The sequence below is a fragment of the Photorhabdus africana genome, from assembly GCF_035181445.1.
Classification (GTDB): domain Bacteria; phylum Pseudomonadota; class Gammaproteobacteria; order Enterobacterales; family Enterobacteriaceae; genus Photorhabdus; species Photorhabdus laumondii.
In genome coordinates this window covers 57,672-112,935 of sequence record NZ_JAXBVE010000015.1, presented here as the reverse complement: position 1 = coordinate 112,935, position 55,264 = coordinate 57,672, and the positions used below count along the sequence as shown (strand labels likewise).

Sequence of the window (55,264 nt, the reverse complement as noted above, 5' to 3'; positions counted from 1 at the left end):
GAAACGCCGTAGCGCCGATGGTAGTGTGGGGTCTCCCCATGCGAGAGTAGGACACTGCCAGGCTTTAAATACAGTAGAAACCCTCAGCGTAAGCTGGGGGTTTTTGCGTTTATGCGCGAGATACAGAGATAGCGTGCGTAGTTCATCTAGGCATGTTTTCTGGTCAGGGGTCTGGTACTGTCAAATCATTTAGGCGCACTTCATGCGCAATCGCCTTTATGGCTCACTGCTAGGTAAAGTTTGAAGGCAGTTGTATACAAGGGGTAGGACGGTGAGAACCATTTTTAGAGCCCATATGGATGCAGAAGGTTGTTTAGTTATTTTGGATTTCCATCTGGTGAGCACTCTTTTAAGAAAATTAGCTAGCTCTTATCTATCCGTTAATAATTAAAACCGGCTATAGGCAGCTCACACGGAAAATAACTCAAACCTATTTTTTAAGCTTATATAAAATAAGTAGTGAAATTCCAAATTTAATTCATCATTATGGCTTATTATTGTATTAGAAGTTTGAGAAATTACAGATTGGTTACCTTTCTTTCATGTCTATGAATCATTTATTTGAGTTGATGCCAAGGATAATCAACTTAAACATCTGGAAATCACTTGTCTGAATTTTGATATTTTTCTCATCAGGAAGATCATTATATTTTATTAAGTTTTTATTACCATCGATCACCGTTGGCTCTTTCTGTGATTTGAAACAATTGCTTAATGGTGAACGGCAGTATTCTGGAGATTTATGATAAATACCTAGCCAATCACTGATAAGATAATAATTATCTGAATTTGAGAAAGGGGTATTTATTACACCAGTATGACGATATTTTGGATTAATGTTATCGTTATACCAGATAAATAAGGGGATATTATACCCGTTATCTTTCAAGTTGCCTCTTTGTTGGTTGCACTCGCTCACTCCGGTTATGCTCCTAGGGATTCTTTCCCTTGCCGTCGCGATCCATATTGAAATCCATAGGGTATATAACAATAAAAAAATGCGTTAACACTTGCTAAATAAGATTCCAAAATAGTGCTACATCTTATACCACTAATAATTCTATATATAACAATGGGTTGAAGAAGGCTATGTGTAGCATAATTACGAAACGTTATTTAGTAAGAAACTCAGTAATATTATTTTTAACCCTTCTAAATCACTAATGAAAATTATCGGTAGTAAAGAGAGAGTCAAAATAATAATAATCGGCCATTTATTTTTCATACAGATTAATAAGTTAATTAATAAATTGAAATAAAAGAGTTAATCATTAACTTGGGATTAAAACAAGAGGTTAACTTGTGAAATAGCTCTGAATTCAGGCGGTTTTTAATGAAAATACCTCTCCTTCAGGAGAGGTTGGATATAAAAACATAATTAATGCGCTTTTCCTTGTGCGATACCAAGTCCTGTTTGTGATCGAATAAACTGGATTCTAAATTGTTCTCTTTCCCGCATACCTTGTTGTGAATTATCGGTGATAGAAAATAGCCATGAACCAATAAAAGCGATAATCATTGAGAATAATGCTGGATATTCATAAGGATAGATTGGTTTCTCGTGACCGAGAATGCTGACCCAAATTGTTGGACCGAGAATCATTAAAACTACTGCTGTAATTAATCCTAGCCAACCTCCGACTAATGCACCACGGGTAGTGAGTTTACGCCAATACATAGATAAAAGAATGATTGGGAAGTTACAGCTTGCAGCAATAGAAAATGCCAATCCAACCATAAAGGCTATATTCTGGTTCTCAAATAAAATACCTAATCCGATTGCGATAACCCCAAGTATCACAACTGTTATTTTTGATACTCTCAGTTCATCTCGTTCATTGGCTTTACCGCGTTTAATGGCGTTTGCATATAGGTCATGTGATACTGCTGATGCACCAGCTAGCGTTAGTCCCGCCACAACGGCTAGAATTGTGGCAAAGGCGACAGCAGAGATAAAACCCAGAAACAAGTTGCCTCCAACTGCATTAGCGAGGTGAATGGCCGCCATGTTAGTACCACCAATGAGTGCGCCGGTAGCATCTTTAAAGGAAGGGTTTGGACTAACCAGTAAAATAGCACCGAAACCGATGATAAAAGTCAGAATGTAAAAATAACCAATAAAGCCAGTAGCATAGAAAACGCTCTTTCGGGCCTCTTTCGCATCACTTACAGTAAAGAAACGCATGATAATATGAGGTAAACCAGCAGTACCAAACATCAATGCCAGACCAAGAGAAAGTGCGGATATTGGGTCAGATACCAACCCTCCTGGACTCATAATGGCTTCACCTCTTGAGTGGACAGCAATGGCTTCTTTGAACAGCGTATTGAAATTGAAGTTTACTATTTTCATGACCATAAGGGCCATAAAGGTGGCACCAGCTAGTAATAGGATAGCTTTGATAATTTGTACCCAAGTCGTTGCGAGCATACCGCCAAACAGAACATAAAGTACCATCAAGATACCAACCAATACGACCGCTACATGGTAATTGAGCCCAAAAAGCAATTCGATAAGTTTACCTGCACCAACCATCTGAGCAATAAGATAAAGGGCGACAACAAACAGCGAGCCAATTGCAGATAATATACGGATTGGGCGTTGCTGTAACCGGTAAGAAGCGACATCGGCAAAAGTATAACGTCCAAGGTTTCTTAATCTTTCGGCAATCAGAAATAGGATAATAGGCCAGCCAATCAAGAAGCCGATAGAATAAATTAGTCCATCATAACCAGACGTATAGACTAAAGCGGAAATGCCGAGGAATGATGCTGCGGACATAAAATCTCCCGCAATTGCCATTCCATTTTGGAAACCAGTAATACGTCCCCCCGCCGTGTAGTAATCAGTACGGGAGCGTGTTTTTTTTGAGGCCCAATAAGTGATATAGAGTGTAAAACCAACAAACAGGACAAACATGATAATAGCCTGAATGTTGATAGGTTGCCTTTCTCCAGTTTCAGAGATTGCATTAGCCCAGGTGAGATGAGGAAATAACACTATTGCTAATAACAGAAATTTTTTCATTTCGTTACCTCGCTGAGAATTTGTGAGGTAAGGTGATCAAACTCGCTATTGGCTCTGATGACATATAGGCCGGTTAAGATGAATGAAATAACAATTAAACCAATACCAACCGGTATTCCGCGGGTAATATTGGAACCATTATAAAGGGGAGTGCCTAGCCATTCAGGTGCAAATGCAATGAGAAAAATAAAACTGACATACAGAATTAATGTGATTATTGATAGCAACCATGCAAAACGTCCTCGCTTTTCAACCAATTCTTTGAAACGCGGGTTATTCTCGATCCCTTGGTAAATGTCGTCATTCATCGGAGTATATCCTCTTATACCCGTTATCTTTCAAGTCGCCTCTTTGTTGGCTGCACTCACTCACCCCGGTCACATAGTTCGCTATGCTCCCGGGGATTCGCTCCCTTGCCGTCGCGATCCATCTTGAAATCCATTGGGTATATATTTATTATATTTTGATTACAGCCGCCTTACGGCGGCATGATTTGTCACGAAATACTCATTGTTTGTTTTTCTTCTAACAATTTTTCTACTACTCCTGGATCTGCTAGTGTTGAAATGTCTCCTAGATTGTTGGTATCGCCGGAGGCTATTTTGCGCAGGATACGACGCATAATTTTTCCTGAACGGGTTTTTGGTAAGGAGTCTGTCCAGTGTAGGATATCTGGTGTAGCAATTGGGCCGATTTCTTTACGTACCCAATTACGGACTTCTGTATAGAGTTCTGGAGAGGGTTCTTCACCGTGATTCAAGGTGACATAGGCATAAATTGCCTGCCCTTTAATATTATGTGGGGTACCTACGACAGCAGCCTCTGCAATTTTAGGATGGGAGACCAAAGCAGATTCAATTTCAGCAGTACCTAGACGGTGGCCGGAAATATTCAGCACATCATCAACACGGCCAGTTATCCAATAGTAACCATCTTCATCACGGCGTGCGCCATCACCACTAAAATACATTCCCTTAAAGGTAGAGAAATAGGTTTGTTCGAAACGGTCATGATCGCCAAATAGTGAGCGTGCTTGTCCTGGCCAGGAATCGGTAATAACCAGGTTTCCTTCACAAACACCTTCTAGTAGTTCACCAAGATTATCAACCAACGCGGGCTGAACACCAAAGAAAGGTAGCGTTGCGGAACCTGCTTTTAGTTCGGTTGCGCCTGGCAGTGGTGTGATCATGAAGCCACCAGTTTCTGTTTGCCACCAAGTATCGACAATCGGGCATTTGCTGTTACCAATTTTCTGGTAATACCATTCCCAAGCTTCCGGATTAATCGGTTCGCCAACTGATCCCATAATACGCAGAGAAGTACGTTTCGTTCCTTCAATAGCTTTGTCACCTTCCGCCATCAGGGCACGAATCGCTGTGGGTGCTGTGTACAGGATATTTACCTGATGTTTATCAATAACCTGACTTAGACGGTTAACCGCAGGATAGTTTGGTACACCTTCAAACATGAGGGTAATAGCGCCACAGGAAAGGGGGCCGTAGAGCAGGTAGCTATGTCCGGTAACCCATCCCACATCAGCTGTGCACCAATAGACTTCCCCTGGCTGATAGTCGAATACATATTTAAATGTTAGAGATGCATAGACAAGGTAACCTCCAGTGGTGTGCAGTACCCCTTTGGGTTTACCGGTAGAGCCTGAGGTATAGAGAATAAACAGTGGGTCTTCTGCATTTATCTCTTCAACTGGACAGTCAGCACTCGCGTCTGCTACTAATTCATGCCACCAAAGGTCACGGCCAGATTGCCAGTGACCAATATTTCCAGTACGTTTAAAAACGATCACATTGGATACATTGACAACGGCTGCATTATTTAGTGCGTCATCAACATTCTTTTTCAGGGGGATTGTACGTCCGGCTCTCAATCCTTCATCAGCGGTAATGACCAATTTGGTGTTTGAATCGATGATACGCCCGGATACAGCATCAGGAGAAAAACCTGCGAAAATAACAGAGTGAATAGCACCAATGCGGGCACATGCTAACATAGCAACCGCTGCTTCTGGCACCATCGGCATGTAAATAGCAACAACATCGCCTTTTTTAATACCCCTATTTTTCAATACATTGGCAAACTGACATACATCATGGTGTAGTTCACGATAGGTTATTGCCTTGGATTCTGTTGGATCATCACCTTCCCAGATAATAGCGGTTTGTTCACCACGTTCTTTTAGATGACGATCGAGACAATTTGCGCTTAAGTTTAGTGTTCCATCTTCAAACCAGCGGATATTGATATGTCCAGGATCAAAAGAGGTATTCTTTACCTTGGTGTAAGGCTTAATCCAGTCAACAATTTTTCCTTTTTCACCCCAGAACCTGTCGGGATCTTGCAACGATAATTGGTAGTCTTGTTGATATTGTTGCTCATTCATCAGGGCATGTTCTGCAATGGCGATAGGAATAGGGTGCTTCATTATTTTGGTCATGTAATATTCTCCTTACGAATGTTAATATTATGTCAAATCAAAGTTAACTAAAGTGTAAAGAGAATTTTTGTTTTTTTTTTGCGCGGAAGATCACGCAATAAAAAGAATATTTTTCACGTGATTGTCATTTAGTGTGGCGGGTTTATTTAGGTTTAATTGCTAATCAAAAATAGTAATTCAAAATCCTAATCCAATAATAATGTTTAATATAGACAAATTGACTGATAAGTCACTGAAACACAGTTGTATGATAAAACCACAATAAGAATATGGTGTTGATAAGCATTTCCAATAATATTTAATTAACTATAATGATCATGTTGTTCACAAGGTGTGGACTTTGAACCATTCTTATATGACTGGAGTACATGATATGAGCTATTCATTACCTTCTCTTCCTTATTCTTATGAAGCTCTGGAACCTCATTTTGATAAGCAGACGATGGAAATCCACCATACCAAGCATCATCAGACTTACGTTAATAATACCAATAGCGCCCTGGAAGCCTTCCCTGAGCTGGCAGGACTGAATATTGATGATCTGATTCAGCAATTAGATAAGATACCTGCTGATAAACGTACTTTTGTTCGTAATAATGCTGGTGGGCACGCTAACCATAGCTTGTTTTGGAAAGGTCTGAAATTAGGCACAACTCTGCAAGGCCCATTAAAAGAAGCTATTGAACGTGATTTCGGTAGCATAGATTCTTTTAAAGAGAAATTTGAGCAGGCAGCGGCTACCCGTTTTGGTTCTGGCTGGGCGTGGCTAGTACTGAAAGATGATGGCAAACTGGCAGTTGTATCGACTGCTAACCAGGATAGCCCATTAATGGGTGAAGCGATTTCTGGTGCATCTGGTTATCCGATTACTGGTCTGGATGTTTGGGAACACGCTTATTACTTACAGTACCAAAACCGTCGTCCTGACTATATTAAAGCGTTCTGGAGCGTTGTTAACTGGGATGAAGCAGCGAAGCGTTATCAGGAAAAAGTGAAATAACTTGCTGAATAATTTCTCTTTTCTGCTATGCCGGCTGATATGACTGCCGGCATTTTTATTGGTTGAATGTTGGTTTATGATGGTGATGTCAGACTGATTTCAATAAGGAAAGTGAATTATGTATTGTCCGCAGGTATATACGGGTAAAATTGAAATATCAGGAAAACTTTCTGCCAGCGCAATTAACAAACGGATGGTTGATGGTAGCCTGCGTCTGACTTCTCTAGGATTAGACGGTGATGAGCAGGCCGAAACCCATTTCCACGGCGGCCCTGATCGTGCACTTTGTCATTATCCTCGTGAACACTATGATTTCTGGAAACATCAATTTCCTGATCAAGAAGATTTTTTTATTGCTCCAGCGTTTGGTGAAAATATTTCCACAACTGGGTTGACTGAAGAAAATATTTGTATTGGTGATATTTTCAGTTGGGGAGAGGCAATGATTCAAGTAACTCAGCCTCGTTCACCTTGTTACAAACTTAATTGTCATTCTGGTATCAGCAATTTTTCTGCCATTATGCAGGAGAGTGGCCGTTGTGGCTGGCTTTATAGAATTATTGCAGCGGGAAATGTCAGCCCAGATGAACCTCTTGTTCTTGTTTCCCGTAATAGTGATGTTTTCGTTAGGGAAGCGATAGCAATTGCTTTTAATATGCCATTTGACGAAGAGCAATATCGTCGGTTGATGAGTGCCGCTGGGTTATCTGCCAGTTGGAGCTTGACTATGCAAAAGCGGGTGATGTTTGGAAAGATTGAGGATTTTAACCGTAGGTTGTTCGGGAAATAATAAAATGTGCACGTGGTGAACGTGCACATTAGCGCTGACACTGTTTTTCTGATATCCATTGCATTTCGTCTTAATCTATTAGTTGGGCAACGACAAGCATGTTTCCAGCCTCCGTGCGATCCAACAGACGGTTAAACTTAGGTCGCTAGCTAGCAGTTACTGAACTACTGATACTTTCCTCCATGATCTGATGGAGGTGAACGAAAAACAAGTTGCTCTGGGGAAAGACACTTCCCCTGCTGTACAAAAAACAGATTTAATTTAGAATTGTCCCCGTTTCCCAAACGGTCCCTAAGTCATGTGAGTGAATTTAAGCGATTCCGCCAAAATGGTGTTTCGTAATATCCGGTTATCCCGAATAATCCTGTTAAGATAGAAGCCACAATGTCCGATATCAATAATCTGCTGCGGGATCCGCAGTTTTTTTCCATGCTGCATAAACAGATGTTGCAGTTTGCCATCTTGCAGTTGAATGATTTTCATCAGGCGGAAGATGTTGTTCAAGAGGCGCTGGAAGGGGCGATGAAGAATGCCTCTTCTTTTGCCGGACGAGCCGCCTGGAAAAGCTGGGTGTTTACGATCCTGCGCAACAAAATCTCGGACGCCTTGCGTATGCGTTATCGGCACAGCAGCGTGCAACTGACTGATGATGTTGATGAGCAAAATTTCGAAGCGCTGTTTGATGAGTCTGGTCATTGGCCGCGAAACGAGCATCCGCAGTGCTGGCATTTACCGGATGAAGTGGCCGAGCAGGAGCAATTTTGGACGATTTTCGAGCTTTGTCTGACACAGTTGCCAACGCAAAACGCGCGGGCATTTATGATGCGCGAATTTATTGGTCTTGAGACTCAGGAGATCTGTCAGGAGATGGCGCTCTCTGTCAGCAATCTGAATGTGATGCTCTGGCGTGCGCGTATGCGTTTACGTGAATGTTTGTCACAACGCTGGTTTTCCCAGGAGGATAAATATGCTTAGTTGTTACCAAGCTACACGCCTGATGTCTCAGGCGCTGGATGAAAAAATCGTGCTTTCTCAACATGTTCAGCTAATGCTGCATTTGAAAATATGCGACGGGTGCCGAAACTTCAGACAACAGCTTGCCGACCTGCGCACTATCACTTCCGCATTCGCTCGTGGCGAAAACGAGAATCAAAATAAAGTAACGTAACGTAGGGAAGGGGAATCAGGTACGATGGCGGTAAATCAGGCGATCAAGCGAAAACCTCCCACCGCCATAAGTCATCAGATACAACTGAGCCGTCAGCCAGGTAGCATGGACAGGCCAGGCATCTGGATAGACAAATATCTGAATCACCAGCGTCATCACCATTAATGCTAGCGCGGAGAAGCGTGTTGCTAATCCGACAATCAGCAGCAGCGGAAACAAGTGTTCTGCGGTCGCGGCCATGACAGCAGCAACATCAGGTGGTAGCAGAGGAAGCTTGTACTCGTTGGTAAAGAGCGACACGGAGCTGTCGGTAACGCGCGGAATCCCTAGTTGCCAGGGTGTGCGTGTCTCCAGAATATCTATGTTTAATCCAACCACTTTGCTTTGGCCCGATAGCCAAAATGTTGCGGCAAGGCTAATGCGTGCCAGAAGGGGAAGAACATTTTCCTGCGCAATATGTTGCCCTTTTGACCCTAATGTTTTGAGTAATGCCATCTTAGCGCTCCGTGTTGCTATATAGAGAAAGTATCAGTCCATAGTGTTGCATGCGTTGTAAAACCGACTGAGGTTCAAAAGTTGCATCCTCTCCGGCGGCGATCTCTAAGGCTTCGGTAAGACATCGACCAGACTGGAGCATGGTAACAAACTGCATTTCCGCACGGCTGAGCAACATTATTCGTACGTCGTCGTCAATGCGGCACAGTAGCATATGTTCCGGCTGGAATGGGTCCAGCATCATCTCGTTTTCACTTTGTTGGTGCGAGGCCCACAGGCTGAAGACGGCATAATCTGAACTGAAGAGCCGTACCGAAGGATGGAGCGCCATCAGCAACTGTGCGGGATCGTCAATGGGGGCCGCTTCTGCCGTCTGTTCGGCAGGGTCCGCCGCGTGCAGTGATTCGATAAACAACATTTCCAGCCGGGTGAGATCGCTCAGCCAAGGCCAGTCTGCCAACGGCTGAAATGTCGCAATCCAGTCCGGCAATTGTGCGCCATAGCCTGCCAAAACAGGAGAGGGAGGCGGTTGTTGACGTATAAACTCCGCTGCCATCGCACGAAAAAAGCACTCTCCGAGCTGAGCGAGAAGGACGGGGCAGTTTTCGGCCAGTGCATCGATTAGCGATGCTATGACATTATTACGATAAACCGCAAAACGTACCGCCGGATCGCTACCGTTCCAGGTTGTCAGCCCCTCTGGTACCATGAGATCGGGATCAAGAAGTGCTTGATACAGTTGTTGTTGCATGTTTCTTGTTCTCTGTAATGTAATGCTGGGCATGGCTGGCTTCGTTCAGCAGCACGTCTAATGGTGGAATATTGCTGTCCCATTCGATCAGGGTGGCGATCGGCCCCGTTTCACGCAGGGTCTTGTTATAAAGATCCCAGACAGGCCCGGTCACATGACTGTCGTGTGAATCAATCAGCAGCAGGTCGTTTGCCCCATCGCGGCTTTCCGTATAGCCTGCCAGATGAATTTCACCGACACGGTGAAGTGGCAGCTCGAATAGCATCTGCCGTGGGCAGCGATTATGGTTGACGCCACTGATATAGAGATTGTTCACGTCCAGCAGTAGCTCGCATCCGGTACGGCGTATCACCTCGGAGATAAAGTCAGTCTCGCTCATGGTTGAGGCACTGAACTCGATGTAGGTGGAGGGGTTTTCCAGCAGAATGGGACGACGCAGCGCATTCTGTACCTGATCGATGTGTTCGCAGACCCGCGTCAGCGTGACATCGGTATAAGGCAGCGGCAGCAGATCATTGAGAAATAGATCGTTGTGCGTCGACCAGGCAAGGTGTTCAGAAAAAACGGCTGGCTGGTAGCGTTCAACCAGCGCAGCAACACGTTGTAAATGGGTCTGATTCAGAGGATTTTCTCCTCCGATGGACAGGCCCACTCCATGAATAGAGAGCGGATAATCCTGGCGAATGGCGGTCAGAGCTTGATGAAACGGACCACCCGCAACCAGATAATTTTCCGCGTGAATTTCAAAAAAACCAATGTCGGGTTTATCGCGCAGAATAGCGCGAAAATGCTCCGGTTTTAACCCGATCCCTGCTCTGGCCGGAAGCCTATTTAGCATGAGGTGATCAGGAGCATCACGAGAGACGCTGTGTAAGGGTAAAGAAATTGTCATCGTATGAGCTCCTGCCTGATGCCGGAATTACACTTCTTTAAATGCATCCAGTTGACCAAAACCGGTCGGGGAGGTCGGAGACTTCATTTTTACGCAGGAGCCCGCGGGTACCATTTTCCAGGCATTACCTTGATAATCCTTTTTTGAGGTACCAGCACAGGTGGTGCCTGCACCTGCTTTACAGTCGTTTTTCCCTTTCAGAGAAACGCCATAGCATTTCTCCATTTTGCTGCCGGAATTCGCCATTGCTGAAGTGCTTGCCGTAATAAATACGCTGCCTAAAGCCAGAGCCAGTAATGCTTTTGTCGTTTGCTTAGTCATAGAACGTTCCTTTTATATTTGTGTAGAAAGTGAATTACTGCTTTGCTGAAACAAGCATTTGCTTCACTCGATTAGTCGCACTACACATTAATTTCTTACAGTGAATATGAGAAAAAATATAATTTTTTTATAGTTAACTGATTTTTAATGACTTATTTTTGTGAATCAGATATCGGTCTGTACAAGAAACAGGCTTATTTTAGGATGTTTTCTATATGTTCATCGTAGTAGGCGTGAAAGCGGGGTGGGTTGTGGTCGCCATAGTACATTTGTATCAGGATGCCAAAAAACTTCCGATTAAACCTCATAAAAAGCAGGTGTTAAAAGTGGTAAAAACAACGGTCAAAGCCTTATACCGATTAAAACTAGAAGGTAAAACAGCGGCCTTTAATAATGGCTTAAAATTTGCCCGTCATAAAACTATTAATGGAAAATGAGAAGCAAAAATTGTTTTTGTTAATGGTTATATTCCCGAAAAAAGTAAATGTGAATAGGTTAATCAGGTAATATATTTTCCAAAATGAATCGCTTTAATAATATTTTCAACCACAGAATAAACCTTTTAATAAACCAGTTAAATAATCGAATATAAAAAATCGGAATACTTTAAATAGGTCAGTTTAAGCTTGCTTTATACCCATCATCTTTCAAGTTGCTTCTTTGTTGGCTGCACTCACTCACCCCGGTCACATAGTTATCTATGCTCCCGGGGATTCGCTCCCTTGCCGCCGCGATGCATCTTGAAATCCATTGGGTATACACTGTTTTAATCTGTCCAATCGTATTGCTTTTCTGTCTGATTAAGCTATCAGGCTTTTTACCATCGATGATGTAAAAATACGCCTCATTTTTTAAATGGATTTTTCTGTAGCTTGAAATGCGCACGTAGTAAACGTGCACATTTTATCTCTTAATTATTAAGGATGGGCAATAAAGCCAACAGCTTCATACACTTTATCTAGCGTAATTTGGGCACGGGCTTTTGCCTTCGCTGCACCTTCCGCCATGATTTTATTCAGCAGGACTTCATCGTTACGGAAATGATGGAAACGTTCTTGTAGCTCAGTTAGCATACCGGAAACGGCGTCAGCAACAGCACTTTTTAAATGACCATACATTTGGCCTTCAAATTCTGCTTCCAGTTCAGGAATAGTTTTGCCGGTAACTCCCGCGAGGATATCTAATAAGTTGGAAACACCCGGCTTTTGTTCCAGATCGTAGCGAACACGAGGGGGTTCTTCTGAATCTGTGACTGCGCGTTTTATTTTTTTAGCGGCTGATTTTGGATCTTCCAACAGCGCGATAACGTTGTTACGGTTATCATCTGACTTGGACATTTTCTTTTCTGGATCTTGGAGGGCCATAACACGGGCGCCACCCGTTGGGATAAACGGCTCTGGTACAGCGAAGATATTGCCATAAATAGCATTAAATCGTTGAGCAATATCACGGCTCAATTCAAGATGTTGTTTTTGATCGATACCCACAGGAACTTGGTTTGTTTGGTATACCAAAATATCCGCCGCCATCAGTACCGGATAGTCAAACAAGCCTGCATTGATATTTTCGGCATGACGAGCTGATTTGTCTTTAAACTGAGTCATGCGGCTGAGTTCACCGAAATAGGTATAACAGTTTAGAACCCAGCTTAACTGAGCGTGTTGTGGGACATGAGATTGGACAAAAATAGTACTTTTCTCTGGCTCAATACCACAAGCCAGGTAGAGCGCTAGTGTGTCCAGAGTGCGTTTTCTCAATTCTTTTGGGTCCTGGCGGACTGTAATTGCATGTTGGTCAACAATGCAATAGATGCAGTCATAATCATCCTGCATTTTAACCCACTGACGTAACGCCCCCATGTAGTTACCGATGGTTAATTCACCGGAAGGTTGTGCGCCGCTGAATACAATAGGTTTTTGGGAGTTTAGTGTTTCAGATACAGTGGGTTCATTCATTTTATTATGCTTCCTGAAGTTTTAAAGATGGGAGTCCAATGATGGATAGCAGATCCGAAAAATTCGTTAATATGCAATCTGGATTGCTTAATGCAATAGATTCACCGTAGTTATATCCATAAGTTAAACCAACACAAGGGCAACCAGCCGCTTGTGCTGCTAAAATATCATTACGGGAATCACCGACAAAGAGCAGTTCTTCCTTACGCAGTCCGAATGTGCCCATTGTTAAATAAATAGGTGCCGGATGTGGCTTTTTCTCTTTAACATCATCACCACCTAACACTAATGAAAAATATTCACTGATGTCTAAAGAAGCCAACAGAGGAGCAATGAAAGGTGTTGGTTTATTGGTGATGATACCCATTGGCAAGTTGTGTTTTGCCAGTTCAGCCAATGTAACTTTGACTTCCGGGAACAGTTGGCTGCCTGTTGTTACGGTTGTTTCATAGAAACGGTCGAACAGTTCACGGGTTTCTTTATGCAGTTGGGCAGTCAATTTAACTTTGGCCCATGTTAACGCACGTTCGACCATAATGTCTGCGCCATTACCTACCCAAGCAGCAACCCGTTCTTTTCCCGCAGCAGGGAGACTTTTGACTAACAGCGCCTGATCCAGTGCATCAGCCAAACCACCGGCGCTGTCTACCAGTGTGCCGTCCAGATCAAAAGCGATAGCACGAATACCTTTTAATACCTTACTTGCCATGAGATACCTTTGACAATTCACTACGCATATTATCAATAACAGTTTTGTAATCAGGCTGGCTGAAAATGGCTGAGCCAGCAACAAACATATCTGCCCCTGCGGTTGCTGCTGCAGCAATATTGCTAGCTTTAATGCCACCGTCTACTTCAAGACGAATATCATAACCGCTTTCATCAATGATTTTACGAACCTGACGCAGTTTCTCTAGTGTTCCAGGGATGAAAGATTGACCACCGAAACCAGGATTGACCGACATCAATAGAATGATATCCAGTTTATCCAGGACATAATCAAGATAACTCAGAGGCGTTGCAGGATTGAATACCAAGCCAGCTTTACAATCATGCTCTTTGATGAGTTGTAAACTGCGGTCAATATGCTCACTGGTTTCTGGGTGGAAGGTAATGTAAGTTGCTCCTGCTTTGGCAAAATCAGGGATAATGCGGTCAACCGGTTTTACCATCAAATGAACATCGATTGGTGCCGTGATACCATAATCTCTTAGAGCCTGGCAGACCATAGGCCCGATAGTCAGGTTAGGGACATAATGGTTGTCCATTACATCAAAGTGAACAACGTCAGCCCCTGCTGCCAGCACCTTAGCTGTATCTTCACCCAGCCGCGCAAAATTTGCAGATAAAATGGATGGGGCAATCAGAAAGTCTTTCATTATCTTCTCCAAATCGTTTCTATCATCCCTTAATTGCGAGGCAAAAGGGGAGTGGATAAATCAGCGATATAATGCCAAAAGTTCGTCTACCTTACTGCGGGCAAGGATATTCCTGCTGATAGTACGACGGGCTTTGACAATATGAAGTGAAGCCTGATAGTACCATTTTCGCGTCATTGGCGTATCGTGGTTGGATATCAAAACAGGAATTGCACGTTCTGATGATAACTTAAATGCAATATTTGCCAAATTTTCCTGATCTGCAATGTTAAAACTATTGGTGTGATACGCCGTAAAGTTCGCTGTTGCTGACAAAGGAGCATAGGGGGGATCGCAATAGATAACCGAGCCTTTATGTGCTTCGTTCAACGTATGTTGGTAGTGCTCACAGATAAAAGTCGCATTTTGGGCTTTTTCAGCAAACCAGTGTAATTCTTCTTCAGGAAAGTAGGGTTTTTTATAACGGCCAAAAGGTACGTTAAATTTACCATGAGAATTATAACGACAGAGGCCGTTGTAACAATGGCGATTGAGATAAAGGAATAACACGCTGCGATGGAACGGGTCAGCGCTTTGGTTAAATTGCTCCCGTAACTGATAAAAATGTTCGGCTGTATTGTATTCTTGGGTAAACAGAGGCTGTGTGTGGACGATAAACTCATCAGCCCTGAGTTTTACTGTGTTGTACAGGTTAATCAGGTCGCTGTTGATATCAGCGAGGATATAGGAATCGTAGTCTGTGTTCAAAAAGACAGAACCTGCGCCAACAAATGGCTCTATCAGACAACTACCGGCTGGCAGATGACGTTTGATATCATCTACCAACGGGTATTTTCCACCGGCCCATTTTAAGAAAGCGCGTTTTTTTTTCATGCTGTCAATTAATTACTCAATCATTCCAGAGCCGCAGATTGTACTCTGTTTAGGACAGCATATCAGCGCCTAATAAATATTGTTTTATTTTCTTAGGTCTTGTTGCACTTGCTGCATTGTTCTAACCCAAGGTTTTTTCACCTGAATCTCGGCCGGTAGAGATGAAACAGCCCGTTTAGCTTCAGAAACGGAACGGTAATCACCATGAATTAAAACAAACCAAACTTTTCCATTACGTTTAGTTTCATAAACTTTGTAATGGGTAAGATTATGCTTTTTAGCGAAAGCGGTCAGTGTATCTGAGCGGCTGGCACTACTTAATTGCAAAGTATAGTGGTTTGCCGGGGTTTTTAATTGATCACTACTGGTGCTACTGACCACATTGTTTTTACTGCTAGCATGATTTGTCGATGGTTTTGATTTAGCCGGTGTTTCTGATTTCAGTGGACGGATATTTTCTGATTTCTGCTGTACCGCTGGTGGCGGTATTACTGGCTGTGATTGTTGGGCTTGATTCAGATTCTGTACTGCGTGATTTATATTACTTTGTTGTTGAGTCAGTGCATCAGGAATATTTCCTGGTAATTCAATGCGCTGATTTTGGGTTTCACCATTGTCAGTTTGAAGCTGATGAGGTTGAGTTGAAGTACCACTGACAGGAGGAACATTGATTTCCTGTGGTCTGTTGATTGTATCCGTGGTGGTATTCTCTGATGTTATGGATTGATTGTCATTATTGTTGGATGATGAACCTGATAAATCAATATTCTTCTCGGCAACATTTGGCGATTGCTGTTTTTCATGTTCAGTTGGGGCTTTTAAGGCAGAACTGATAGCAATAATCAGCAGTAGCAGCACTAAAATCCCAATGCCGAGCATCATTTGCTGACGTGAAACCGCAAATTTGGGTTTGTTTAATGGCTGACGCGAGCGTGAAGGACGGCGATCTGAGGTATCTGGTCTAAACTCGTTATTTGCTCTTTGTTCATTTTCTGATTTGAATTCGTCCATATGCCCTCCAAACAGAGCCAATACTGTCAATTGCAATTTGAAGTCAGTCCGGCAGGCTGACTTAACGAAGATAGAAATTTGTCTGATAGAGTCGTTATTTTATGACACAACAACCAGATGTATGCAAAAAAACATTTATACCCGTTATCTTTCAAGTTGCCTCTTTGTTGGCTGCGCTCACTCACCCCAGTCACATAGTTCTCTATGCTCCCGGGGATTCGCTCCCTTGCCGTCGCGATCCATCTTGAAATCCATAGGGTATAATACAATAAGCGTACAACTTACTTAAAATTTACATATTTTCATACGGTAAACACTGACGGATAGCGTCAAGAACACAGTTGTGTTCAATATCTGAGCGGAGATCAGCTTTACCTATTTTTGTTGGAAGAACCAGTCGTAATTTACCTGCTATAACTTTCTTATCTCGCATCATATGTGGGAGGTAGGCTTCTGGTGGCATGTTTTGTGGCCCGTGCACAGGCAGATTTGCCCGCTCCAACAATCGGATAATACGTTGAGTATCCTGTTCAGAGAAATTATCAACAAGCTGAGCTGTTCTTGCTGCCATGACCATTCCGGCGGCAACTGCTTCCCCATGTAACCAGACACCATATCCCATTTCTGTTTCGATGGCATGACCGAAGGTGTGACCAAGATTCAGCAGGGCACGCAAGCCACTCAATTCTTTCTCATCTGCTGCGACAACTTCAGCTTTCAATTCGCAGCAACGACGGATGCAGTAAGCCATTGCTTGGTTGTCAAGAGTCAGGAGTTTATCCATATTATCTTCAAGCCAGCTAAAAAATGCGCTGTCAAGAATGATACCGTACTTGATGACCTCTGCCAGACCGGAAGAGAGTTCGCGGGCTGGAAGCGTTTGCAGGCAATTAAGATCGACCATCACAGAGACTGGTTGATAGAATGCACCTATCATATTCTTGCCAAGGGGATGGTTTACTGCGGTTTTTCCTCCGACAGAGGAATCAACTTGGGCAAGAAGGGTGGTAGGCATTTGAATAAAATGAACACCACGTTGATAACAGGCAGCGGCAAAACCAGTTAAATCACCGATTACGCCGCCACCGAGAGCGATAAGCGTTGTGTCCCGGCTATGGTTATTTTCTAGCAAGGCAGAAAATACGTCATTTAATACAGAAAGAGATTTGTACTGTTCACCATCAGGTAGAATCACTTCATCTACCCGAATCCCAGTTTGCTGCAAGGTGGCTTTTACTTTTGCCAAATACAGCGGAGCTAGGGTTTGATTCGTCACCAGCATAACTTGCTGGCCTGCTTTTAATGGTGCAAAAGCAGAAGGATCGTCAAATAGCCCTTTTGCAATGGTAATTGGGTAACTACGTTCCCCTAAAGTGACAGTGATCTTTTCCATAAGCAGCCTTCGCCTTAATTATTTATCGCTGTACAGACTTGCTTGAATCAGTTTTTTTCCAGTAACTCAATGATTTGGTTAGCGACAACTTTAGCGCTCTGTTCATCGGTACGGATAGTGACATCAGCAATTTCCTCATACAGAGGATTACGTTCGTTCGCTAAATTTTCTAAAACTTCACGTGCTGGTGCATCAACTTGAAGTAAGGGACGTTTTTTATCGCGCTGAGTGCGTGCTAACTGTTTTTCAATGGTGGTTTCCAAGTAGACCACGACCCCACGGGCAGACAGACGATTACGGGTTTCTCTGGATTTCACAGAACCTCCGCCAGTCGCCAGTACAATGCCTTGTTTTTCAGTGAGTTCGTTAATCACTTTTTCTTCGCGTTCGCGGAAGCCTTCTTCGCCTTCCACATCGAATACCCAGCCCACGTCAGCTCCGGTACGTCGCTCAATTTCTTGATCGGAGTCATAAAACTCCATATTGAGTTGCTGAGCTAACTGACGACCAATAGTGCTTTTGCCGGCACCCATAGGCCCAACCAGAAAGATATTACGTTTCTCTGCCATGTTTTTGGTATTACTAAGACTATTCGTTAATGATAACCCGCCCCGCTAATCAAATCAGCAGCGGGACCTAAACTGAAACCTCATGAGCGGTAATGTGAGATCAGATAACAAAATTATCTCAGTACATCAGCCAGTTTTGCAACTATATAAATCAACGACGAGCTTTTTGTGACGGAAGCTCTGGTTTCATTGGCTGATTATTGTGATGTTAAACCCGACCACTCAATTAGTTAACTCTTGTATGCTAAATCGGACTCAGCGTCAAATCTATAAACAGGATTAGTTGGAAAAATCTGCGCATCATCATACGGAATAGTTAAGTTTTTTATATCCAACTCACTGATATAATGGTTATATTTTTATTTTTGATCAAATGTCCATCAATTGAGGTGTAATAAATATGACTAACTCACGTCGGCTGTGTTTATGACCTTTTTGGTTAAATAACGAGCCGAGCAGTGGGATGTCTGATAGATAAGGCACCTTCTGGGTTTGCTCGCTTTTTTTCTGTTGAAAAATTCCACCGAGAATAAGTGTTTCACCATTTTTTACAGTAACTTGAGTTATTATTTCTTGTTTATCGATGGTTAAATTTTCACCTCCTCCTTGACTTATTGAGATCCCTGGCATGTTTTGACTGATTTTCAGAGAGAGCCTGATTTTGTTTTTTCTCAGTATATGAGGGGTAACTTCCATTCCTAGTACGGCTTCTTTAAATTGCACGGTACTTTTCTCTTTTTCTTGGCTGACGTAGGGAATATCAGAGCCTTGTTTGATGCTGGCTAGCTGTTGATGTGAGGCAGTTAGTCTTGGACTGGCGATAATATCTAGTTGGTTTTCTTGTTCTAAGGCACTGAGCTCCATTTCCAGCAAACTGGTGTGAATGCGGGCAATATTGAACGCAAATCGATGCATGTTATCGTTGGCTGCTTGGTTGATATTGAGGCGGTTTATACCCGTTGATGTATTAATCTGCTCTCCTATCGGCATACCCCAGTAAATACCGAGTTCATGTAATGCTTCTCGGCTGCTAGTCACAATATGTGCTGTAATCTGCACTTGCTGCTGTGGTGTATCTATCTCTTTCAGCCAGCTTTTTATCTGTGCGATGGCGATGTGGGTATCCTGTAAAATCAGACTGTTAGTTTCAGGATCAAAATCAACTTTACCCTCTTTTGTTATCAGGGCGGGCGTATTTTGCCTGAGATTCATGGCGATTCTTTCTGCGTCTGCATAGTGTAATACGGTTGAGAGGGACTGAATTTCGGTCTCATTGACTGATTGATCAAATAACTCAACCGATTGCTCTTCCGTCTCTATCATCGGGGGAGCAAAAGGATTTCTTATTTCTGCAACAACAATAGCGGGCAGAAAAAGGATAAACAGAATAAATTTTTTAGTCATAAAATTCCTCATGTGAGGTTTCTGACAGGGTGATTTTGACGTTTAGGGATTCACCTGATGGTGAAATGGAAAGCTGTTTAATCAGCAGCGGTGGATATAACGTTTGTAACGCTTCAAGAAAACTCAGCATCTGTTCGTAGTTCAAACAAATTGTGATTTGCCAGAGCGTTTTTTCCCCTTCTTTTTTACGTTGCCACTCAAGAACTTGCGCACCAGAGTTTATCAATGGCTGTTGTAATTGTTTTATTGCGGTAATTTTTACCGCATTTTGTCGTGGCTTACTGAGTTTATTTTCTATTTGGTTAATGTGTTGTTGTATATCTTCCAATCGTGGTAGCTGATTTAGTCGTTCATTGGCTACTTTGGTATTGATTTGTTGGGCGGCTATTTTTTGTGTCAGGCTATTTCTCTGTTCAGCTTTTTCTTGCCAGAAGAAAAGATAAAACAGAATCAGAAATGGCATGATAATAGCTTGCTGCCAGATAAAGAGCAGCCAGGTTGGTTTGGCAAACCACCATAGATAGTCACTTTTTATCATCGGATATCTCCGTCTGCCAGTTAGCGTCAATAATAAATTGCCTGATTTGTTGTTCGGTAGTGGTCATCTTTTTTAGTTGAATTTCAGACAATTGCCCGTTGTTTTCAAGATTATCCAGCAGAGACGTCATACTGGAATAATCCAGACTATTCGCAACCAGTTTTAATTGACCTGCCTGATCATCGAAAGCGGTTAACCAACTTCCTTCCGGTAATAATTCAGGTAATTCATTAAATAATTGCCAATGTTGTTGGTTCTGTTTCAGCCACGTTTGTTGTTGTTTTAATTTATAGGCCAGTTTGTTGTGAAGATTGACCGCCTCCTCTGTCTGGGTTATCTGTTGTTGCAAATATAATTGTTGCTGGTTGAATTGCTGCCATTGTCTTTGATACTGGTTAATCGTTTCCTGTTGTTTTAATAACATCCAGACGAGCACTGTCAGCCACAATATCAATTGCAATAAGAGAAGAATCGCCCACCAACGATAACGATGTCTTAGCCGGGTTTGGCGCCAAGGTAGAAAATTAACCTGATACATCGTTACTTATCATCCGGTCTGAGTGCTAAACCACCGGCTATCACATATTCCATCAGTTGAATTGGCAGTGGTGGTTGATAGTGACGAAATGCTGTCAACATATCCCAAGAGTAAGTTCCTTCAGGTAGGGCTTCTTGTTGGTAGCTACTGTAGTAAACCGGTTGTTCAGCCATAGATGAAGCAGATAATTGACGGATAATCTGCTGTGGAGAAACAGCCGTATTTGCTGATACTAGATCATAAGCGAAGGGGACATTGGCAGGAGATACCCATAGCCAACCAGATTGTTGCCGGTGTAACAGCCAACTATCAGCGGGAACGCCGGCATATTGCGCGATATAGCGTAGGGCACAGGGGGCTATATCAATGGCGTCTGGAAATATTCCTGCTTGTGCAAGACATTGTAGCCAGAGGTTGAGATCTTTCTGGCGAGCGGCGCTGATGTAGGCGTTTTGTTCAATAATACGGTAATCCAGCGCCAGTTCTCGGGTATTAAAGGGAAATTGTTTTTCGGCACTGGCGTTGATAAACCAGCCTTGTTCCGGCTCTTTAAGATTGATATCTGGAGGTAAAATCAGACTCCTCTGCAACGTTTGTTGTACAGGTAGGGCGAGTCTGAAACTGATTTTTTTAGGTAATTCTTGGCGCCATTGATTTAAAATATCACATAATATTTCTGGCCGTTGTAAACGGCCCTCTGGCATGACCGCATCAGATAAAAGATATTGCCAGCAGTGGCGAAGCTGCCAGCCATCTCGGCGTTTTATAGCTGCGACGGCGCGAAGGATGCCATTTTGGATGTCCAATCCGACATACCATTTTGGTGAATACATATATCGATCTCCATATCAGTAATTTTAATAAAAGACCATATTCAAGGTGCTGTGTAACCTTTATACTACGCGCCGATTGTTTATAAACCACCCGACTAACGTGGCATGGGAAATTTCAGGTGAAGTTCGTAAAGTATTTTCTAGTCTTTGTCGTGAGTTGCATTTTTCTGGGAACGGCCTCGATTTTTGGTATGTACAAATATATCGAGCCTCAGTTACCTGATGTGGCGACATTAAAGGATGTTCGATTACAGACACCAATGCAGGTGTTCAGTGCAGATGGCGAGCTTATTGCTCAATATGGTGAAAAGCGCCGTATGCCTCTTGAGCTGTCCGAAATTCCACCCATTATGGTGAAGGCGTTCATTGCAACGGAGGACAGCCGTTTTTATGAACATCACGGGGTTGACCCTGTAGGGATTATCCGGGCAGCCTCTGTTGCGATGAGTTCAGGTCATGCATCACAAGGGGCAAGTACCATTACTCAGCAACTGGCGAGAAATTTCTTTCTCACTCCTGAGAAGACGTTGATGCGTAAAATCAAGGAAGCTTTTCTGGCCATCAGGATTGAGCAATTGCTGAATAAAGATGAGATCCTCGAACTCTATCTCAATAAAATTTACCTTGGTTACCGGGCTTATGGTGTTGGGGCTGCGGCTCAAGTTTATTTTGGTAAGAGTGTCAATGAGTTGACACTGAGTGAAATCGCCATGATTGCTGGTTTGCCAAAGGCACCTTCTACGTTTAACCCGCTTTATTCTTATGGCCGAGCGATTAACCGCCGGAATGTGGTTCTGAGCCGTATGCTCAATGAGGGCTATATTACTCAGCAGCAATATAATCAAGCTAGAAGTGAAAAGTTGGTTGCTAATTACCATGCACCTCAGATTGCTTTCTCTGCGCCCTATTTGTCCGAGATGGTGCGTCAGGAGATGATTGAGCGTTATGGTGAGAATGCTTATACCGACGGTTATAAGGTTTATACCACGATTACCCGTAAACTTCAGTTAGCTGCCGTGGATGCGGTTCGTAATAACCTCATTGATTATGATGTGCGTCATGGCTACCGTGGGGCGCAGGAAGTTTTGTGGAAAGTGGGCGAACCTGCTTGGGATCGGGAACAGGTTGTTAAGAAGCTTAAAACCTTACCAAGTTATGGGTCGTTAATGCCGGCTGTAGTGACCAGAGCAGGTAGTGATCAGGCGATAGTGATGTTGCCTGATGGCAGCAGTGTAGAATTGCCCATAGCGGGTGTCCGTTGGGCCAGAAAGTTCAAATCTGATAGTGCACAGGGTGCGGTACCTCGTAGTGTGAATGAAGTGGTTCAAGTGGGTGAACAGGTTTGGGTTCGGAAAGTAAAGGATATTTGGTGGTTGGCACAAGTGCCGGAAGCTAATGCTGCTTTGGTCTCTATTGATCCGAATGATGGTGCGGTGAAGGCGCTGGTTGGTGGGTTTGATTTCAACTTGAGTAAATTTAACCGTGTCACTCAGTCATTACGTCAAATTGGTTCTAATATTAAACCATTTCTCTATACCGCAGCGATGGATAAAGGGCTGACATTGGCTTCATTGCTGAATGACTTACCAATTAGCCGTTGGGATGCAGGAGCTGGTACTGACTGGCGTCCGAAAAACTCACCACCGACTTATGTTGGGCCAATCCGTTTGCGTCAGGGATTAGGGCAATCGAAGAATGTTGTGATGGTTCGAGCAATGCGAGCGATGGGAGTCGATTATGCCGCTGATTACCTGCAACGGTTTGGTTTCCCGGCACAAAATATTGTACGTACAGAATCTCTGGCTTTGGGATCACCATCATTCACGCCAATGCAAATGGTACGAGGGTATTCGGTCATGTCCAATGGTGGCTATCTGATCGATCCTTACTTCATTACTAAGATTGAAAACGAAGATGGCGATGTTCTCTTTGAGGCTAAACCGAAAATTGCATGTCCGCAGTGCGATATTCCAGTCATTTATGGGGATACGGTACGTTCAATCGAACTTTCTGAAAACTCGATTGAGAATGTTGCTCAATCTCATGTCAGCCAACAAGAGATATTACCGTTACCTGAATTGGAAAGAGCACCGGTAATTGATAGCCGTGAAGATGCGCAAGAATATGCTCCTCATGTTATCAGTACTCAGTTGGCATTTTTGATCCATGATGCTTTGAATAGCAATATCTTTGGTGAGCCGGGTTGGTCTGGTACGGGTTGGCGTGCCTCACGCGATCTGAAACGTCGTGATATTGGTGGTAAAACTGGGACAACTAATAGTTCAAAAGATGCTTGGTTCTCAGGTTATGGGCCGGATATTGTCACGACGGTTTGGATTGGTTTTGATGACCATCGTAGAAGCCTTGGCCGTACAGCAGCCAGTGGCGGTGAGGCGGGTGCTAAGAGTGCGCAGCCAATTTGGGATGATTTTATGAAAATTGCACTGGAGGGGGTTCCTGAAAAAGAAGTCACACCTCCTCCGGGGATTGTTTCTGCCGTGATAGATCGTAAAACAGGTAAACTTGCTGGCGGCGGCGGAGATACCCGCAGTGAATACTTCATTGACGGCACTCAACCTACAGAAAGTGCGGTGCAGGAAGTTGGCACAACTTTAATTGAGAATGGTGAAAGTCAGGAGCTATTCTGATGATAGCGCAGGCACAACGGAAGCGCTGTTGTGCCTGTGAATTTCAACGGTGTGTTAAGTATTTTTGTGCCAGAAATAGGGCGCAGACATTGCGCGCTTCGTTGAAATCAGCGTGATCCAGTAATGACATCATATCTGCTATTGGCCAACGTATTTGTGGTAGTGGTTCAGGTTCGTCCCCTTCCAGGCTTTCTGGATAGAGATTTTCGGCAATAACAATGTTCATTTTGCTAGAAAAATAGGATGGGGCCATAGTGAGTTTGGCTAATTGTTCTATGTTTCTGGCGCCAAAACTGACTTCTTCTTTTAATTCACGGTTAGCGGCTTCAAAGATACTTTCCCCAGGGTCGATCGCGCCTTTAGGGAAGCCCAATTCGTACTGCTCAATACCGACTGCATACTCACGAATAAGCAACAATTCATCCCCAATGACCGGGATTATCAGAACAGCTTCCCGATTGGCCGGACGCATCCGTTCATAAACGCGTTTTACACCGTTACTAAATTCGAGATCAACTGACTGAATATGAAATAAACGTGAATGGGCAATGTCCTCTATGTTGAGGATTTTAGGGTTTTTCAGGTCATTCATAATTGCCCCTGATGGTTTAATATTGGTTGAGTTGAGTGCCTGTGCATTATTACGTCATAAATTATTTCATTAACCTTATATTTTATGATGAAATTAGGTACACTCCATAGCTTGACTAAATATGGCCGATTATTTTGATAAATGATAGTGATTATCGCTGGTTATTGTTGTTACTGTTATCTTTATCCTCTTTGGAAATAGATCTATATTGTATATAGTTTAGCGCGTTATTATGTAACTCATTGTAAAATAAATTAAAAAATAAAAATAAATAGAAATAACCTAATTCAGAACTTAACGTGTAGTTGCTAATTTGCAAACAACAATAGCAAGATTGTCATAGGTATGGGGATAAAATGAGCGTAACAGTCGTTATATTGGCTATCTTGATAATTAGCCTGATTGTCATGGCTTCCTTTCTGATTTTCAAATGGAAGCTACATGATAACGCCCGTTATCTGCCTTCTGTTGCTGAACCAACCTATCGTAAACTTAGTGCTGATGAATACCAGGCTATTGAATGTTATTTGAATCGAGTGTTGCCGCCAGTTGTAACGGACCGTATTAATAAAACAAGTTGGCCAATTCTGATGGGTAAAAATGATATGGTTTATACTATCTGTCATTCCATTACCCGGTTTTCTGTTGCCTCAGATGAACGACATAGCTGGCGTTATTATATTGATATGGCAGAAATTCATTTGCCGTTTTTCCTTGAGCCTTTTATTAAACAGCAGAATATTATTGATGTTGTTCACACCGCGACAATACCATTGGTTATTTCGATTAATGGTCACTTTCTGAAAGATTTTCAACAGGATTTTCCTTCTGCTCCGGTAATCTCAGATATATCTCATCAGCAGGCATCGATCCAAAAAAATGGTGAAACCAGCGTAAAGTTACAAAATATTCGTAAAGAGACATTGGAAGAATACCGGTTGAATCACTCATCGGGTATTTGGGAGGGGGGATTTTTGTGTTTCGGATTTTTCATTTGGTTTCTTGCGTTACTTTCACCGGCACTGCTTTTGCCGTGGCTGATGTTGATTGCAGGTAGTTTAGTCGTTGTCAGTTTTTGGCCATTACTTTGCCCACTCTCAATATGCAGGCGCCAGGATATTCACTGTTTTACCGGTATACCCAAACGATGGGGATTATTTGGCGAATTTGAACAAGGACAAATGAGTAATATTTCTCTTGGTGGGATTGATTTAATCTATCCTCCTCATTGGGAGCCCTATGTTGATCACTATTTTGATCAGAAAACCAATATTGATATTTACACTAACGGTCAGGTAGTCAGGCAAGGGCATTGTCTCTCTTTGCATGATGAAGAGAAAAATTACCCTTATCGTCGTTATGGAAAAAATCTCATGATGATCGTTAGCTGCTTGCTTATTATGTTACTGCTCTATATTTATCAGCCGGTTAGTGTACCGATGAAACTCAGTTTTGCCTGGTTGCGTGGCAGCAGCACAAAAGTTATCACTGACGCTAATATGATGGAAGGGATGGAATTGCGAGTTGGGGATATCCTGAAAGCAAAAGGGGTTGGTATGTGTTATATGCCCCCAAACAATATGAACGGTAAAGGCGACACCTATTTTTCTCCGTTCGATTGTTCGGGGATATATTGGAATAGGGTTAATCCACTGCCAATACCAGAATCAGAAATTATAGAAAATGCAGCTAAACTGATTACAACTGTTAATAAACAATTACGTTTACAGGAAAATGGCGATGTAATAAATCCAGATTTTACTCAGGAGATTTTTAAATCTGGTATGATTTTATTGGATGATTTCTCTGATATTGTATTGAAAACTAAAAAATTATGTGAAAAAGAAACAGACTGTTCACGATTGAAAAATGCTTTGGTTAACTTGGGTAGTGCTAATGATTGGCTAACTTTGTTAAAGAGTGCAGAAAGTGGCAAGCTGGATGGTACTCATGTTTTATTGCGTCCGACAGGCGCTGAAGCTTTGGGGAAATTGGTTGATGCGACGACATCATCATTTATCTACCGGGAAATAGATAAAGTTGCAATGCTGCTTAATAGCCCTTCTCCTGGCGGTGTTCTACTTATCAGTGATGAAGGCAAACAACTGGTTGAGTATATAACGCCAGCCATCATCTCTTATGACCATCGTGTGTTGGAAGACCATAGTGCGTTGGAAGATCATAGTGTGTTGGAAGATCATAGTGTGTTGGAAGATCATAGTGCGTTGGAACAATGGCATGAGTTACAGCGGTTATCGGATATGGTATTGCAAACACCCTTTGAGACAACGGGAATTGTCACGGAATTGTCTGTAGATAGTAATGGAACCCGCCGGATTGTGTTGCATAGTGAACTAGATGCCATGACACTTGCTCGTTGTGTTGGTACCACTATTTTATTCTTGGCTCTTTTTACGACCTTAATCATTAATTTTGTGCTGGTTGTTAAGAAAAATAGGCAGAACAAACAACGTCTAAACAAAATCAAGCAATATTACGATAACTGTTTTAATACACTTTTTCCGCCTACACGTTGGCGATAATCGACAATGGTATGTTAGGCTTTTTTATTCGCCAAAGCTGATAGTGAGAGGAAAAATGAAGGGTAATTCAGACTCCGATCAAGCTATCCGTCTGGATAAGTGGCTGTGGGTGGCCCGCTTTTATAAAACACGGGCTATTGCACGGGAAATGATAGACGGTGGTAAAGTTCACTATAATGGTCAAAGAAGTAAACCGAGTAAATTGGTTGAACCAGGGGCTGAAATTAAACTGCGTCAAGGTAATGATGAACGTATAGTTGAAGTTCTTGCGCTAAGCAATCATCGGCGTGGGGCGCCGGAGGCGCAGCAACTTTATCAAGAAACGGAAGCGAGTATTGCTAACCGGGAAAAAATGGCAATTGCTCGAAAAATGAATGCATTAACTATGCCTCATCCTGATCGCCGACCGGATAAAAAAGAAAGACGCACGTTGATTAAGTTTAAGAACACCAAATTAAATGGGCAGGAATAACCTGCTCGAATGAGAGATATTTATGTTTAAACAAGACCAATTACACCGTTTTTTATTTGAGAATTATTCTGTACGTGGTGAACTGGTTTTAGCCAGTGAAACTTACCAGCATATTTTGGAAAATCATGATTACCCGCAGCCGGTACAGCAATTATTGGGAGAACTGTTGGTAGCAACTAGTTTATTAACTGCAACACTGAAATTTGATGGTGATATTACGGTTCAGATTCAGGGAGATGGCCCGGTCAAACTGGCTGTTATCAATGGTAATCATCAGCAACAAATACGTGGTGTCGCTCGTATTGATGGATTAGTGACTGAAAATAGCAGTTTGAAACAGATGGTGGGTACCGGCTATATGGTTATTACCATTACGCCAACTCATGGTGAGCGTTATCAGGGAGTGGTTGCGTTGGAAGGTGAAACACTGGCGGATTGCCTTGATGATTATTTCAGACAGTCTGAACAGCTACCGACTCGTCTATTTATCCGTACTGGCATTCAAGATGGAAGCGTTGCTGCTGGTGGTATGTTGTTACAGATTCTGCCAACAGCGGAACAGGGGAGTGCAGAAGCTTTTGATCATCTGGTGCAACTTACTGCAACCATTAAAGGTGAAGAGTTATTTTCATTGGAAGTTAAGGAGATCTTGCACCGCCTTTATCATGAGGAGGATGTCATATTATATGAACCGCAAGCGGTTGAATTCCGTTGTACTTGTTCTCGCCAACGTTGTGCTGACACATTAGTCACACTTTCCGATGAGGATGTTAATCATATTTTGCAGAAAGATGGCAACATTGATATGGCGTGTGAGTATTGCGGCACGCACTATATTTTTGATGCTGATGATCTTGCTGCAATCAGAATAGAAAAAAAGAACCGGCTCCATTGATATTCTATCTAAACACACTTTTTCACCTTTTAAGGCGCGGATCCGCGCCTTTCTATCAAATCCATCATAATACTCAAAACTGTTTTCGTACCTTTGGCCCAAGATCAAACTTAAAAAAATAGTGGGTTTTCAATTTTTTGATAACTATCGCTGTTAATTAATCATAACTATTTATTATTGCTCACAGAAAAAGCGTGACTACCCACCAGGAGCAATGACATGAGTGTTAAAGGCATTACCCCGCAGGAACTCGCGGGCTACGGAATCCATGATGTTAACGAAATTATTTATAATCCAAGCTATGAGTTGTTATTTTCAGAAGAAACCAAACCTTCACTCGAAGGCTGCGAGAGTGGCACTCTGACCAACCTGGGGGCTGTGGCTGTCGATACGGGGATCTTCACGGGTCGTTCCCCCAAAGATAAGTACATTGTTCGTGATGATATCACCCGTGACACCGTATGGTGGGCTGACCAGGGAAAAGGTAAAAATGATAACAAACCATTACAGCAGGAGACATGGACATATCTGAAAGGCTTGGTAACTAAACAGCTTTCAGGCAAACGTTTGTTTGTGGTTGATGCTTTCTGTGGTGCTAATGCAGATACACGACTGAAAGTCCGCTTTATCACAGAAGTTGCGTGGCAGGCCCACTTTGTTAAAAACATGTTTATCCGTCCGTCAGATGAAGAGTTGGCTGAGTTCAAACCAGATTTTATTGTGATGAACGGTGCAAAATGCACCAACCCGCAATGGCAAGAGCAGGGTTTGAACTCTGAAAACTTTGTTGCGTTCAACCTGACAGAGCGGATGCAGCTTATCGGTGGTACTTGGTACGGTGGCGAAATGAAGAAAGGGATGTTCTCTATGATGAACTACCTGTTGCCACTGAAAGGTATTGCCTCAATGCACTGTTCTGCCAACGTGGGTGAGAAAGGGGATGTTGCGGTCTTCTTCGGCTTGTCTGGTACAGGTAAAACCACACTTTCCACTGATCCAAAACGTAAGCTGATTGGTGATGATGAGCACGGTTGGGATGATGACGGTGTATTCAACTTTGAAGGTGGTTGTTACGCGAAAACCATCAATCTGTCCAAAGAGGCGGAACCTGATATCTACAATGCGATTAAACGTGATGCGTTGCTGGAAAATGTTACTGTACTGACAGATGGCACGGTTGATTTCAATGATGGTTCAAAAACTGAAAACACCCGTGTTTCTTATCCTATCTACCATATTGAAAACATTGTTAAGCCGGTTTCCAAAGCGGGCCATGCAACTAAGGTCATCTTCCTGACTGCGGACGCATTTGGTGTGTTACCTCCGGTATCTCGTTTGACACCTGAACAGACTCAGTATCACTTCCTATCTGGTTTTACGGCAAAATTGGCAGGTACTGAACGTGGTGTGACTGAACCAACACCTACATTTTCTGCTTGTTTTGGTGCCGCATTCCTGACTTTGCATCCAACCCAATACGCGGAAGTGTTGGTAAAACGTATGCAGGCCGCAGGTGCTAAGGCTTATCTGGTGAATACTGGCTGGAATGGGACGGGTAAACGAATCTCGATTAAGGATACCCGTGGGATCATTGATGCCATCCTAAATGGTGATATTGAAGAAACTGATACCATTACATTACCTATTTTCGATCTGGCGGTTCCGACAGCGTTGCCGGGTGTTGATACCGAAATTCTTGATCCACGTAAGACTTATGCAGATAAATCTCAATGGGAAGAGAAGGCGAAAGATTTGGCTCATCGTTTTGTCGACAACTTTGATAAATATACCGATACCCCGGCGGGGGAAGCTTTAGTGAAAGCGGGTCCTAAACTGTAATTGTCAATTCTTTAGCCTCATCCGTTAGGGTGAGGCTTAATTTGATATTTATGTCGGAGGAAGGTCAAACAACAATATTTCACTATCGTTGCTGCTGCTAAGTTGAAGATTGATTTCATCTCGGATAGCCAAACCATCGCTGGTGGTGGCTTTGACACCATTAACTGTCACTTCGCCACGAATGACTTGTATCCAAATATAACGGCCTTTTTCTGCGACATATTCGGCGGTTTCGTGATCCTTAAGTACCCAACGCCATAAAGTCATATCCTGAAATACTTTCAGTGAACCATCCCGTGCATCAGGCGAGAGCACCCGTTGGCGGTCTTGTACATCATCAAAGCGACGTTGTTCATAGCGCGGTGTTAAACCCGTTTTACTTGGGATGATCCAAATTTGATATAGATGTAATTGGCAATCACTGTTCGGATTGTATTCTGAATGGCGAATGCCGGTACCTGCGCTCATAATTTGGAATTCACCGGCAGGTACCCGCTCTTTATTTCCTATACTATCCTGGTGTTCAACGGTACCGGAAAGAACATAGGTCAGTATTTCCATATCTTTATGCGGATGGGTACCAAAACCTTGACCTGCTTCGATGAAATCTTCATTAATGACTCTCAATGCTGAGAAATTCATAAAATTAGTATCGTAATAGCTGGCAAATGAGAAGGTATGCCAGCTAGTTAACCAGCCATGATCGGCATGGCCGCGATCTGATGCTTTGCGTAAATGGATCATATTCAAATCTCCTCAATGGTTTTTACAGTCTAATTGAGAAGAGATAGCATTAAAGCTTAAAAACCTGACTTAAAAATTCAAATATTTTGAACAGTTGGTGATTGGGTTAATTAATAAAAAGAAGCCAGCACTTGGCTGGCTAAAGTAAACACTGGAAGCAATGTGAGCAATGTCGTGCTTTCATTTGTATCCTAAAGGCAGTTCATCTGAAAGCGATACGAATGATAATAATTATCACTATCGATTGTAAAGTGTTTTTTCTGGTCAAATATAGAATAATGGTGAGGATTTATCTTAACTGATTGATAAATATTGATATTTTTATAGATATCGGCGTGATGCCCAAGGGAAAGAAAACCCTTTCGCCGAGTTGATTGATTAGGTGATTACCTTAGATTATTCAGTAAATTTGACATGATATTAAGAGCCTTGACAGGGGTTACCGTAAACCCTTATTAGGGGGTCTATCTATCGAAATAATTTGATCAGGAGCTGAAACATGCTTAGACAAAATAAGCTAGAGCTGGAGTTTCATTTACCATAGTCAACTATTTATTTTAAAAAATGTTTTGATGAAATAATTACGCTATAATGAATTTTAATATGCTGCTCAATGCCACATGTTCTCTAAAATTCAACTCATCCTGTTTAATAGCCGTTTTCTTTATATATTCTGACTGTATTTTAACGTCATGAAAGATATCTTTTCAGGTAATTATATGTGGCATTTTTTGGCGTGGATTGTGTTAACAGGTTTGACTATTTGGGGAATGATTAATCATTCACTAAATCAGAATTATCAACAACAAACAGTTTCATTTAATATTCTTTATCGAGAGCTGAGTGAAAAGCTGGCACAACATGACGCGATTGTATCACTAACGGATACTAATATCGAATTAGATCAGCTACAGGAAAACTTTCCTCAAATCGTCGGATTACAAGAGATGCCAATGGAGGTATTAATATTCCCTATAATCAGTGAAGAGGGAAAGGGAAGATATTGGCTTAATAGTAAGCGCGATAGTATCCGGTTATTAATAGATCTTAATATCCTGATGAAAGATCTATCATTATTGTCACAATTTCGAATGGTACAACTGGATTGGGATAATCGCCCATTGATTACGTATGGACTGGAGAAAGAGCACTATTTTTGGAATTGGGAGAAAAAGTTAACCAATCGTCTTCAGCCTTTTGTGCTTAAAGTGGGTAACGATCAACAATGGTCTAAAATTCCGTGGGGTTATATTGTTTGTCTGAGTTTTTTATGGGCAGTGATTATCTGTTTTATCTTTTTAATTCAGAAGAATAAAAGGTTGAGGAAAATTTCCGATTTACGAGCACATTTCTTTGAATTTACCCGCTTAAATACAATGGATGAAGTGGCAACAGGTGTTGTTCATGAATTAAATCAGCCTTTGACGGCGATTATGAGTTATAACCAAACCGCATTGCGGTTAATGAAAAAGCAGCAATATGATAAAATATCTCCAATATTGGATTCATCAATTTTGCAAACTCAACGTATCGCAAATTTATTGACACAATACCGTCAAAAACTGACGGCCGGTAATATTATTTTACAACCTGTGAATATTCAAGCGATATTAGGTCGAGTTGAGATATTGCTCGAAAATGAAATTAAGGCCGGTAAAATCAAGGTAATAAAGCATATTTGTGATGAACTGCCAATGATATCTGCCGAGCCGTTGTGGATTGAGCAAATATTTCATAATTTAATCAGCAATGCCATTCAGGCAGAGCAAGAGCAAGGTCAGTCAGAATATCAAAATTGGATCTGCATTGATATCACCTATATCGATAACATGATAAAAATTGTGATAACAGATAGTGGCCCTGGATTAAGTGATGAAGCTTTAAATAACGTGTTTATTCCATTCTTCACAACACGCCAACAAGGTATGGGGTTGGGAATGACGTTAACAGAAACATTAATTCATAAACTTGGTGGTGATATTAATGCTGAAAATTGTGAAACAGGAGGAGCGCGTTTTATTATTTTGTTACCAACTAATAAAGGTAAGGAGAAATAATGGCGACAGTAATTTATCTTATTGATGATGATGAAGCGATCCGTGACTCATTATCTATGTTATTAGAAACAATGAATTGGCAGGTAAGTTCATTTCCTGGTGCACAAGAATTTCTTGATGAAATTGATAGCAAGAATATTGCAGCGCTTCAGGGATGTATTTTATTGGATATTCGTATGCCGGGAAAACCTGGATTGGCATTGCAGGCCGATCTTTTAAAACTCAATAGTACATTACCGGTTATTATCATGACCGGACACGGAAATATTGATATTTGTCGTCGTGCTTTTAAAAACGGTGCTTTTGAGTTTTTAACCAAACCTATTGATGCAGATTTATTAATTGAAACAGTTTCAAGTGCATTATTATTTCATCAGAAAGTATTTAGGCAACGTCAGATATATGAGCAGTTGAAAACGAAATTTAGCCAATTATCTGAACGTGAAAGGGAAGTGATGAAAATTATTTTGGAAGGTAAAACCAGCAAACAAATTGCTCAACAGTTATCGTTATCACCACGTACTATTGAGGTTCATCGTGCCAATATATTTCATAAATTGGATATACATTCTTTACCACAGTTAGTCAAAGAGTATGAATTATTTAAGTCATTATCTTATGACTAAGTATTTCTACTGAGTCGAATAAGTAATTGGCCGAATAGCTATAGCCGATAAATCTCATTAAGTTAGAACAGGATAATTCATCAACTTAAACTTAATGAGGTTTACCTATGAAACATTCTCTTTTCTATACTGTTTTGGCAGCAGGTTTATTCGCTCAATCTGCTTTTGCTTCATCACTAATTACTGAACATAATATTACTCTTGAGGTAGCAAATAAATTAGCTTCTGAAGCAATTCAATCTTGTGCGGCTAATAACTACAACGTAACGGTTTCTGTTGTTGATAAAAGTGGGGTTCTGAAAGTGGTTCAGCGTATGGATAAAGCCGGATTGCATACCGTTGATGCGAGCAAAATGAAAGCTTATACCGCGTTATCTACTCAGAGAACGTCAGAGGACGTAATGAAAACTGCGCAATCAAATCTTGGTGCTCAATATTTAGGGGATATTCCAGGCTTCCTATTACTTGGTGGTGGTGTTCCTGTTAAATCTAGTGATAATCAAGTGATTGGTGCAATCGGTATTGGTGGCGCTCCGAGTGGTTCTTTAGATCAACAGTGTGCTTTTGATGCAATTCAAAAGGTTTCATTGGACTAATCTATTATTATAGGGAGTTAATATCTTACAGGATAATATTTTTTCATAGGATGAAAAGTTAAAAATAAATTTAAGTTTCTTAGCAAAACCGTTGTAAACCCCCGTCCAGTGCGGACGGGGATATCGGGGAAAGGGGCGCTGGTTTCTATCGATGCTATGGAGTGTCAAACCCAGATAGCGCGGGAACTCCTTGATGCCGGGGCAGATTATTTGTTAAGTGTCCAAGATAATCAAAAACATCTCCACCGAGCGATTCAAAAGGCGTTAGAAACTCAACCGAGAAAATGTAGTGGAAAATATCGCGATATTGAAACGAATTGAATCGAATATACTGAAATAAGAAGGCAGAAAATTAAGTATAAGAAAGAAACGTATACGAGCCTGGATGAAAACTTAATTTCTGGAATAAGTATTATAAGCGGGATTTTCTAATCTGGATAATATTTGATCATTCATTGACGCCCCTTATGTTTTTAAGTTGAAATATAAAAATAACTCGCAATAGTCATAAAAGTGTCATAAAAATAATACAATTTAAGATAGATCTCTGATAAGAATTATTGTACTTTAACCTTGAACTTGATTTTAAGGTTCTTACATTAAAATTAATCTGGAGTATAAATTATGAAAACTCAAAAACCTTTAGTTAAGACTTATGGCTCATTTATTTCTATCACTTTACGTAAAAAAGCGGCACCTGCTGATGGTATGCATGCAAGAGGTGTTCGTCGCGGATAAACTTTAAAAATAGAGATAAGTAAGGAGCGCAGAAATTATATACCCTATGGATTTCAAGATGCATCGCGACGGCAAGGGAGCGAATCCCCGGGAGCATAGATAACTATGTGACCGGGGTGAGTGAGTGCAGCCAACAAAGAAGCAACTTGAAAGATGACGGGTATAAACCTTATTTATCTCTTATGATTTATTGTATGCACTATATACCCAATGGATTTCAAGATGGATCGCGACGGCAAGGGAGTGCAGCCAACAAAGAGGCAACTTGAAAGATAACGGGTATACATTGGAATTTACATTAGATATGAATAATACAGAAGAAAAATTCTTTATAAAGAAAAGTAATGTAATCTTTACAGATTTAGATGAACAAGAAATAATATTATTGGATAAAGATAATGATATATACATTGGGTTAATTGGTGCAGCAAAAGATATTTGGACTTGTAATATGGAAGTCATCTCAATATCTAAAATCATTAAGGAGTTACAAATAGATAATGATGCCGATTTAGATAACTTAAAAGAAGCCCTTTATTTATTAGAACAAAAAGGATTGATATTTGAATATACTATCTAATGAAATGAATATGCTTCTAAATATACATAAGTTTATCAAAGCAATGAGTATCTTAGAAAATAGCAATTTAGTTTATACAAGATTAAGCATGCAATTTTATGAAGATTATTTAAAAAAAAGACAGAAAAACAATATATTAGACCTTAATAAAAAAGTCTTCCATATAAAAAATTTTTTGAAAAAAATGCATGATAAAAATGGTATGTACAAAGAAGATAGTACTTGTTATACGCTATCACTTTGTATACAACTATATTTGTATTCAAATGGTTATGATTCAACATTAATTTATGGGTTAACGAAAATTGACCAAAGAATCTTTGGACATGCATGGATTGAATTAAAAGACTCTAGATTTAATAAAGAAGTATTTTTTAATCCAGGCCGAGTAGCTTTAAATGAAATGAAAATAATTGATTCTAAGATAATGGTTGAGGATTTATTAAATTATGTCTCTAAATAAAAATAAATCGTTCTGGATTGTCACAAATTTAGAAAATCAAAATAATGATATTTACGTTAGAAACGTAAAAAATTTCTATGAAAATTTGAGTGATAGCCATGATTTTATAAAATATCAAGAGCAAAATCATTGTTACATTGCTATATCTTCAAAAATCAAACCACTAATTAGTGATATAAATAACAAAAAAATCATTTTAGACGGATGGATAAAAGAAGAAAGTCTAAATTCAATCATAACAGGCAAAGAAAACAATGAAATATACGGAGAGTTCTCTCTAGCATATTTCAACAATGAAGGATTGAATTTTTTTACAGATTTTTATTCATCAATACCAATATATTACTTTCAGAATAAAAACCACTATATCATAACGAATGACATAAGGGCCATTATTGTATATAGCGAATTTACGGTAGATGTAAATTTTGAATCAGTCTTATATCACCTTGGTAATGATATTGCTATAGGTGAAAATGAATTGCCAGACAATAATACCTTCTTTATGAAAATAAAGAAGGTACCTAAAGGAAGCAGGTTAACTATAAAAAATAATAAATTATCAATAAAAGAAATTATTGATTATAATTTTGAAATTGATACATCAAAATTTATCAAAAAAGACTTTATAAGTCAGTTTAAGGAAAAATTTAAAGAATCAACAATAGATAGAATGAATAATGGTTTAACTGCAATTCATTTTAGCGGCGGATTAGATTCAGGAAGTATATTAGCAACAGCAATAGAAAACGATTTAAATTATTTATGCGTTAACATAGGTTTTAAAAATAATGATTTAATGTATAGTCAAGACTCGGAGATAGTAAAAAAAGTATCAAAACGTCTGGATAAACCTTCTTATATTTTATGGGCTGATAATACCTTAAGGTTTCAAAACAACTTAATAGATAACGATCCCCTGTTATATATCGATGGGCCAGAGCCACGTTCGAATAGTTTAGCATGCCTACAAGTAGATCAATTAATAAATGAGTTAGGTGCTGTTCAGGCAATAACGGGGGAGTCCGGTGATGTGATTTTAGGTGAACAATTTGATGAAGTAATATTAGATTCTTTAATTAAATTTGACTCTGCTAAAAATGCATTTAATTTATTTAAAATAATAAATGAACAGCAAAGAGTATCTCCTTACAATATAAAATATTATATAAATCTCTATAATCTTTTTTTATCTAAATTTAATAATAAATTAGCAAAAAGAACATATGTGAAGACACAGTGGAAAGATGAAATAGTTAAGGCTCCAGAATATATTTGTCAATCAAAAAATTTTTCAACTAACAAACTATACAGTGATCAATATAAAAATATGCTAGATGGACATAGGTTTATGTTAGACTTTTTGTGGCCAAAAGCCAGGTACTTTGATTCTTTGAGTTTAAACAGCTCTATGACTCATCCTTTTTTAGATTTAAGACTAGTAAATCTCGTTTTTAAAATACCACCGCATGAGCATTTATACATCGAATCAATTAAGTATGGTTCATACTTTTCAAGTAAAAGATTAGCCAGAGAATCATTCAAACAAACATTACCTGAAATATTTAAATTTAAAAAGGAAAAAACATCCTATGAAGGAATGACAAAAAAAATACTATTAAATTCCAAGCCAGGGTTAAATGAATTATTCCTTTCTTTTGATAGTTGTTTAGTTTATAAGATGGGATTAGTAGATAGAAAAAAATTCATAGAAGCTCTTACTATATATTTATTAAAAGCAGAAGATGGAAATTCAACCTTTGACGAAAATTATCAATTTATACACAGTGTCATTACTCTTGAAATATGGTTAAGAAATATTACTATGGAGAAGAATAAGCTTATTGAACGAATTAAACCAAGAAAAATCAACATGAAAATTGACGTTGAGAAGATTAATTAATTATGAATAAATATTTAATACCTAAAAATATCTTCAATATATTGTTAAATGGCAAAAAAAAATATTTAATTCTTATTGTGTTTTTTCAAATAGCACTAGGTATTTTACCTGCTGTTATTTTATATTTAATGGGTTCTGCAATTAACAGTTTAAATGATGAAAGCATATATTTAATGATAATATTATTTTTATGCATATTAGTTGTTTTTATTGAAATAATTGAAATTATTGAAGCAGTTGCATCAAGTATAATAAGTGATTTTGCTAAGAAAAACGTAAGAGAACTTCTAATAAAAAAATCCTCATCACCTAATAGTATAAACCATCTTAATGAAAAAGAATTTCAAAATAACTTTTATTTAACTGAGTTAAAAATAGATCATATATCAGATTTTATTGGCGATATTTCACAGTTTATGACTGGCTTTATAAGTATACTTTCAATTTCCACCTTATTGTTTAATTTAGATTGGTGGATACCTTTTACAATTATAATTGGAATGTTTCCTATTATTTATGCAAGATTCAAAGCCGAATCAAAAATTTGGGAAATTGAAACCCACTTTTCTTCTGAATTTAGTCATATATCTAAATACTATGAATGTTTAACCAGATTTGAATCCTCATATTCTATAAGAGTTGATAACTTTAGAAAAATTTTATTTTCAAAATGGGATTACACCTATAATCTAATATTGAATAAAGTATTTAAAGAGCGATTTAATGGGATTTTATTTTTAATATTTTGTTCTATACCGGGTTTATTTTTATTAATTTATACACTATATAAGACAAGAGACAGTATTGACCCTACACCTGGAAATCTAATGATTATATTCGGTTCTATTCTTCAAATTAGAACTAGTCTAACAATACTTATAGCCAATTTCTCACAACTTATTTATGGGCTTTTATCAACATTATCTCTTGATGAAATTGAAAACTCAAACTATCATTATAATGATATAGTATTTAGAAATGATGATGAAAATATTATATTCATGAAAAATGTTGATTTTTCATATAGTGAGAGCAAAGATAAAGTGTTAGATAACATCAATTTGAAATTCAAAAAAAATCACACATATATACTTGATGGTGAAAATGGAAGTGGTAAAAGCACATTTACTAATATAATTAGTGGGTTGTATTCAAATTTTTCTGGTGAAATTTTTTCAAATATTCAAACTGATAAAACATTGTATATTTCTCAAAATTTTAAACCTTTACCTATTACATTTAGAGAATTCATTGATCCTTTTAATAAATTCAACAATGATGAGATTATTAGGGTCTTACGTATTTTTGAATTAGATTTTATATCTGAAATAAACCTTAACTACTACCTAGTTGAAGGTTTTGAAGATTACTTAAAATTATCAGGAGGGCAATGGCAAAGACTTTTAATGGCAAAATCATATTTAAACTATTTTAATTACGAGCTAATTTTACTGGATGAAATAAATTCAGCGCTAGATTCAAAAGGTAACAATCTATTTTATATGCTTATAAATTATTTAAATTCAAAAACAACTTTAATCATAATTAGTCATAAAAAAATAGCAAGTCATTTAAATGTAAAGCCTATTAAAATTGAGCTTACTAAAAAAAGAAGATAATATTATGGCAATCAAATTAGGCAATTTTACTGAAAATTAATATTCTGAGTATTCTAAATGGTTTCTTTAAACAATAGAAATGCACTTTCTTTTTTTAGAAAAAATGGATGGAAATTTTAAGGTATTGAGGATAACGAATATGTCAAAATTTTCTTTGAAAAATAAAATATTTTACATCATGAGTGTTTTTTTATTGTCTTTTTCAGTTGCTCTTTCAATGAAGATTAGCCATGCATCATCTAGAACAAATGATATTGACACTCTTTTTATCTATATTATAGGCGGAGATATGGAATCCGATTTTAAAATGGCGACTGATGATATTCAGGAGATACTTTCTGCCAAAAAACCTGATAATTTAAATATAATAATTCAAACTGGAGGCTCTTTAAATTGGCATTCATCACAAATAAAAAACAATTATATTCAGAGATGGAAAGTTGTTAATAATAAATTAGCGCTAATAGAGCAACTCCCTAATGCAAATATGGATGATCAAAATACTTTATCATCTTTTATAAAATGGGGATTGGAACACTTCCCTTCTAATTCATATTATATTTTCTTTTGGGGACATGGTTTAGGGGCAGCAGGTGGTTATGGTGGCGATGAGAATTATGGTAATAAAAAAATGAGTATAGGTGATATGGCACTTGCATTTAAAAACAGTTCGATTAAACAAACTACATTTGAAATAATTGGATTTGATAACTGCAAAATGGCTAATATCGAAACAGCATATGCTCTTAAATCTTACGGTAAATACCTGGTTGGTTCAGTTGATTACACGCATAAGAATGGATGGAATTATAAAGATATTATTGAATCGTTTAGTTTATATTCTTCTTCAGAGGCCATTGCATCAAAAATTTTATCATCTTATATAGAACAGTCTATCACCCAAATCGGTGCTTCTGATGATATTCAAGGTTCTGTGATAAATTTAAATCAAATAAAAGATGTTGCCGAATCCGTTGATAGGATATTTTATAAATTATCTTCTCATATAAAAGATCCAAGCTATATTTATAAAATAAACAAATCAAGAAGGGTTACCGAAGACTATGAAGATGAGGCAAACATGATTGATTTATATGATTTTGTAAAAAACATTAAAACCGAATTTCCGAATACTCTATCTGATATGGATTTAACTTCACTAGAAAATTCTATTAGCAAATCAATTTTGCTGAACATGAAAACACCTGAGCATCTAAAAGGTAAAGGTTTATCAATATATTTTCCTTTACATAATATTTGCGATTATCCAGACTTCTTAGAGAAATATTTTAATAACACTAATTATTTTTCCACAAATTATAGATATAACATTTACAAATATTTTTTAATGAATGATGAAATTAAATGCAACGAAGTTATTCTGAAATCCAATAATTAGATGAAAAATCCCCGAATTGAGCGTCCGGTGATTGGCAGGACAAGATTCAATACAAACTCTCCCGGACAATGTGACCGGGGTGAGCGAGTGCAGCCAACAAAGAGGCAACTTGAAAGATGACGGGTATAGCTCGCGCTATCGGGGATGCGGGCTGGCATGGCTTCATCATACAGCGCAAGGGCACAACACAATTACAGGCGGCGGGGAGCAGTTACTCTAAATATGTTCGTTGGGATATATACCATCGAACATATTTATTGATTTCTTTCTCACCAAAAAAATATTCATTATGAAATGCCAGTATATGAAATAGTTCTACTGTGTTTTATGCTACTTGCTTAATATTACCGATGGTAACGGAAGTTGGTTAGTAATAACAGTAACTTGACAGCAGATTTAATATCTGGAGTAATATATATAAATTCACACCAGTCTTATGTAATAAAAGATCATTACATTATTATCGTGCGCAATATCACGAAAAAGTATCTCCTCCTAACGCCTCCTCCCCCTTAGTATCAAAACTAGGAGGATGCTGACTCATCTGAGACATTATTTAATATTTCATTCCTATTTTATTAACAATAATATCAGCGACGATTTATTTCTATTAAAAAGGTCTGATTATGGTAGCTCCCTTCTGGAAAAGGGCTTACCTAGCCCTATTAAGCAGTACATTCGTTTTGCTACTGGCTAGCTGTGATAACAATCGTTCTTTACCCAAAACCCCGGAGGAACCGATGGCGCATATCCCTAATAAAGTCCCCAGTGAAGCTGCCACTGCCGGCAATTTTCAGGCAGTGATCCACTTGGTGGATATTGCTAAATTAAGTCAAAGTCCAACAACGAACCGTGACTACAGTACCAACACCCTCTACTTATGGAACGATAAAAATTGTGATGCCTTGGCTTCCCCTTCATCAAGCTGGAACGACACCAGTGCAACTCCCACGGGTAGCGATAGCTATGGGCCTTATTGGGTGATACCGTTAACCAAGAACGAGGGCTGTATTAATTTTATCGTGCGTGATGGTAACAACAATAAATTGATCGACAGTGATCTGAAAATCTCCTTCTCCGATTTCAGTAACCGTACCATCTCTGTAATACCCGGTAGTAGCCAAATCTATAGCAGTCGTGCGAAAGCCTTTAATTCCGTATTTGGTGTTTCTCAGGCTTCGGCGCATTGGGTCGACAACCAGACGTTGTTATGGTCAGGTGGCGCGGATAAGCCTTATGTCCGCTTATATTACAACCAGAATGGTAAGGTGGAAGCTAATGATGAAGGCAACTTCATCGATAGCTATCTGACGTTAGTGCCGACGACTCTGAGCCAGAAGACGGCTGAGCGATTCCCGCATTTGAAGAAGTTAACAGCGTTCCGCCTGCCTGAGGACACGGATGTTGATACGCTGCTTACCGGTGATCTGGTGGCATTGGCGACCAATGAAGCGGGTTTGCTATTGTCGGCGACTCAAGTACAAACGGCTGGTGTGCTGGATGACCGCTTCGCTAACGCTGCTGACACACTGGAATATGGTGCGCTGATCAACGATATCGGTGTTACCTTCCGCTTGTGGGCGCCTACTGCTCAGCATGTTGGGTTGGTTATCTATGATGAAAATAAGCAGGTCATTGCCAATCATGCAATGAATCGTGATCCTGCTAGTGGTTCCTGGTCATGTCAAGGTGAGAAAGAGCTGGTTGGTGCTTACTACCGCTATGCTTTAACGGTATACCATCCATATTCCCGTCATGTGGAGCACTATGAGGTTACCGATCCCTATTCCCACAGTTTGTCCACCAATTCGGAGTACAGTCAAGTCATCAATTTGGATGACGAGGCACTGAAACCACAAAATTGGGATAGCCTGATCATGCCGCGTTCGCAAAATACACCGGCGGACATTGCGCGTATGACCATATATGAAGCTCATGTTCGTGATCTCTCCGTTGCAGATGGCACGGTACCAGAAACTTGGCGTGGTAAGTATCTGGCTCTCACCGCTGACAACAGCGATATGTTCAAACACCTTAAGACATTGAGTCAGGCAGGGGTGACTCATATGGAGCTATTGCCAGTATTCGATGTGGCTTCCATTAATGAATTCAGCAATGAAGTGGCTGATCTAAATCACCCGTTTAGCCGTTTGTGCCAGGTTAACCCAAAGGTGAAAAATAGCCGCTTCGCTAATTATTGCAGTAGTTCACAGACTGTGGGGGAGGTATTGCAGGAGTTACTGCGTGGTGACAGTGCTAATAACCCGCAAGTACAAGAGCTGAATGCAATGATTGCAGAAACCGACTCCTACAACTGGGGCTATGATCCGTTTCATTACTCGGTACCGGAAGGTTCTTATGCCACTGATGCGGAAGGTTCGGTACGTATAAAAGAGTTTCGCGCCATGATTCAGGCCATCAAGCAACAGGTGGGGATGAATGTGATCATGGACGTGGCGTATAACCATACCAACGCAGCCGGGCCGACGCACCGATCCTCGGTATTGGATAAGGTAGTGCCTTGGTACTATCATCGTTTGGATGAGATAACAGGTAACGTTGAATCCAACACTTGTTGTCACGATACGGCTCCAGAGCATCGCATGTTCGCTAAACTCATTGAAGACTCGTTGGTGACTTGGGTTAAGGACTATAAAATCGACGCGTTTCGATTTGATTTAATGGGCTACCATCCTAAGGCGCAGATGTTATCGGCGCTGGCAAAAGTACGCGCAATTAACCCATCGGCCTATTTCTTTGGTGAAGGTTGGAACTCCGGGCAGGATGACCGTTTCGAGATTGCTTCACAAATTAACCTAAAAGGCACAGGGATTGGTACTTTCTCTGATCGACTGCGCGACGCGGTACAAGGTGGTGGACCGTTTGATTCCGCTGACACTATTCGTGTTAACCAAGGGGTGGGCAATGGTGTTGGAACGTTACCTAATGAAATGGCTTGGTTAGGCGCTAATGAGGCGCGTCATCTGGCGGATCTGGTACGTCTTGGCATGGCGGGCAATTTGGCTGATTTTGTGCTGATTAATAAAGATGGGGCAGTGAAAACAGGTAGAGACATTAACTACAAAGGCGCTATAGCCGGTTATGCCGCTGATCCGATTGAGGTGATCAATTATGTCTCCAAACATGATAACCAAACGCTGTGGGACATAATCAGCTACAAAGCGGCCCGTGAGGCGAATTTGGCAACACGAGTTCGTATGCAGGCAATATCCCTCGCTACAACGTTCCTTGGGCAGGGGTTGGCCTTCGCTCAACACGGATCGGAGCTACTGCGCTCAAAATCTTTTACCCGTGATTCCTATAATTCCGGCGATTGGTTTAATCGTGTTAGCTATACCTACCAGGATAACAACTATGATGTTGGTATGCCGGATCAGCGTGTTGATGGCGAAAATTACGCATTGATTGAAAAAGTGAAAAATGTGGTAGATAAACCGGGCAAAACTGAATTATTACAGATGACGGCTTTTTATCAGGAACTGGCGCGTTTGCGTCAATTTTCACCCCTGATGGCTCTCGGCGATGGTGCATCGGTTAAACAACGCGTTGATTTTCGTAATGTTGGGCCGCATCAGCAGCTTGGCTTGCTGGTGATGACCATAGATGACGGTAATACTACGGGTGATGACCGTGATTCGCGATTTGACGGTCTGGTAGTGATGATTAATGCGGCTCCACATCCTGCCACAGTAAGAGATCTTAACGTCAGAGGGTTGAAGTTGAATGATATTCAGAGGGAACTGGGCCACACATCTCTGGCGGCGGGTACCCGAATTGCGAAAGATGGCTCGGTCACGCTGCTGGCTTGGTCAGTAGCAGTGCTGGTTTTACCGCAAGATGGGAAGCGTGGTATTGGTTTGCCTGTCCGTAGAAAGTAACGCTCAGGAATTTTCCATTGTTTGCAGCGGGGCGGTTTGTCCAGACCGCCCATTTTTACCTTGAAAGGGGACTCCCACCGCTTTTCTTGTTGATGATAATTTGAGACATTGTTTATCTCCTTATTATATTCTTACATTATCACTCTTTGTTTTTCGTTATCATCTTGCTGCTTTCTTCACAAAATAGATGGCCTTATAAGCTTAATTTTCCCATTGGTCACAGCGCTTAATCGTTATAAAAGTCAGTAATTTATGTTGACATAATAAAAAAATGTGATGATATGATTTTATTCGATTGCGAATTATACAAAATTATTGGTGGTAGCTTTTTACTTATCACCACACAGAGGGAGGCAAATTGAATTTCCAAGGGTTACAGGCAAAGTACCGCCGTCTATTTCAGGAAAGTGCTGCCTGGAAACTGTTGAGAGCTGATAATGCTCCTGTAATTTTGGCATTTTTGGGGGAGTTATTTTCCGAGGATAGTGAAGTCCCTTTTAGTCGTGCCCGCGTGTCACTTGATGCAGAGTTGGTACGCTGCCGTGAACTTGGCCTTTGGGAAACTGAAACGGGAGCGGGTACTTATCTCAATAAATGGATTCGGGAAGGCTGGTTGCGTGAGATGGATGACACATTAACTAAAACGGATGCCAGTGAAATTGCACTCCGTTTTAGCCAGGGGCTTGATGAACGTAATTCAGGAACCAGTGCGTCTCATCTTCGAATTGTGCAGGAAGCGGTTAGGGACTTTGCAGTCGCGATTAGCCCAAATGCCGATGAGCGTGTCGCGCTTTTGGAAGATAGAAAATCCGAGATTCAGAGAGAGATTGATGCTCTGAGGGCTGGCGTTGTGACCGAATTAACCGAGGCTGAGCAGCGGGAAAGAATTCGTGAAATTTACCAACTGGCTTCTGTTTTAACGGGTGATTTTCGCCGTGTTGAAGATGAAATTCGTCAGTTGGATCAGGAAATTCGTATTCAAATTATTGAGGGGGACTCCACCAGAGGAGATATCCTTCTCGCTGTTTTGGAAAAAGAAGCATTACTGGCTAAAACGGATGCTGGTAGTGCGTTTGAAAGTTTTTTTGATTTGTTATGTGATCAAAATAGAACGATGGAGCTACGAGATCAGCTTCGAAGTATTTTAAGTCGCCCGGTCGCAGAACACTTAAGTACCCAACAGCGCCAATTCTTAAGTCAGCTCATGAGAGAACTGAGCCGCGAGAGTGACAGAGTTTTTCAAATCAGGCGAAGAACGGAAGAGAGTTTGCGAGCTTACATAGAGAGTGGCACTGCTCAAGAAAATCGTGCTGTTGATAGATTGCTTGGTCAATTGGAACGACTCGCCATTGAATTGAAGAACTCAAGTTATGACTTGCAAACAGCAACAACGCTGTCACTGCCCGTTGGCGCGGCAAGTATTAGCTCTCCTGAAAGCATGCTGCTTAAATCACCTGATGAAAAGCTGGATACTTCAGGTGCTGAAGAACAGCTCAACTCTCGAGAACCGAGTATACAAATGCTGGATTGCCTTGATGTTGTTCAAATTCGATTAATCGCTGAGAGGACGTTAGCAACGTTAAAAGAGTTTGGTCCAATGACGATTGCGTCTATTGCAAATTACCACCCGATTAATTCAGGGTTGGAGGAGTTAGTTGCCTATTTGCGAGTGGCCAAATCTGTCGGGGCTGCATTATTGGAAGAAAAGGAAGCAATTGAAATCAGTGACAAACGGGGAGTTCGTTTGCGGGCGTCTATACCCACTTTCTTGCTGAGTGCCGACCTGTTTCCAGACAGTTTGGATGAATTGGTTCTTTAGACGATGGTGAATAGAAAATGGTTGTAGATATATAGTGAGGGTTGAAATGCACAAAGGTAAAAAGTTGAATAAAGATAATGGCGCCCTCACTACCCTTGGGAAGTCTAATTCCGATCCTCAGGAAGAACAGAAAACAGGGTTCTTCGATCAGTTAATAAAACACCATACTCAATCAGAGTATGACCCGCTTACAGATACAGCCGGCGTTGAATCTGATGTTGCTTTTTCGGTTGTCAATCAAAGCCCATCCTGTGAAGTTGATGATGTATTAGTCAGTAAGCACGCTGAAAATTCAAACAGTGATATGCCGCCTGATGCGCGCCGGGTGCTGGTTAGCTTGCTGCGTCAGGGTGTTATTTTGTCTTCGCAGAAAGCTAAATTGTTTGAATTACTTTGTCGATACCAATGTGCTGTACGCAAACATCTGTCAGAAGTCTATTTGAAGTTAGTCTTAGATGAAAAAGCAGGTGTCGCCTTTATCGCTGGCTTTCAGAATGAGGAAGATACTGAATCATTGGGTATAGATGATGAAGAGGTTGTCTCTCTGATTAGCCGAAGGACGCTCTCTTTATACGATACATTGTTGCTGTTAGTGCTACGTAAACACTACCAGGACCGGGAAACATCGGGAGAGCAAAGGATTATCATTGATATAGAACGTATAGAATCCCATCTGACACCGTTTTTACCGCTGACAAACAGTACTAAATCTGACCGGAGAAAACTCAAGGGCGCTCTTGATAAAATGGTGACGAAAAAAATATTGAGTGCGGTCCGGGGAAGTGAGGATCGCTTCGAAATTACGCCAGTGATCCGCTATGTAGTCAGTGCTGAATTTCTCGAAAGTATGCTTAATGAATACCTGAAAATGGCGGGAGAGAAGGGTATTGAGTTAAATAAGAATGGCAGCAACGCTGTTGATTATCAAGATGAAGAGGAATAGACAGGAGATGAAAATGACTGATCAAACTCTTTCGGCTAATTCATTATTTCACGTTGGTCAAATCAGATTAGCTGAACTCTCAGTTTATAACTGGGGGTCATTTAATGGCTTGCATACCGCGTTGATAGATCCTATGGGAACGCTGGTCACTGGAGATAATGGCGCCGGAAAATCGACGTTTATTGATGGCCTTATGGCTTTGCTGCTTCCTGCCGGAAAGGCAACTTTTAATGTGGCTGCGGCGCAGGGTGATCGTTCTGACCGGACTTTACTGTCCTATATGCGGGGAAGTTTTGGATCTGCCCATGATGGAGCGGGGACGAGAGTCAGAAGTAAGCGTGAATCTGGCGTGGTGACTGGGCTTAGGGCTTTGTATCAGGGTGATGATGGGTCAAAAATCACGCTTGCGGCGCTTTTCTGGATTACTAAATCGACGAATGTGCTTGCGGATGTGACACGCGTTTATGTTGTTGCCAAACGGGACCTAACTCTTAAGGAAATGCTTAATGCTTTTGGGAACGGTAATGCCCGGGCATTCAAGCAATGGCTTCGTGATGACCCGACGATTACGTGCTGTGATGATAATTTTTCTGATTATCAGGAGTTGTACCGAAAGCGCTTGTATATGGACAATAAGAATGCACCTGCACTTTTGTCGCGGGCATTAGGTCTGAAAAAAATTGATGATTTAACTGGGTTGATTCGTGAGTTGGTACTGGAACCGAGTACGGTCAAGGATGATGCTAAAAAGGTCGTGGAAGAGTTTGCTGATCTGGTGGCAATTCATAGTCAATTAGTGGATGCAAGAGCACAAAAGGTGCACTTATCTAGGTTACCTGAACTCAGCGCAATTATCGAAAAAACAACCAAAGAATTTGCGGAGCTGATGGCTGAGAAAAATAGTCTCCCGGTCTACTTTGGGGAGATTTTCGCACAATTGTGGAGTGAAAAAATGACTGATATTGAGGATGAACTGGAAGCGCTACTCCTCAAAATTAGCCAAGCTGAAGAGCAGAAAGTGGATGCGAATAAGTTGGTTGAGCGAAGGCACGAGGAATACCTTCAATTTGGTGGGGATAAAATAGAGTCGCTTAGAAAAGAAGTTGATCATACCCAAGCTCAATTGAATCGGGTGGTTAGAAATTCATCGCAATATCAAACTCATGCCAACGAACTGGCTCTCCCTTCTGTATTAGAGGAGGCGGTATTTCTTAAAAATCAATCCGTAGCATCAACCCGGCTTGCCAGTATTCAACAAGAAGAAGGAGAGTATCAGGACAGGTTTGCCACCATCAGTGCTAAATTCAGTGAGCTGCAAGCAAATATCCATGATATCTCCCAAGAAATTCGGGAAATCGAGGCAAGACCCGATTCCAATATTGATGTGAAATATCAGCAACTGCGAGATGAACTGGTTAATTCTTTAGAGTTAAGTAAAGACCAATGTGTATTTATCGGTGAGCTTATCGATGTCGAAGATCGCGAAAAGAGCTGGCAGGGTGCGATAGAGAGGGCGTTAGGCGGGTTACGAACAACACTTGCTGTGCCACATCATTGTTATTCAATGGTGACTCGCTGGTTAAACGCCCGGCATACGGGTTTACATGTCCGTGTTCAAGTTGTGAATGATTCTACGACTCAAGGCCAATCGGTGGCGTTTAAGTCTGATGGTTATCTAAGGAAACTGGTATGGCGCACTCACCCTTATCGAGAGTGGCTCAAGCACCATTTGCAGCGATTTGACCTGCAATGTGTTTCAAGCACGGAAGAATTGGATCAAACCCCGTTTTCGATGACACAGCAGGGGTTAATGCACATGGATAAGGGGCGCTTTGAGAAAAAAGATCAGCACCGAATAGATGACAGAAGACGCTGGTGTTTGGGTTTTTCAAACAAATCACGTTTAGCCATTCTGAATAACGATAAAAAAGCGTTAACTCTGCAACTGGCGGAAACCAAGAAAAAGGTGAGTCAGGCCCGTCAAGATTTGAATTCTGTTTCTGATCGTAAAATTCTTTGGGAGAAGATCCAAGGTTACCGCTGGGATGATATTAATGCTCCTTACTGGCACGAAAAGCTTTCTGATTTGCAGGCTGACCTTAAGATGTTGGAGCAGTCAGGTGGTGATCTTGATAAGGCCAGAGAGCGTTGGGAGTCGGCTAAAGAGCAGCTAGTTCAAATTCAATCGGTATTAAATCAGCTCAACTCTGATTCTGGTGGCGTTAAAAATACGCTGAAAAATGCAAAAGAAGAATGGAGCAAAGCGCAGGCAAAAGCGTCGAAAGGATTACCTGATTCAGCCAGACAATTACTTGCGATTCGGGTTGGCGTGCTTAATACAAATGATTTAGGCCGAATGTCTGAATTGGTGTTGAAAGTTGAAGAAGATTTAGAACGTCTGTTAGATATTAGCCGAAACAGTAAAGACAGAGCGGAAAGATTAGCCATTAGCATTATGGTTTCATTCAGATCTAATGATAAATGGCAAGTCTTCACGGTTGACTGGCAAAGCAATATTGATGGTTTACCTGATTATCTTAATCATTTACGACAACTGGAAGAGGAAGGGCTTCCCAACCTTGTGGAGCAGTTTATTGAACGTTTGAATAAGCATGCAACGCAGTCGCTAGCGCGGATTAAAACTAAGCTTGAATCTGAACGGGAAGATATCCTTGAGCGGATTGAGATCATTAACCGGGTCCTCAAGCGTACAGAATTTCGATCAGGGACACATTTAAAGCTAGGTTCAAAGAGAGAAAAATTCCCACATGTTAATGAGTTTGAACAACATTTGCGCAAGGTGCTGAGTCAGGTAACCAGTGATGATCATGAAGCACGGTTCCATCAATTGGCTAAGGTAGTTGAAATACTTGGGAAAGCAAGTGCACCAGGCTCCTCAAATACATTGGAAAGTTTAAGGCTGCTTGATCCTCGCTATCAGATGTCATTTTATGCCGAAGAGTTGGATAGTAATACCGGTGAGATTCGTGATGTATTAGAGTCATCCAGTGGAAAGTCTGGTGGAGAGAAAGAGTCATTTGCGGCGACTATTGTCGCGGCAAGTTTGGCCTATGTTTTGACGCCGGATGGCTATGATCGACCGGTTTACTGTACTGTTTTCTTGGATGAAGCATTCTCAAATACGGCTGAAACAGTAAGTCGGCGGGTGCTCCGAGTATTTAGAGAGCTCCATATTCACGTTAATTTGATTACGCCTTATAAAAACTTGAATCTGGCAAGAGAATCTGCTCGTTCACTGCTCATTGCGGAAAGAGATCAGGAAAACCATGACAGCCATTTATGTGAAGTGACTTGGGAAGAAATTGACCGGAGAATGGGCGAAGAGAAGGAGAAAAAGTTGCTTGATGAGGCGGCTGATCTGGGTATTGAGTTTGAGAAACTGACATGAAAAGAGGGCTGTATGAGGTACGTTGGGGGTTATTGCCAGCGCAAGTTAAGAGCATCATTAAGCAGCGAGAGTGGGATAACCTTTCCTCACTAAAAGCCCGATTACTGGGCATCAAGGCATTCCCTATTCGCGTTGGCTTGAAACCGCCCAAAGGAAATTCTGCCATATTAGATATAGCTCATTTTCAACGGTTTATTGAACAGTGGAAATCATTTCCCCATCAAGATCTTGTAGAGTGGTCTGCCAAAAATTTCAGGGAGCTATCTGAACAACGCATTCCAACTTTTGTTGTTATTGAATCGATGCAGTGTCTGATTCAATTTTTAGGGAATGATGCCCTTTCCCGAAGTAAGGTGTGGGAAAGAAATATGAAGCCATTTTTGCGGGTTGATAAAGATCTCTATCCTGCATTGGTTAAATGCATAGATATTGTGGAAAAACTCTCGTTGAGAGATGCGGAATTATTAGCAAGATTGTTGCCACAATTAAAGCAAGGCTTAGGGGAAGGACAATATCTAAGAGCACTGCCACTCATTGGGATTGATACTAAGTTTCTTGAGAACCACCAAATCCTGATCGAAGGGCTGGCCGATATCATTCACAAGGGGGCTGTTTCGGCATCAGGTGGTCTTATCGCTTGGTTGGGATGTTCAATAAATCCTAAAGGTTGGTTAACTATCAGGCCGCTTTGTCGTGCTGCGACTGTTGCGCTTGGGGGAATGCCGATACTACAAATACCTAGTGAATTACTTAGAAGGCATGAACTTCCGGCATCGAATATATTAATAGTTGAAAACTTACAGTCTGGTTTAGCATTACCTGAAATGCCTGACACGATAGCGGTTATCGGCGGGGGGAAAAACATTGCTTGGATGGATGCAGTTTGGTTGAAAGGTAAGCGTGTAGGATATTGGGGAGATATTGATACGTGGGGTTTGTCTATTCTCAGTGATGCCAGAGACAAGTTTATGGATATTGAGCCTCTGATGATGGATGTTGAAACTGTTAAAGCCCATGAAGATAGAATGGTTCCTGAACCAAATCCAGTTGAATCCAATCCTACATTGCTAAATGAGGATGAAGCAAAGTTGTTTAATGATCTTATTTCTGGCCGGTTCCAATCTTCACGTTTAGAACAGGAGCGCCTTTCATCTGATTACATTAGAAACACGCTTACGAATTGGCTGTCCTAATACGGAAGGGAAGCCGCCAGACGCGATGTGTTTTTCTATTTATCAGAAATCGTCACTTTCTTGGTGTACATCGAAATGGTGAGTGATTAGATTGGTGAATCACTGACTCGCAGCACTTTGATATATACCCTATGGATTTCAAGATGCATTGCGGCGGCAAGGGAGCGAATCCCCGGGAGCATAGATAACGATGTGACCGAGGTGAGTGAGTGTAGCCAACAAAGAAGCAACTTGAAAGATGACGGGTATATACCACGATATTTAAATAGCTTATTAATCCAAAGGAATCATTATGACACAATCTCAATACTCCCAAACTCCCCGGCTGGCCCTTACTGATGCTATCATCGACGCCAAAACACGCAAGAATTTGACGTTCGAGGATATTGCACAAGGAACCGGTCTGAGTCTCGCATTCGTTACTGCTGCACTACTCGGCCAGCACCCATTGCCCGCCGATGCTGCGAGGATTGTGGTTGACCGACTTGAACTTGAAGAAGATGCTTTCCTTCTGCTGCAAACTATCCCTGTACGCGGCAGTATCCCCGGAGGTGTACCGACAGATCCGACTATTTACCGATTCTATGAAATGGTGCAGGTTTATGGTTCAACACTTAAGGCGCTTGTCCACGAGCAGTTTGGTGATGGTATTATCAGTGCGATTGACTTTAAACTTGATATCAAAAAGGTCGATGATCCTAATGGTGGTTCACGAGCTGTAATTACGCTAGATGGGAAATATTTGCCGACTAAGCCATTCTAAAACAATTGCAATTGTTGGCATCGGCAAGAGGTTTGAATTTGAGAGATAAACCTCTTGCCGTTTCAAAATTACTGAGTGTCAACTTGACCGCTAAAAGTTCCCCACAATCATTGATAAAGCAATGCCTGCTATCGCTCTCCAGAAAATCAAAGGGATTATGGCAGGTCTGAAGGGATTATGGTTCCAGCAGGATAAAACGAAGGGTTCGCGCAGAATTGGTCAATAATTTGTGCCAACTGCGCAGGACGTTCATAAACGACTGCATGTCCACACGCTATTTCTGTAAAGCGTGCATCCTGAATTGCACCAAACAGCGCTTTGCTGTGGCGGATGGGCGTCATTTGATCATGCGTACAGCCAATAATCAGTGTTGTGGCTTTTATCGTAGGAACAATTTGAGTGATATCAACCCGGCCATTAAGGTCCATTTGTAACGCTTCAAATTCCTCTGGTATGGCATTTTCGAAGCTGATTGCAAACTGATCTGGAGACATATTTACATGACTGGCACCGCTGAAAGCGCAAAACATCATAAAGTCTGCAATAGCAGGTGATTGGATCTCATATAACTGACGCCAGACAGATAAAAATCGTTCTAACTGTAAATCTGTTTTCATCCATCCTGCGATTAGAACCAAATTACAAACCCGATCCGGACGCTTAGCGGCAACAGAAGCCGTAACAACAGCTCCCAAAGAGTAACCTATTAGTGTGACGGGATCTCCTAACGCTGCTGCTTCAATAACAGCTTCGACCTGCTTTTCAAGATGTTCAAGGGTAAGCGTTTCGTTTGCTTTTACTGGTTGAGAAAAATCCAGGGATATGACTCGATTTTCCGAGGCAAGTAGTTGAAAGAGATAACCGAAATGTATCTCTGTGCTGCCGCCAGTGCCATGTACCAAGACGATAGGATTTCTCTTGGCGTTATGCTTAATTGGATCGAGAGGTTGGGATGTGAAGAACTTTACATCTTTTCCATCTACGTTGATGACACTTTCATTGATATTAAATTTTTGTTCGGACTTATTCATGGTAATGAAATATCTCCTGATAGATATATACCCGTCATCTTTCAAGTTGCTTCTTTGTTGGCTGCACTCACTCACCCCGGTCACATAGTTTGCTATGCTCCCGGGGATTCGCTCCTTTGCCGCCGCGATGCATCTTGAAATCCATTGGGTATAGGTTATTAAACAATTATCTTGTTAGTTGCTTAATTAAATTAATAACCAAGTATAGAGTTATTGTCAAATTATAAAACTAAAATAGTGTCGCACTTGAATATTTCTATTATTATAAACCTCAATATTAGGTATTGATTATTGTATTTTGGCGATATTGCAGGTAGAGGAAATAAATTGCAATTCATTAATTAAGCTATGAATATTTTGTCAGGCTGAGTGGAAGAAATATCAAAATATTAAAAATCCCATATGCTGGATTATCTTATTAATTTCTTATTCCATATTGACAGATTTTCATCCTCATACCATAGTGATTACATCACTTTTTTATGTGATTGCATTATTAAATAATTTGATTCATTTATTGCTTGGATATTATTGATTGATAATTTATATAATTAGGAGTTATCAATAATACACCAAAAATCATTTTTCGAAATATTTTATGAAGTATTTTTTTCGCTCTGACAGCATTTTGCTATAACGTTCGACTTGGTTTATACCATTCATCGGCATGTGTAGTCTGCTTCAGTGGGATAAAACTGAATGGCATCATCAGATATTTAACACACCTATTCAGGAGATGAAAAATGTCTACTCGAATCGTGAATGAACCAGATCCGCAATATGTGGTGGCAGAAGGTGAGAAACGAGCTATACGCACGATTAAGCTCTTTATTTCTTTGGGCTTTATCGCAGAGGCTGGATTTCTTTTAATGAGTTTTATTTTATTTCCCGACAATGGCCCTCTGGTATGGCGTCTCGTATGGGCGCTTGGTTTATGTGGTATTGGCATGGGGGCCGCTGTTGGGGGACTGACTTACTTGGTATCAGCGCGTTTCGCGCCAGGAAGTACCGGCGCTTATATCATGACTGCAGTAAGTAGCACTCTGTTATTCAGTGTTTGCCAAACACTTTGTTGGGGCTTGGACCACAACGTGGGGCTGAAT

General features: G+C 40.8%; 50 protein-coding genes and 1 pseudogene (1 of these 51 running past the window's edge). 27 read left to right on the top strand and 24 right to left on the bottom strand.

The genetic code is table 11. From position 1 onward, the window contains the following. Positions 1-553: 553 nt before the first annotated feature. The 4 genes from SLS51_RS10870 to acs all read right to left on the bottom strand — a co-directional run bounded on the left by SLS51_RS10870 (position 554) and on the right by acs (position 5,480). Positions 554-889 (bottom strand): hypothetical protein, encoded by a 336-nt coding sequence (locus SLS51_RS10870; protein WP_323838192.1) that lies wholly within the window; start codon positions 887-889, stop codon positions 554-556. Positions 890-1,378: 489 nt separating this feature from the next. After that, complete coding sequence (gene actP, locus SLS51_RS10865; protein WP_323838190.1) at positions 1,379-3,028, bottom strand: cation/acetate symporter ActP; 1,650 nt, start codon at positions 3,026-3,028, stop codon at positions 1,379-1,381. Beyond that, positions 3,025-3,336, bottom strand: a complete 312-nt coding sequence (locus SLS51_RS10860) for a DUF485 domain-containing protein (protein ID WP_011144479.1) — start codon at positions 3,334-3,336, stop codon at positions 3,025-3,027. The genes actP and SLS51_RS10860 overlap by 4 nt, the downstream gene beginning before the upstream one ends. Before the next feature lie 188 nt (positions 3,337-3,524). After that, positions 3,525-5,480, bottom strand: a complete 1,956-nt coding sequence (gene acs / locus SLS51_RS10855; RefSeq protein WP_323838188.1) for an acetate--CoA ligase — start codon at positions 5,478-5,480, stop codon at positions 3,525-3,527. A 373-nt stretch (positions 5,481-5,853) separates the two neighbouring features. On the opposite strand from acs, the gene sodA reads away from it, so the two are divergent. The 4 genes from sodA (at position 5,854) to SLS51_RS10835 (ending at position 8,438) form a co-directional block, all read left to right on the top strand. After that, positions 5,854-6,480 (top strand): superoxide dismutase [Mn], encoded by a 627-nt coding sequence (gene sodA / locus SLS51_RS10850; protein WP_323838186.1) that lies wholly within the window; start codon positions 5,854-5,856, stop codon positions 6,478-6,480. A gap of 118 nt (positions 6,481-6,598) precedes the next feature. After that, entirely contained in the window at positions 6,599-7,270 is a 672-nt protein-coding gene (gene yiiM, locus SLS51_RS10845; RefSeq protein ID WP_113026007.1) for a 6-hydroxyaminopurine reductase, read from the top strand. Between the two features lie 384 nt (positions 7,271-7,654). Next, a complete protein-coding gene (locus SLS51_RS10840) occupies positions 7,655-8,245 on the top strand; it encodes an RNA polymerase factor sigma-70 (RefSeq protein ID WP_058589614.1) in 591 nt (196 codons plus the stop codon). After that, positions 8,238-8,438 (top strand): anti-sigma factor family protein, encoded by a 201-nt coding sequence (locus tag SLS51_RS10835; RefSeq protein WP_112878422.1) that lies wholly within the window; start codon positions 8,238-8,240, stop codon positions 8,436-8,438. Before SLS51_RS10840 ends, SLS51_RS10835 begins: the two co-directional genes overlap by 8 nt. 15 nt (positions 8,439-8,453) lie before the next feature. On the opposite strand, the gene SLS51_RS10830 is transcribed toward SLS51_RS10835, so the two are convergent. The 17 genes from SLS51_RS10830 to pilM form a co-directional block, all read right to left on the bottom strand. After that, positions 8,454-8,933 carry a DoxX family protein gene (locus SLS51_RS10830; protein ID WP_011144485.1) on the bottom strand — a complete coding sequence of 160 codons (480 nt, stop codon included), beginning with the start codon at positions 8,931-8,933 and terminating at the stop codon, positions 8,454-8,456. A gap of 1 nt (position 8,934) precedes the next feature. Further along, positions 8,935-9,684 (bottom strand): HvfC/BufC N-terminal domain-containing protein, encoded by a 750-nt coding sequence (locus tag SLS51_RS10825; protein WP_323838182.1) that lies wholly within the window; start codon positions 9,682-9,684, stop codon positions 8,935-8,937. Continuing rightward, positions 9,653-10,576 carry an MNIO family bufferin maturase gene (gene bufB, locus SLS51_RS10820; protein WP_323838180.1) on the bottom strand — a complete coding sequence of 308 codons (924 nt, stop codon included), beginning with the start codon at positions 10,574-10,576 and terminating at the stop codon, positions 9,653-9,655. Before bufB ends, SLS51_RS10825 begins: the two co-directional genes overlap by 32 nt. Before the next feature lie 27 nt (positions 10,577-10,603). Further along, on the bottom strand, positions 10,604-10,897 hold the full coding sequence (locus SLS51_RS10815) for a BufA1 family periplasmic bufferin-type metallophore (protein ID WP_323838177.1): 294 nt from the start codon (positions 10,895-10,897) through the stop codon (positions 10,604-10,606). 194 nt (positions 10,898-11,091) lie between these two features. After that, on the bottom strand, positions 11,092-11,166 hold the full coding sequence (locus tag SLS51_RS24125; protein WP_369293939.1) for a hypothetical protein: 75 nt from the start codon (positions 11,164-11,166) through the stop codon (positions 11,092-11,094). Positions 11,167-11,512: 346 nt separating this feature from the next. Beyond that, a complete protein-coding gene (locus tag SLS51_RS10805) occupies positions 11,513-11,797 on the bottom strand; it encodes a hypothetical protein (protein WP_323838173.1) in 285 nt (94 codons plus the stop codon). 17 nt (positions 11,798-11,814) lie between these two features. Next, complete coding sequence (trpS, locus tag SLS51_RS10800; protein WP_323838171.1) at positions 11,815-12,852, bottom strand: tryptophan--tRNA ligase; 1,038 nt, start codon at positions 12,850-12,852, stop codon at positions 11,815-11,817. A gap of 4 nt (positions 12,853-12,856) precedes the next feature. Further along, complete coding sequence (locus tag SLS51_RS10795) at positions 12,857-13,561, bottom strand: phosphoglycolate phosphatase (protein ID WP_323838169.1); 705 nt, start codon at positions 13,559-13,561, stop codon at positions 12,857-12,859. Continuing rightward, complete coding sequence (gene rpe / locus SLS51_RS10790; protein ID WP_323838167.1) at positions 13,551-14,231, bottom strand: ribulose-phosphate 3-epimerase; 681 nt, start codon at positions 14,229-14,231, stop codon at positions 13,551-13,553. Before rpe ends, SLS51_RS10795 begins: the two co-directional genes overlap by 11 nt. A gap of 60 nt (positions 14,232-14,291) precedes the next feature. Next, positions 14,292-15,104 carry an adenine-specific DNA-methyltransferase gene (gene dam, locus SLS51_RS10785; protein WP_323838165.1) on the bottom strand — a complete coding sequence of 271 codons (813 nt, stop codon included), beginning with the start codon at positions 15,102-15,104 and terminating at the stop codon, positions 14,292-14,294. 84 nt (positions 15,105-15,188) lie between these two features. Beyond that, complete coding sequence (locus tag SLS51_RS10780; RefSeq protein ID WP_323838162.1) at positions 15,189-16,115, bottom strand: SPOR domain-containing protein; 927 nt, start codon at positions 16,113-16,115, stop codon at positions 15,189-15,191. Positions 16,116-16,407: 292 nt separating this feature from the next. After that, a complete protein-coding gene (gene aroB / locus SLS51_RS10775; protein ID WP_323838160.1) occupies positions 16,408-17,508 on the bottom strand; it encodes a 3-dehydroquinate synthase in 1,101 nt (366 codons plus the stop codon). A gap of 47 nt (positions 17,509-17,555) precedes the next feature. After that, a complete protein-coding gene (aroK, locus tag SLS51_RS10770; RefSeq protein ID WP_011144496.1) occupies positions 17,556-18,077 on the bottom strand; it encodes a shikimate kinase AroK in 522 nt (173 codons plus the stop codon). 369 nt (positions 18,078-18,446) lie between these two features. Continuing rightward, the gene (gene pilQ / locus SLS51_RS10765) at positions 18,447-19,481 is read right to left on the bottom strand and encodes a type IV pilus secretin PilQ (RefSeq protein WP_323838155.1); all 1,035 of its coding nucleotides are present in this window, start codon (positions 19,479-19,481) and stop codon (positions 18,447-18,449) included. Next, positions 19,474-20,019 carry a hypothetical protein gene (locus tag SLS51_RS10760; protein WP_323838154.1) on the bottom strand — a complete coding sequence of 182 codons (546 nt, stop codon included), beginning with the start codon at positions 20,017-20,019 and terminating at the stop codon, positions 19,474-19,476. Before SLS51_RS10760 ends, pilQ begins: the two co-directional genes overlap by 8 nt. After that, positions 20,006-20,557 carry a PilN domain-containing protein gene (locus SLS51_RS10755; RefSeq protein ID WP_323838152.1) on the bottom strand — a complete coding sequence of 184 codons (552 nt, stop codon included), beginning with the start codon at positions 20,555-20,557 and terminating at the stop codon, positions 20,006-20,008. The genes SLS51_RS10760 and SLS51_RS10755 overlap by 14 nt, the downstream gene beginning before the upstream one ends. A 2-nt stretch (positions 20,558-20,559) precedes the next feature. Further along, positions 20,560-21,390, bottom strand: coding sequence for a pilus assembly protein PilM (gene pilM / locus SLS51_RS10750; protein ID WP_323838150.1), 831 nt, complete (start codon positions 21,388-21,390; stop codon positions 20,560-20,562). Between the two features lie 119 nt (positions 21,391-21,509). Between pilM and mrcA the strand changes: the two genes are divergently transcribed. Continuing rightward, positions 21,510-24,038, top strand: coding sequence for a peptidoglycan glycosyltransferase/peptidoglycan DD-transpeptidase MrcA (gene mrcA / locus SLS51_RS10745; protein ID WP_323838148.1), 2,529 nt, complete (start codon positions 21,510-21,512; stop codon positions 24,036-24,038). 43 nt (positions 24,039-24,081) lie between these two features. Here mrcA and nudE read toward each other — a convergent pair whose 3' ends face one another. Then, a complete protein-coding gene (nudE, locus tag SLS51_RS10740; protein WP_323838146.1) occupies positions 24,082-24,630 on the bottom strand; it encodes an ADP compounds hydrolase NudE in 549 nt (182 codons plus the stop codon). A gap of 356 nt (positions 24,631-24,986) precedes the next feature. On the opposite strand from nudE, the gene SLS51_RS10735 reads away from it, so the two are divergent. The 4 genes from SLS51_RS10735 to pckA all read left to right on the top strand — a co-directional run bounded on the left by SLS51_RS10735 (position 24,987) and on the right by pckA (position 30,379). After that, positions 24,987-27,173, top strand: a complete 2,187-nt coding sequence (locus tag SLS51_RS10735) for an intracellular growth attenuator family protein (protein WP_323838143.1) — start codon at positions 24,987-24,989, stop codon at positions 27,171-27,173. Between the two features lie 55 nt (positions 27,174-27,228). Beyond that, a complete protein-coding gene (hslR, locus tag SLS51_RS10730) occupies positions 27,229-27,645 on the top strand; it encodes a ribosome-associated heat shock protein Hsp15 (protein ID WP_323838141.1) in 417 nt (138 codons plus the stop codon). Between the two features lie 22 nt (positions 27,646-27,667). Continuing rightward, positions 27,668-28,540, top strand: a complete 873-nt coding sequence (gene hslO, locus SLS51_RS10725) for an Hsp33 family molecular chaperone HslO (protein WP_323838139.1) — start codon at positions 27,668-27,670, stop codon at positions 28,538-28,540. Between the two features lie 219 nt (positions 28,541-28,759). Beyond that, positions 28,760-30,379 carry a phosphoenolpyruvate carboxykinase (ATP) gene (pckA, locus tag SLS51_RS10720; RefSeq protein ID WP_323838137.1) on the top strand — a complete coding sequence of 540 codons (1,620 nt, stop codon included), beginning with the start codon at positions 28,760-28,762 and terminating at the stop codon, positions 30,377-30,379. 48 nt (positions 30,380-30,427) lie between these two features. Here the strand turns inward: pckA and SLS51_RS10715 are convergent, their stop codons facing one another. Further along, positions 30,428-31,123 (bottom strand): pirin family protein, encoded by a 696-nt coding sequence (locus SLS51_RS10715; protein WP_323838135.1) that lies wholly within the window; start codon positions 31,121-31,123, stop codon positions 30,428-30,430. Positions 31,124-31,842: 719 nt separating this feature from the next. Between SLS51_RS10715 and SLS51_RS10710 the strand changes: the two genes are divergently transcribed. From SLS51_RS10710 to cynS, 17 genes and pseudogenes are all read left to right on the top strand, one after another. Then, a complete protein-coding gene (locus tag SLS51_RS10710) occupies positions 31,843-33,180 on the top strand; it encodes a sensor histidine kinase (protein ID WP_323838133.1) in 1,338 nt (445 codons plus the stop codon). After that, positions 33,180-33,806, top strand: coding sequence for a response regulator transcription factor (locus SLS51_RS10705; protein WP_323838131.1), 627 nt, complete (start codon positions 33,180-33,182; stop codon positions 33,804-33,806). Before SLS51_RS10710 ends, SLS51_RS10705 begins: the two co-directional genes overlap by 1 nt. A gap of 107 nt (positions 33,807-33,913) precedes the next feature. Next, positions 33,914-34,402, top strand: a complete 489-nt coding sequence (locus tag SLS51_RS10700) for a GlcG/HbpS family heme-binding protein (protein WP_323838129.1) — start codon at positions 33,914-33,916, stop codon at positions 34,400-34,402. Between the two features lie 129 nt (positions 34,403-34,531). Further along, positions 34,532-34,678, top strand: a pseudogene (locus SLS51_RS24660) (ISAs1 family transposase); the annotation flags it as partial. A 348-nt stretch (positions 34,679-35,026) separates the two neighbouring features. Further along, a complete protein-coding gene (locus SLS51_RS24655; protein ID WP_439126873.1) occupies positions 35,027-35,140 on the top strand; it encodes a lariocidin family lasso peptide in 114 nt (37 codons plus the stop codon). 265 nt (positions 35,141-35,405) lie between these two features. Beyond that, on the top strand, positions 35,406-35,720 hold the full coding sequence (locus tag SLS51_RS10690) for a hypothetical protein (protein ID WP_323838127.1): 315 nt from the start codon (positions 35,406-35,408) through the stop codon (positions 35,718-35,720). After that, positions 35,704-36,183, top strand: a complete 480-nt coding sequence (locus SLS51_RS10685) for a lasso peptide biosynthesis protein (protein ID WP_323838125.1) — start codon at positions 35,704-35,706, stop codon at positions 36,181-36,183. Before SLS51_RS10690 ends, SLS51_RS10685 begins: the two co-directional genes overlap by 17 nt. Continuing rightward, positions 36,170-38,086 (top strand): asparagine synthase-related protein, encoded by a 1,917-nt coding sequence (locus tag SLS51_RS10680; protein WP_323838123.1) that lies wholly within the window; start codon positions 36,170-36,172, stop codon positions 38,084-38,086. The genes SLS51_RS10685 and SLS51_RS10680 overlap by 14 nt, the downstream gene beginning before the upstream one ends. Before the next feature lie 2 nt (positions 38,087-38,088). Beyond that, on the top strand, positions 38,089-39,705 hold the full coding sequence (locus tag SLS51_RS10675; RefSeq protein WP_323838121.1) for an ATP-binding cassette domain-containing protein: 1,617 nt from the start codon (positions 38,089-38,091) through the stop codon (positions 39,703-39,705). A gap of 139 nt (positions 39,706-39,844) precedes the next feature. Beyond that, a complete protein-coding gene (locus SLS51_RS10670; RefSeq protein ID WP_323838119.1) occupies positions 39,845-41,104 on the top strand; it encodes a clostripain-related cysteine peptidase in 1,260 nt (419 codons plus the stop codon). Positions 41,105-41,220: 116 nt separating this feature from the next. Then, positions 41,221-41,397 carry a hypothetical protein gene (locus SLS51_RS10665; protein WP_323838117.1) on the top strand — a complete coding sequence of 59 codons (177 nt, stop codon included), beginning with the start codon at positions 41,221-41,223 and terminating at the stop codon, positions 41,395-41,397. Between the two features lie 333 nt (positions 41,398-41,730). Further along, complete coding sequence (pulA, locus tag SLS51_RS10660) at positions 41,731-45,003, top strand: pullulanase-type alpha-1,6-glucosidase (protein WP_323838115.1); 3,273 nt, start codon at positions 41,731-41,733, stop codon at positions 45,001-45,003. 358 nt (positions 45,004-45,361) lie between these two features. Continuing rightward, on the top strand, positions 45,362-46,822 hold the full coding sequence (locus SLS51_RS10655) for a DUF3375 domain-containing protein (protein ID WP_323838113.1): 1,461 nt from the start codon (positions 45,362-45,364) through the stop codon (positions 46,820-46,822). Positions 46,823-46,868: 46 nt separating this feature from the next. Beyond that, on the top strand, positions 46,869-47,765 hold the full coding sequence (locus tag SLS51_RS10650; RefSeq protein WP_323838111.1) for a DUF4194 domain-containing protein: 897 nt from the start codon (positions 46,869-46,871) through the stop codon (positions 47,763-47,765). Between the two features lie 13 nt (positions 47,766-47,778). Next, positions 47,779-51,174 (top strand): ATP-binding protein, encoded by a 3,396-nt coding sequence (locus tag SLS51_RS10645; RefSeq protein WP_323838109.1) that lies wholly within the window; start codon positions 47,779-47,781, stop codon positions 51,172-51,174. After that, positions 51,171-52,367: a Wadjet anti-phage system protein JetD domain-containing protein gene (locus SLS51_RS10640; protein ID WP_323838107.1), complete on the top strand. Its 1,197-nt coding sequence runs from the start codon at positions 51,171-51,173 to the stop codon at positions 52,365-52,367. The genes SLS51_RS10645 and SLS51_RS10640 overlap by 4 nt, the downstream gene beginning before the upstream one ends. A gap of 292 nt (positions 52,368-52,659) precedes the next feature. After that, positions 52,660-53,130, top strand: coding sequence for a cyanase (cynS, locus tag SLS51_RS10635; protein WP_323838105.1), 471 nt, complete (start codon positions 52,660-52,662; stop codon positions 53,128-53,130). 155 nt (positions 53,131-53,285) lie between these two features. Here the strand turns inward: cynS and SLS51_RS10630 are convergent, their stop codons facing one another. Beyond that, a complete protein-coding gene (locus SLS51_RS10630; RefSeq protein ID WP_323838103.1) occupies positions 53,286-54,161 on the bottom strand; it encodes an alpha/beta fold hydrolase in 876 nt (291 codons plus the stop codon). Between the two features lie 743 nt (positions 54,162-54,904). On the opposite strand from SLS51_RS10630, the gene SLS51_RS10625 reads away from it, so the two are divergent. Continuing rightward, a protein-coding gene (locus SLS51_RS10625) for a hypothetical protein (protein ID WP_323838101.1) crosses the window boundary here: on the top strand, positions 54,905-55,264 show its 5' portion. It continues 138 nt past the right edge of the window; only the first 360 of its 498 coding nucleotides appear in the window; it begins with the start codon at positions 54,905-54,907; the stop codon falls past the right edge of the window.

Bases quoted from the DNA above. Each gene is read 5' to 3' on its own strand.
- actP (WP_323838190.1), bottom strand. From the start codon at position 3,028: ATGAAAAAATTTCTGTTATTAGCAATAGTGTTATTTCCTCATCTCACC.
- SLS51_RS10860 (WP_011144479.1), bottom strand. From the start codon at position 3,336: ATGAATGACGACATTTACCAAGGGATCGAGAATAACCCGCGTTTCAAA.
- acs (WP_323838188.1), bottom strand. From the start codon at position 5,480: ATGACCAAAATAATGAAGCACCCTATTCCTATCGCCATTGCAGAACAT.
- sodA (WP_323838186.1), top strand. From the start codon at position 5,854: ATGAGCTATTCATTACCTTCTCTTCCTTATTCTTATGAAGCTCTGGAA.
- yiiM (WP_113026007.1), top strand. From the start codon at position 6,599: ATGTATTGTCCGCAGGTATATACGGGTAAAATTGAAATATCAGGAAAA.
- SLS51_RS10840 (WP_058589614.1), top strand. From the start codon at position 7,655: ATGTCCGATATCAATAATCTGCTGCGGGATCCGCAGTTTTTTTCCATG.
- SLS51_RS10835 (WP_112878422.1), top strand. From the start codon at position 8,238: ATGCTTAGTTGTTACCAAGCTACACGCCTGATGTCTCAGGCGCTGGAT.
- SLS51_RS10830 (WP_011144485.1), bottom strand. From the start codon at position 8,933: ATGGCATTACTCAAAACATTAGGGTCAAAAGGGCAACATATTGCGCAG.
- SLS51_RS10825 (WP_323838182.1), bottom strand. From the start codon at position 9,684: ATGCAACAACAACTGTATCAAGCACTTCTTGATCCCGATCTCATGGTA.
- bufB (WP_323838180.1), bottom strand. From the start codon at position 10,576: ATGACAATTTCTTTACCCTTACACAGCGTCTCTCGTGATGCTCCTGAT.
- SLS51_RS10815 (WP_323838177.1), bottom strand. From the start codon at position 10,897: ATGACTAAGCAAACGACAAAAGCATTACTGGCTCTGGCTTTAGGCAGC.
- trpS (WP_323838171.1), bottom strand. From the start codon at position 12,852: ATGAATGAACCCACTGTATCTGAAACACTAAACTCCCAAAAACCTATT.
- SLS51_RS10795 (WP_323838169.1), bottom strand. From the start codon at position 13,561: ATGGCAAGTAAGGTATTAAAAGGTATTCGTGCTATCGCTTTTGATCTG.
- rpe (WP_323838167.1), bottom strand. From the start codon at position 14,231: ATGAAAGACTTTCTGATTGCCCCATCCATTTTATCTGCAAATTTTGCG.
- dam (WP_323838165.1), bottom strand. From the start codon at position 15,104: ATGAAAAAAAAACGCGCTTTCTTAAAATGGGCCGGTGGAAAATACCCG.
- SLS51_RS10780 (WP_323838162.1), bottom strand. From the start codon at position 16,115: ATGGACGAATTCAAATCAGAAAATGAACAAAGAGCAAATAACGAGTTT.
- aroB (WP_323838160.1), bottom strand. From the start codon at position 17,508: ATGGAAAAGATCACTGTCACTTTAGGGGAACGTAGTTACCCAATTACC.
- aroK (WP_011144496.1), bottom strand. From the start codon at position 18,077: ATGGCAGAGAAACGTAATATCTTTCTGGTTGGGCCTATGGGTGCCGGC.
- pilQ (WP_323838155.1), bottom strand. From the start codon at position 19,481: ATGACTAAAAAATTTATTCTGTTTATCCTTTTTCTGCCCGCTATTGTT.
- SLS51_RS10760 (WP_323838154.1), bottom strand. From the start codon at position 20,019: ATGATAAAAAGTGACTATCTATGGTGGTTTGCCAAACCAACCTGGCTG.
- SLS51_RS10755 (WP_323838152.1), bottom strand. From the start codon at position 20,557: ATGTATCAGGTTAATTTTCTACCTTGGCGCCAAACCCGGCTAAGACAT.
- pilM (WP_323838150.1), bottom strand. From the start codon at position 21,390: ATGTATTCACCAAAATGGTATGTCGGATTGGACATCCAAAATGGCATC.
- nudE (WP_323838146.1), bottom strand. From the start codon at position 24,630: ATGAATGACCTGAAAAACCCTAAAATCCTCAACATAGAGGACATTGCC.
- SLS51_RS10735 (WP_323838143.1), top strand. From the start codon at position 24,987: ATGAGCGTAACAGTCGTTATATTGGCTATCTTGATAATTAGCCTGATT.
- hslR (WP_323838141.1), top strand. From the start codon at position 27,229: ATGAAGGGTAATTCAGACTCCGATCAAGCTATCCGTCTGGATAAGTGG.
- hslO (WP_323838139.1), top strand. From the start codon at position 27,668: ATGTTTAAACAAGACCAATTACACCGTTTTTTATTTGAGAATTATTCT.
- pckA (WP_323838137.1), top strand. From the start codon at position 28,760: ATGAGTGTTAAAGGCATTACCCCGCAGGAACTCGCGGGCTACGGAATC.
- SLS51_RS10715 (WP_323838135.1), bottom strand. From the start codon at position 31,123: ATGATCCATTTACGCAAAGCATCAGATCGCGGCCATGCCGATCATGGC.
- SLS51_RS10710 (WP_323838133.1), top strand. From the start codon at position 31,843: ATGTGGCATTTTTTGGCGTGGATTGTGTTAACAGGTTTGACTATTTGG.
- SLS51_RS10705 (WP_323838131.1), top strand. From the start codon at position 33,180: ATGGCGACAGTAATTTATCTTATTGATGATGATGAAGCGATCCGTGAC.
- SLS51_RS10700 (WP_323838129.1), top strand. From the start codon at position 33,914: ATGAAACATTCTCTTTTCTATACTGTTTTGGCAGCAGGTTTATTCGCT.
- SLS51_RS24655 (WP_439126873.1), top strand. From the start codon at position 35,027: ATGAAAACTCAAAAACCTTTAGTTAAGACTTATGGCTCATTTATTTCT.
- SLS51_RS10680 (WP_323838123.1), top strand. From the start codon at position 36,170: ATGTCTCTAAATAAAAATAAATCGTTCTGGATTGTCACAAATTTAGAA.
- SLS51_RS10675 (WP_323838121.1), top strand. From the start codon at position 38,089: ATGAATAAATATTTAATACCTAAAAATATCTTCAATATATTGTTAAAT.
- SLS51_RS10670 (WP_323838119.1), top strand. From the start codon at position 39,845: ATGTCAAAATTTTCTTTGAAAAATAAAATATTTTACATCATGAGTGTT.
- SLS51_RS10665 (WP_323838117.1), top strand. From the start codon at position 41,221: ATGACGGGTATAGCTCGCGCTATCGGGGATGCGGGCTGGCATGGCTTC.
- pulA (WP_323838115.1), top strand. From the start codon at position 41,731: ATGGTAGCTCCCTTCTGGAAAAGGGCTTACCTAGCCCTATTAAGCAGT.
- SLS51_RS10650 (WP_323838111.1), top strand. From the start codon at position 46,869: ATGCACAAAGGTAAAAAGTTGAATAAAGATAATGGCGCCCTCACTACC.
- SLS51_RS10645 (WP_323838109.1), top strand. From the start codon at position 47,779: ATGACTGATCAAACTCTTTCGGCTAATTCATTATTTCACGTTGGTCAA.
- SLS51_RS10640 (WP_323838107.1), top strand. From the start codon at position 51,171: ATGAAAAGAGGGCTGTATGAGGTACGTTGGGGGTTATTGCCAGCGCAA.
- cynS (WP_323838105.1), top strand. From the start codon at position 52,660: ATGACACAATCTCAATACTCCCAAACTCCCCGGCTGGCCCTTACTGAT.
- SLS51_RS10630 (WP_323838103.1), bottom strand. From the start codon at position 54,161: ATGAATAAGTCCGAACAAAAATTTAATATCAATGAAAGTGTCATCAAC.